Here is a 57,671-nt window from a genome sequence, read left to right on the forward strand (position 1 = left end):
TCCCAACATGGGTCGGTTTCCTATGTGACTTTGTTTGTGGCATATTTTAATTTCTTACGGCCACATGCTTCACTGGAAAACAAAGTTCCTGTAATGATTCCAGAGCTTGAAAAGATGCCAAATATGCCTGAAAGATGGACAAAACTTATATCAATGGCTCAGGATTTTTTGACGGAGCAGCAATCGGCCTAGCTTTTGTTTAGCTGAGCCCGACAATTCAGCCACCGGCGAAGCGAACCCTTGACAAACCGAACTAGACAGCGATTTATACTAGTAAAAGTCAAGGGCTATTTGTCATGCCTACTTTTGTTCCCTTCGCCCTTGACACCCCACAGGTAAATCGTTGTCGTGTTTGTCAAGGGCGATGGCGGTTATTTTTCTCCTTCAAAATAGATGAGAGTTTTTATTATGGGGTAGTTTTCATAGAACTTTTTACACTACCGGCCATTTATAGCAAGCACCAATTATTTCCTACCTTGATTTCATACTCCAACAAGGGGAGAATAATTTGTAAGTATTCTCAAATTACCTCCACATATTATATTCAACAAAAAAAGTGTTTCTCCTGTATGGAGTGCACTTTTAAAGGGTAAAATTAATGAACTTAATAAAGTATATACAATAAAAACTTGGCTAATGCCAAGTTTTCATTGGTGCAACGCTTTAACTAAATCACTTTTAGTAGCGAAGCTCTCTATTTTTTCTCTTTTTATCCTAAAGCCTTTTCTCGGATATAATGAAACAAAATGATTACCATGTTGATTTTTATGAAAAGTATCTATGTTACAGCGAAAATATTCATAATGCTGATCATGAATATACAGAAACAACAAATTGGCCGGTACTTGAATAATATCTCGTAATAACTCCTCATAACTTAATAGTTGGCCATAGCCGACTGTATATTGACCGTGATTTTTTTCTTCGATTAATAATGTTTTATGAGTAGCAGAATTATATAATAAATAATCAATATCGATAAAACTAAAGCCCGCTCCCATATTCGTACGGAACCATTTACTCAAATAGCCATGCTCAACATTTTCACCCGCTGTTTCTTCCGTAACATTCACAGACCAAATGGAAATATATTCGGGTACAATCTGTCTAATAATTTCTTCCTCTTTCACACCTAATGAACCGTCTATGAGCAGTAAATACCGTGTTTGAGGATCCTTATTAATTCGGTAAATTGCGGATACTACAAAAATATCTTTTATTACAATAATTTCTTCATTCAGTTGATTCATAATCTCTTCCAAAGCAGTTGGTCTCAAACCTGTGCGCTCTCTTAATACTTGTTTGTTGATAAACTGAGATTTTGTCACATAAAGTATGTTTCTTCGAAATTGTTCCGATGACCAGAGTCTTGTCTGGCCATCTCTTATATTTTTCACATAAAATCTCAAATGTTATTCCCCCAATTACTTATTGAACTGGAATAAATCTTCTATCTCACGGAACCAGTACTGAGCATATCTCCCCGTAATTGGTTCTTGGTTGTATAGTTTTAGATCCACCGTTACGGTTAAATCGCCATATTGGAAAATTTGATTTTCAAATAGCTTGCTATAACCCTCTACTTTAGATTGATAGGAAGAATATTGCTGCCCTTTTGGATCAACGAACACTAACTTCAAGTGGTTATCTTTTTTCAACCAAAACAGAAAATCTGGTTTGAATTTTTTCCACTTATTATTATCAAAGTATGGAATAAAAATATTATCTAAGTTCTCATCTAGTTTACTGAAAAACCACTGATCCAATTCCTTAGCGGCATTGTAGTCATCCGATAGGTATTTCTCTAAATTCTTTATGAAAGTGACTTCACTCTCCACATCGATAATATGCTTCATGTAGCTCTGTTCCTCAACATCTGAATAAATATATGGGACATAATAATGGTGTGATGAACTCTTGAAATGTAGATCACGATATTTCGCTTCTCTTTTCGGTGACATACTTTTTTCAAAGAGTACGGCGAAATCCTCAATGCTAATTTCTCCGGCTTTTTGCTTTTCAATGAGCTCTTCTTTTGTATAATCCGGTGAATTATTTGTCTCGATTTCGTTCATTATTTGCTGAATATCTTCCCAAGAATCCTCTTCTACCTTTAAGCTACGATAATGCTGTATATCATCTTCATTCACCATTCTAAAGCCTTCTACCACTTTTTCTTTCATACTTATATGAGAAGTTAAACGTTCCATTAATAGCGTTATATCTTTATATAACATTTGTTCATCCAAAATCACGTGGTTCGGTTCCTGCACCATCTTCCGAATTCTGTTTACTTCGTCTTCCGTTAGGACATATTTTATCATTAACAAATGATTACTCATGGAATGGATGTATTGCTGTAACATAGTGAATGATTTTTTCGCTAATCGAAAAGGCGGCAATTGTGTAAATGTTTGATTCGTATAAGTAGGAATAAGCAACATGTCATCTGCTAAATTTTCATTTCGCTTTAGTTTTACATCCTTCCATTCCTGACTTGGTCCTTCTTCCCGGATACCCTTCACAATTTCACGTATAGCGGACTTGTTTGTTGCAAAAATGAACAACGTTTCTAAGGCATTAGCGTAATTTTCTACCGCTCGATATTGCTCTTCCGATACGACGCCTTTTAACACTAGGTGACTTAGTCGCTTTCTCTCTGATTCAATTGGCTCAATTCGCACACCTCTTCCCGCTGACTGCATCACATATTTCTTTGCAGCGTCAGAGGCACCAATATTAATATAATTGAGAATATTTGGTCGGGTAGAGTCCCAGCCTTCATAAAATGCTCTTGAACCAAGTAGAATATTTATGTCTTCGCTGTTGTTTAAACGGCTAAAGTAATTCTTTTGAGAGATACTTTTGATAAATTCATAGCCGCTTAAATGGTCTTTTATCCACGGCCCAATATCACCAATTTTTATTAAAGCAAATGGTGAAGATGTTTGATCACTAGATTTCAAGCGAAAAGCTAGTTCCTTTTTATCGTTAGAAGTGATAACTTCAATACTTCCTTGTCCTTTAGAATTAAATACTTCCTGCCAAATATCCGACATTTGTAACACAGCAAAGATATCATGATTAATTGCCACGTTGCCATTGTTGAATTCATAATTAGGGTGCTGCAAAATCTCTTTGTAGAGCTCTTCCTTTGCCACTTGGAATATTCCTTCATCGATTTGATTGGACGCAATCTTTTCTAACTCTCTAAAAAACAAAACAAGATCGGATTTTACTTTATTAACGGATTGTACCAATGTAATCATCAATGGACTATGATACATCGAAGCATCTATCTCTTTTATTTTCCGATAACACTTTTTAACATAGGCTAACAATAATAATGATTTTAGGACGATTTTTTGTTTATCCAATTCTGTAAAATCATCGTCTTTTTTACTAAAACTCGTATATTGAGCATTCGTCACATACATGTTTTTCCCATAACCAGATTTGATAAAGTTGGACAACTTAAAGTCTTTAACAGTAGTTGCTATATCTAACTCATCTGTAAATGTGGCTGAAAAGTTAAAGGACATGCCATTACGGGATAAAATCGAATAATACGTCTGTCTTTTAGAATCATCCTTGTCACCCTTGTGTGCTTCATCTAAGAATAAAAACCAATTTCCATTATTATCGTACTCTCTATAGTCCACTAGAGATTCTTTCTGTTCATCACTAATCAAGTCCGAACGATAATAAAAGATTGGGATTTCTCCTAGACGAATTCGTTGGTTAGTCTTATAGTCATTAAACTCTTTCAAATTAATCATTTCGATATAAGGGTTATCTGATTTCCGATTAAACTCGTCCACTAACTGTTTTGTTTGGTTGATTAAGTCTTCAGAAGGAGCTAGAAATAAGAAATCATGAGCAGGTATTTCTTTGTTTTTAATTAATCTGTCCAGCATCGCAAAAAGTTTTATAATAACAAGACTTTTCCCACTGCCTGTAGCCATCCAATAGGACATCCGATTAATAAAATGATGACCTTTGATTACGTCTTTTTCAGGTGTGAAATAAGAGGAATATAAGTCATATTTCCAGCTATCTTTCTTCGTTCTTTTTAAATCAAATGCCTGTGGGGACAAATTTTTAACCGTTAATCTCTGAAATAGCTCTTTCTTTCTTCTTTCGTGTACGAACGGTTTTTCTCCTGGTTCATAGTCTTCAATTTGTTGGTAAAAGTAATACAATGCTTTCATTGTCTTTTCGATCGCATCGATTTGGTAATCAAAGAGATTTTTTTCATTGGAGAAATGTACATAATCATGGAATGACCATGTATCTGGTAATTCTTCCAAGTTGATATCTTCTGCCAATTGTTCCAATAGAATCTTCATGTTAACACCACCATACGAAGGCTTTGATATCTTCTACATTAATATTTTTTAAATCAATTACACTTCCGTCGTCAAAATAAGCCTTATCTTCTGTTATCTTTTTAATCATGACTCCTTTTTGACAGGAAATAGACTCTGCAATATCGATATCATCATACAGTTTACGTAAATCAACGGATGATTCCTGAAACTCTAGTTTGTCCGTAAGTTTGTCGTCACGCATAAAAATATATTGCTCAAATGGGGATTCGTTTAAATTAAATAAGCTGACATTATCATCTTTATACGTAGCTTTGTTCAGAGTATCTTCGTATTGCTCTAGCGTATAATACTTAAAGAATCCTCCACCCTCATACTCTACGTCTTTGTCGCGGGAGATGTTTTCCTTAATTCCAGAAACAATCCGTTTCATACGTCGTAAAATTACAGTTGAAAAATGGTCTCCCATCTCTACTCCAACCCATTTTCTTTTCAATTTCTGTGCAGTAGCAATTGTAGTACCTGATCCTAAGAAGAAATCAAGTACGATATCATCTTGTGAAGAAGCTGACTGAATAGCTCGTTTTAATAAAGCTTCAGAGTTTTCTGTTTTGAATCCTTGACTAGAACTGTAGCCAGTAATGTCTGTCCAATTTGAATCCAAAAGCTCTGTATCTGCTGTTCGATATTCAATAAGTCCGTTAATTTTTTCTCCATTTAAATCAACATAGGATTTATCTAGATTAAGACGAATCCTACCTTCCTCTTTCATTCGATCTAATGTCGATTGTTTGAACGTCCAGTGCCTTCCCTTTGGTGGATAATATGTTACTCCGTCCAACACCCTTTCTGGTGGTCGTCGAATACCTGGGGAGTGTGCTGCTATCCAAGCGGGTTCTTTCTCTCTCTTTTTATATTGAGCGTAATATTTCACTTGGTTAATATCCTTCGCATAATAGAAGAGACTGTCTGTAGCTACGTTATAACCCGTAACACCAGGGAAGATTTTTTTCGTGCGATTCACTACTAGCTCATTAAGGAAATTACGTTTCTCAAAAATATCGTCCATTAATAACCGAACAAGGGCATTTCCATTATAGTCACATCGCAAAAACATACTACCGTCTTCTTTTAACAACTCTTTCGCTAATCGCACTCTATTTTCCAGAATTGTAACCCAAGTAGAATCCTTATATTTAACGGAATAGTGATATTCTCCCTCTGACTCCTTATTAAACGGAGGATCAATATAGATAGCTTGAATTTTACGCTTGAACTTCGGCAAAATCGTATTCAATGCTTGATAATTTTCACTATGAATTAGCCATCCGTCGAGTGCTTCATCTAAATGATCAAATAAAGCTAATATAGATAACTCCTTATCTTTAAAATACTTTGTATCTATTGCCAAATACGGATAGTCTGATTTATTTTCTAATAGATGCTGAACCGTGAATGTATCTGGTACAATTTCGAATTCTTTCCATTCCTCAACTTGCTGTTCTATATTACGGTGTTCGATAATTTGCTGAAATAAGTCACCTGTTAAACGATCTACACTAATAACATAATGACTATTTAATGCGAATTTCGGCTTGTTCCAAACCTTCTTTAACTCCTCTTCAAATTGTGCAATAAAAGCGATTAACTGATAAGCTATATCCTTTAATGCTTGTAATTGTTGCACTCTCTCCGCTGAAAATTGATTCATTTCTTTAAACGTATATTGGTATAACCAAAGCTCAAATTGTTCTTCTAAGAAAGCTTTGGCATCTTTATTAATGAAATAATCATACGTCGATTGTTTTTTAAACGTAGCTAATGCTGTTGTAATTGTTTCCTCTGACAGAGTTAAGCCACTCTTTTCAATTCCTTTTACAATTTGATCAAGCTTCGTCTTTCTTCCTCTTTCTGAATACTGCACAGTAAGATATACCGTTTCCTTTTTCACATCATGAAGTTCGAAAATGAGCTCTTTTTTCTCATTACTCTTTTTATACTGTAATTCTGATGTATCAAAGTGAAAAACTGTATCGTCTACCGTGATTTTTGCATTTTTAATGATAACATCTGATTTTACGTAATAAAGCATATTCGTTTTATAGAAGAGCATGATGTCTTTGTGATCTGTATACACCTTTTCATACACACTTTTATGAAATGGAGTCTCATTAAAGTAGAGTGATCCATTTTTAGTAAAATAACGAGAAAAGAACGAATGTAATTTATCGAATAATTCTTCTCTAAAATCCGGAAAAGAGGATATTTTTTCTGTAATATAATCATTTAATTCTGCTTGAATATCCGTGTAGTACTTTTGCTTCATATTTAATAAATTAATATATCCTGATTTACCTTCGATTTTCGCACCTACGAAGATATCTTGTAATTGTTCTAAAAACTTCTTTTCATTGGATCCCTGCATCAAACGTCATCCTTTACTCTTTGTTTTGCCTGTTATTATTCTAGCACAGAATGTTTGTTTTGCCCAGCAATTATTACTAAGGGAGCGCAGGCTGAAATAATGAAATCTTGATATACATCAATTCTTTTTCCTTGTTTTTACTGGATAATAGAGATAAGGAGTTGATGATGATGCAAAATAATAATCGAACGAACTGTAATTGTTACGAAGATGTTGACCGAATGATTAACGAGGGGTTAGGTGGTGGGTTTATTATTCATCAATATGATGTAGAAAAACTGAAAAAGCCTGAACCAGAAAAGCTTTCAAAGAGATGTCAGTGTTGATTAATGATAAAAAGAATAATTCTATTTCTATTGTTTGCTAGCCTTATTGTTCTTCTTATTACAAGTGTTATTCTTCAGCCTAATCATAAAAAATTAGCAGAAACCTTAACCGTAAAAACCGACAACATCACTCACTTGAAAATCACTAATTTAGCTGGAGAATATCGAACAACTACAGACCCACAACAAATCCAATATCTAATCGATTATTTAAACACAATGACGTATAAGCGGCTAGTTGATGACCAAACTGCTTTCATGCCTACTCGAACGATTATTATTTATCTATTTGAAGGGGAAAAGGTTGATTTCATTATTCCTTATGGACAAGAAGCAATGATCAATAGGAAAGTATATCAAATAGAAGACGGATATATTGAGTCAAATTTTCTCGCTGATTTTCACGATGCTTTGCTAGAGTAGGCACTTTCATAACGCTTGGTTTTAGTGTATCCAGGCGTGTTTTTTATGCAATTTCATAATAGAAATTTTTCAATCCCCCGGAATAGTAAAACGATTGCATATAATGGAACTGTAACGATGATGGTCCCTGCAAGATAGTAGCTAATCGGTTTTGCAATAAACGTTAAAAAGTCAAAGATTGTATCTGCTATCGTATCCACGATTCTCAACATTAATATCCCCCATTCCATCTGTATATCCTTTAAATTAGACTCACTCTTCACCTTAAATATTTTACGAATCCATAGGTTTATTGAACATCTTATTATACATAATCTATAGGGTCCAACCATTTATGTAAATCATTTCCTTACTTTAAACACGATAAAATTTGGACTTCTAAAATCGTCTCTGAAAGAAGGACGTTTTTCCAACATTTCCTCATTAGGTGTAGGTTCAATTAGAGATTCCAATACAAAACCAGTTTGGAGTAAAACCTTTATATAGCTTGTTAATGTTCTATGAAATAACAACATGTTCTCCTTGTCGCCATATCTTTGTTCATACACGCCTTCATAAAAATAGTTATCTACGTTCCAGTGCAATTTTTCACCGTTAATAGATTTCTCCCAACCTGATTCTGGCGTAATAAAACAAGGGTGCAATATCGAGAATATAAAGCTGCCATCCTTTTTTAATAAACGATACATCTCTTGAAATGCTTTTTCAAAATCTGCAAGGTCTTGGATAACCATATTGGATACAATTAAATCGAAACTTTCGTTTGTTAAATGATTGAGATTCTCACAATTCCCATGTTGGTAATGAATCTGTAACTCATTTGAAGTTCTAGTTTTTGCTATCTCCAGCATTCTTTTGGAATAGTCCACTGCAGTTACGTTAGCACCAGACTGAGCCAACATTCTACTCAAATACCCTTCTCCACATCCTGCATCTAATATATGCTTATTCGTGACATCTCCTATTAAGTTAAGTAAGGTAGGGTTTAGCAGAACCTTTTTATGAAGGTCTCCTTGTTCTGTATGATTCTCTGCATATTTATCTGCAAATGTATCCCATCTTCTAACCGATTCATCTGTATCAAACTTTTTAATCATAAAATCTCCCCCCATTTAGCATATTCTATATAGTTCTCTATTAGTCTTTCATTCTCCTGCAAGCTCCTTAATAAATCGTTGTAATGAAAGAATCCCTGCCAATGACATGTACAAAGGCAAGGAGTTTATTCGTTACTAATTCTCTTTAGGTTTATCATCTTTCTCTAGTAAGACAAGCATACCTGGCAACAATACTCCTCGGATAAGGAACGTATCCATTAAGATACCTATTGCTACAATAAAACCAAATACAAACAATAACTCGATTGGCTGTGTCATTAAAACTGCGAAAGTTGCTGCTAGGATTAACCCCGCAGAGGAAATGACGCCTCCAGTATGGGCTACTGCTGATGCTACAGCTTCACGCACATTCAGATGTTTTCGCTCTTCTAAATAACGTGAAACAAGCATGATGTTATAATCAATTCCTAGCGCAACAAGAAAGACAAACGCATATAACGGAACTCGGTTGTTCATATTCTCAATATCAAAGAGTAAATCAACTAAGAACATACCAAGACCTAATGCAGCAACAAAAGATATAACGATAGTCGCCATCATATACAGCGGCATTCGAATCGATTTAGTTAAAAAGATTAACATGAAAAAGATAAGCAATGTTTCTAAAATGATAATAATCATTAAGTCTCTATTATTTACTGTTCTATCATCTACTGCACCAGCTGTTTCTCCCGCAAAATAGAGAGAACCTTCTATACCTGCATCTTCTAAAATCGAATCTGATTGCTCGATCATATTTTCTAATGAATCCATCGCCTCCAAAGCATAAGGATTTACTTCAAATGTTAGTAGTAATGAAGCTGCCTGAAAATCATCTGTGACTTGACTTTGCTGAACATTTGCAACCATATCTTCATCTACTAATATATCTACTATTTTATTTATCTGGTCCTCGGTCATTTCATCGTTTGCTTCAATTAACACGGTCGTTTGAGCCAAGTCGCCAGGTTGAAATTTATCCTCTAGTATTTCATATCCAACCCTAGAAGGCATATCCTCAGGGAAAGATTTTAATGTATCGAATTCGTAGTCGATTTGGAAAATGTTTAGCGCACTAATTAATAGAAATGCACCTACTATTATTACCGACAACGCAGGCTTTTTAGATACGAAGCGTCCTACTCTACTCCAAAACGCGTTTGGTTTTGTCTCACTCTCTCCTACTTTTGGAATGAGTGGCCAGAATGATTTTCTTCCAAAGATAGTAAAGATAGCTGGAACGAATGTTACCGACGCTATTGTAACAACAACCATTGTGACAGAGAATAATGGTGCAAAATTATTCGTGTCTCCAAAATTTGCAAAAAATAAGATAAGCATTGCAGCTAATACTGTACTACCAGAGAAAAAGACCGGGAGTCCTACTCCATGCATTGCTTGTTTCATAGCTTCATGTTTGCTTTCTTGCTTTCTTAGTTCTTCACGATATCTTGAAAAAACAAATAATGAATAATCAACTACAGCTGCAAAGAGCAATATAGACATAATCGATAATGCCTGTGTCCCCATTTGAACGCCCGCAACTTTTCCGACTACCCCGAGAAGCTGATTCACAACTTGGTATACAACACCAGCCGCTAGCAATGGAATTAGCGCTAATGCAGGAGAACGATATATAACAATAAGTAAAATGAGTATAATTCCGACAGTAGCTAATATTAAGACAACATCCGCTTGTGTAAATAAGTTTTTCGTATCGACGGATATTCCTGCTGGTCCTGTTACTTGTATTTCTATGTTTGTGTGCTCTTCAATCACATCATATAAATGCTCAATTGACTCATCAATTTCTCCTGTATCAAGAGATTCATCGAAGTTCATTGGAAGAGTTGCTGTTGTACTATCCTCTGAGAAAAAACCTTGGAGAGCTTGTATTGGGATTTGGTCAATTGGGACAATTTGATTCAATCCATTTATATTTTCCTCCGAAATTTTTTCAAAGGCGAGAGCAAATTCCTCTGGAGTTAATTCTCCATCCTTAGCCTGCATCACAACAATTGCAGGTATCCCATCATTGCTCTCAAAATATTCTTCTAACTTATCCTGAGCCACGACTGACTGCATATCGTCTGGAAATGGTTCGAGTCTCGATACTTCATATTCCCGTGCTCCTGGGGCTAAAAATGTAAGCAAAACCGTAAGTATTAGCCAGGCACCAGCTATTACCCATTTCCCATTTTTGCTACTCGAGTAATCTGTTATTCTATTTAAAATTTTCTTCACTCTCTACACTCCTTAATGCAAAAATTACCATTAACAAAAACAAAAGTGACACAAGTGTTACTTTGCTATTATTCCATCATCGTAACACTTGTGTCAATTAATTATCTATGACAATACCATGGCTTAACATAAACCTGATATGTCCTATCCATTCTTCTGTAGGTAACTGTTCATGATTCGGTAAATCAATTGTATTAAAAATAAAACCAAGTATGAGACTATCCGGTAAATGAGCAGGAAATTTCTTTTGCTTTTTACCTTTCGTGACAAACTCTTGTAAGGAGTGATACATTTCCAGATGTAGAGAGCTGATTCGTTTACGATTCTCTTCGGTATACTTACTGTTTATCTCAGGTAACTTTATTGCCATTTCTCTAATCCGTTGATTGTCTTTATCAGCAAGAATACTCTGAAGCAAGGATTCGAATTGACTGTCGAAGTCGTCCAACGTACCGATATAGGTTAGATGTTCAATAAATTTCTCCATTTCATAGACCATGTAATTCGTTATAAGATGATCCTTGTTCTTGAAGTATTTGTATATTGCACCTCTTGATACCTTTAGATTGTCTGCTAAAATTGAAAAGTTAAATCCTTCATATCCAACTTCGAGAAGTAGTTCCTTTGTCTCTTGATAAAGATCCTCTTTTGTAAACTTGCGCTCGCGAGCCATTTTATTCACCTCTCTCCTTATTATAGGAGAAAAGCCACGTAATTAAAATGGCTATCCTTAGTCATATAACTCTTCTGGTATCACGATTTCTTGGTTTCCTGACACGTACGGAGCAATTTCGTATTGCTGAAAAACTAACGTAATCCCTGTGTCATTAAAATAAAATGCTGTATCCTTCGTTAATATGACATCTTCTTTTTTTAAATCCGGATAAAATATCTCAGGTCTTTCGATTGCATATTCCCATACGTAATTTTGAACATCTTTCAGTTGATCCTCACTCGTTAAAATGTCCGTTAAATAGATACGTGTTCCTTCCGTAGTATCGTAATTAAATGATTCTACTACGGTATTCCCATGTGCCCCACCCGTATACATATAATTACTCGTTAAGATACTTAAATACGGTGGCTGGTTATATTTGACGTCAAAGTCTGTTTGGTAATCTGATTTATAATTATTTTCCTCAGCATCTTTGCGGATTTCTTCCCATTCTTCTGCTGAGTTTTGTATATACGTTGTGAAATCATTATTTATTTTTTCTTCAGCTTTCTTTGAGGATAATTTCTTTACTTGCGGATATTTCAATTTTGATTGATCTTCATATAAATGTTCTTCAACCACTGCAGGTTCTTCTTTCCCCTCTTTTGCAACGATTGTCCCCATCGCAAAAAAAGTGAATATAAGACAAGTAAAGAGAAGCATATTCTTTTTCATGTACATCTTACTCCTTCTTTTTTGTTTAGCTTTCTCTATCTTCCTCTCTTCCATTCACAAAACAAATTTATAATCAAATCATCTTATGATTCGTTGTTTGTATGTTAAACTACTGACAAGAAGAATATATAGATAAAGGTAGGAGAATGATGGTTAGAAGAAGAAAAGGGAAAATGGATTCTTTACAAATTTCCAGTAATTATTTACACGAAAACATAGAAGTTACTTGGTATTTACCAGAGGGGTTTACTCCCTTTAACGATTATCAGCTTGTTTTCATGCAAGATGGTAATGATTACTTCCAAATGGGAAGGATCGCTACTCTCAGTGATACATTGCATGATGATGGCGACATTAATCCTACTATTTTCGTAGGCATTCATTATCAAAATCGTTATGACCGTTGGGATAAATATCATCCAGAAGGAAAACAAAATGATACCTACACATCTTTTTTAGTAAAAGAAGTCCTTCCCGCTGTCGAAGATGAATTACATATTACACCAATTTCACGTGCCTTAATGGGAGATTCACTCGCTGGAACGTTTGCATGGATGACGGCTACAAGTTTTCCATCTACGTTTCAAAAAGTTATTATGCAGTCACCTTTAGTTAATAAGAATGTCCTTATTCAAGCACGTAATATGAAACAGTCAGATCAGCTTGAAATTTATCATTCGATTGGATTAGAGGAAACGGAAGTTCATACAACTAGTGGTGATGTGACAAATTTCCTTCAACCCAATCGGGAGTTGAACAGACTGCTGAGTGAAACATGTGAGAACTACATATACAATGAATTTGACGGAAATCATACTTGGAAATATTGGCAGCAAGAACTTCCAACGATATTGAAGAAGATGTTTCGCTAATCTTTTGCGATGTTACATAACTAGTTGTAACGTACACCAAACTAACTATTACGTCACCCAGGATGGGCTATTATGTACGTCTAAGCGTATAAACTACGATATGAATCTAGACCCATAGCCAAACTATTAACAATACTTTTTGAGGAGATTTACGATGAATATATTAATTGCAACAACAGATCAACATCGAAAAGATGCTTATTACGTTCGCGAAGAAGTATTTGTGAAAGAGCAAGGTGTTCCCATGACACTTGAAATAGATGATTTAGAAGAAGAGGCCATTCACTTTATAGGCTATCAGGGTAATCAACCAATTGCTGCAAGTCGAATGAGATTTGTAGATGATTACGCAAAGATGGAAAGAATTTGTGTTCGTAAAAATTCGCGCGGGAAAGGCTTAGGAAAAGAAATACTATTAGCCATGGAAAATAAGGCACTTAAAGAAAATATTAAAAAGGCAAAGCTTCATGCCCAAGTTCAAGCAAAAGATTTTTACAAATCATTAGGCTACTCTGTTCTTTCAGATAAGGAGTTCATGGATGCCGGTATTCCGCATGTTGCTATGGTAAAGAATCTTTAGACTTTCTTATCCAATACATTATTTTATCCTTTTTGGTGAAACTATTACGTAAAATGCCAAAGGGGGATAAACCGATGTATGGTTCTATATTTATCGAGATATTGTTCGGTTTTGTATTATTATTCTTCGTTGCAAAAATGTTGGGAAAAACGCAAATAAAACAGTTAACCGCATTCGATTTTGTCTCGGCTCTCATTTTAGGTGAATTGGTTGGGAATGGATTATATGATGATAAAGTTGGGCTCTTAGAAATTGCCTATGCTGTTTTTTTATGGGGGGCATTAATATATATAACAGAAATAATTACTCAAAAATTTAAAGGAACGAGAAAGATGTTAGAAGGAAGTCCTGCTATTGTGATACATAAAGGACAATTACAAAGAGAGATTATGAGGAAAGGGAAATTAGATATCCATCAACTTTTACACTTACTTCGCAGTAAAGGTGTATTTTCTGTACGCGAAGTAGATTATGCTATTTTAGAACGGGACGGTTCTATTTCCATCCTTCATAAATCCTCCTTTCAAAACCCTACAAAGAGTGACCTTGACGTACCTTTAACACCTGTACATTTGTCTTTTTCATTAATTAATGATGGCGAAATAATCATAAACAATCTACGTGAGATTGGAAAAGACCGTACATGGTTAAACAACGAATTAAAGAAACAAGGATTTCCTTCTGTAGAGGACGTCTTTTATGCCGAATATATTAAAGGACAAAAGTTACTAATTCAAGGATATGAGGACAACTCATAAAACCATTTAAAAAGGGAAAAGCGTCTTATTCACCTCCCGACAAGCTTAAGAAAGACTTGACGGGGTGTGCTTTTCCATACAATAGCATTACCGTATACTACTTGAGCTAGTAAATTTGATTTGGATATTGTTTCTTAAACGAAAGAATACATGGCTATTTCGCCATGTATTCCAAATATATTATCTTATATTTTCGTATCTAGAAAAAGGCCTTTCTCATCCAAGTCATTCATAAATGTGTGATTCACGATCACTTGTTGGCCCGTATTTTTTAGTTTGTTATCTTTATCATAAATAAAATTATTTTCCGGGACTAACAATTTCTCTTCTTTCACAGAATCGTATTGCATATTATTTTGAATCGGATAAACCCGGTCAACTAAAAAGGGCCTCTGCTTCTCTTTCATTACTCTTTGATGATATTGTTGGTAGGTAAGTTGTTGAACTGGTGCAATATATCCCATGACTGTCCCTCCTCGCCTATTACTAATCTATACCCTTTATTCATCCGCTATAAACATATATATAACTAAAGGTGATCTTAATGAAAAAGATATTTACGAATATTATACAATTCCGTGGTAGTCATTATGACTTTGGATTGGAGCAAGGAAAGCAAATAAAAAATTCTTATATTATTAAAAACAGAGAAAATCAATGGAAGATTAGAAAGCCACAATTTCGCATTGATCCTATAGAGACAAAGAACATCTTTCAAAATGTCGGTTCAAAAATCTGGGAAGAATTAGAAGGCTTGCAAGATGCACTCCAATGGCCAATCGAGCGTGTATTATTAGAATTTGGTGGTTATCGCAATCAAATCGTTCGATCAGGTTGTTCAATTTTAACCGGACATGATTACATGATACGGAATTATGATTATCACCCTAAAACGTATGAAGGTCGTTTTTTAGTTTATCAACCTACTGACAGTGGTAATGCATCAATTGGTGTTAGTCAACGTATCACTGGTAGAGCAGATGGTATGAACGAAAAAGGTTTATCGATGGGTTATACGTTTATACATCGTAAACGTCCCGGAGATGGATTTGTTTGTCATATGATTGGAAGACTAATTTTGGAATTGTGTGATACTGTCGAGGATGCTACAGCACTTTTAAAGGAAATACCACATCGTGGCTCTTTTAGCTATGTGTTGAAGGATACGTCTAATACGGATGCCCGAATCGTGGAAGCGTCCCCTCGGAATGTCGATGTTCTAACTGGTAATCATTGTACCAATCATTTTCTAAAACAAACGGAAGAGAATCGCCATTATTTAGAAGATTCCAAACGACGATATAACGTTTTAGAAACAGAGACTAAACAGGAAATGAACGCTAAAGAAGCCTATTACTTATTAAATGATTTGGATAAGGGACTTTTCTCGACAGATTATCGAAACTGGGCTGGTACAATTCATACGTCTGCTTATTTCCCAACAACGCTATCTGTTTGGTTTGCTTTAGGCAATAATAAAAATCCAAGCACACTCGACTTCTCTAGCTGGGTTCAAGGTAAAGATTTTGACGACATTTTACTATCTGGTGAAATCGACACAGATATTCCATTCTTACATATGGAAAGGGCAGATTGGTTCCATAACTGACGTCTGTCATAGCTAATCTAAGTAAAGAAAAACCAAGGGGTATCCTTCTTAGGTAAATCCCTTGGTTTCGTTTCATCGTTCTATATCCATGAAAATGGTGGTCTTTGCTGATCATCTTCACGCTCGTTATCTTCTTCCTCTTGCACATTTTCTTCCGGAGTCTCTCGTACCTCTTCTTCTCCTGTTGCCTCAATTTCTTCTCTTCTTGGACCAAAAAATGGATCTCTACGGCGAGGGGGGATAATCTCAACGTTTTCCGCATGGATCTCTAAATTTTTCACATGTATCACTTTTTTGTTTTCAGACACCTTTTTCACTCCTTCATATCTATTCAACACTTATAAACTTAGTCAATATATCGTATGCATAGAACAATTGACATGCTACTGGGCTAAAACCCAAATAGATTTACTTCCTCAATTTCATCTAATTGAACCGTTATTTCTTTCTTTCTCCCTGGTAATAGGAGCTCAACGCTATTTTCTTCGATTGACTGAATATACCCTACAAACTTTCTTAGGTCTGTACGTATTTCACATTTTACTTTCGGTGCATAAAATGGTTGAGATAAAAAATATTCTAGCCGTTCCTCTATGTTCATATCTAAAAATTTCTTTTTGTTTTTTTTGGATACGTTTCTCTCTTCTTGCTGCATTGCTTTTTCTGCTTTTCCTGAATAAGTACTTTGCATATGTCGCTCTGTGAATTGAATTGATGGTTGCGTAATATACATCTTTGGTTGCTCATTTTTTCTATCCAATCTAGTTCCCTCCTGTCACCACTTTCTATATTAATTATATGAAGAGAGCCCATTTATTGTGAAATGGAAAAAGAACTTTCATAACAGTGGCAAGCGTCTATACGTTATATGTGACCATACATACATTATATTGTTAGTATTTATTTTTGAAGGAGAGGATTTTTAATGGGTAATTGTCATAAAGAAAGTGGTTCCAATTGTGTGGCAGATGTATTGCGTCTTATTGCAGATAGACAGGACGATGTAGAGGATCAAAATTGTAGTGTAAGCTGTATGCGTTCTATTAATGAGCTTGTTTCTCCTGCAATTACGAGTAACGTGAATACTGTGCCATTTATTCTTTACGGTAAGGATAATACTCCTTTTACTGGCTACGGTGCCAATGTTGTATCCAATGGAAGTCCAACATTTGATTGTGTAAGCACGTTTATTTTTAGAGTATCAGAAGTAAGTGAAGATGATTCTTGTGCAGTACTTGAATTATTAGAAATCGGAACGCCTGTGGCCAATACAGATAACCCATGTGATCAAATCGGTGGAGAAGAAGTAGAAGATTTATCACGCACTGGTATTTGTATAACTGTAGATTTAGATTGTTTCTGTGGTGTTTCTTGTCTTCCACCAGTTGCGCTTCCACCTGCACCATAAATCTATATAAACCATGCTAGATTTTACCCTTTTGTCTATACAAAAGGGTTTTTTTCTTGCAATTTACTTCCAACATGTTAGGATGGTTGATGGTTTATTTTTTCTCTACATAACATTGCTTGGATAGTTGTTATGAATTTAGGGAATATATATATGAAAACAAAAATTTAATGAGGGATGATTACTTGAGTAAAAATTTATCAAAAGTATTTTATATTTCATTAGCCATATGTTTGTTATTCATTGGTTGGGGACTTATTCCAGAATCTGTCTGGGGAACTTGGAACTTAAATAACATCACGAGTACAATTCATGCTTTTTTAGTATCACGTTTTGGATGGTTCTATTTATTAGTTACTACAGGATTCTTAATCGTAGCTATCTTTTTGATTTTTTCTAGGTATGGAAAAATTAAACTAGGTCAACCAGATGACGAGCCAGCCTTCAACTATTTAACCTGGTTCGGAATGCTATTCAGTGCTGGTATGGGTATAGGGCTAGTTTTTTGGGGAGCTGCAGAGCCTATTTCCCATTTAAACTCTCCACCTTATGCAGTTGGGTCAGAAGCAGTTGCTGCTACTACTGCGTTACAGTATAGCTTCTTCCATTGGGGATTACATCCTTGGGCTGTCTATGCTACGTTAGGACTTGCACTTGCCTTTTTTCAATTTAAGAAAAATTCACCTGGATTAATAAGTAGTACTCTACGTCCTTTATTTGGAGATAAAATGAATGGTGGATGGGGAACTACGATAGATGTAATTGCGGTATTTGCAACGGTATTTGGTGTAGCAACCTCACTTGGTCTAGGTGCACAACAGATTGGTAGTGGATTAGAATTTATAACGAATGGTATCGTAAATAATATCTCAACCCAACTTGTTATCATTATTGTCGTTACCGTTTTATTTATGCTTTCTGCAATTACAGGGCTTAAAAAAGGGATTAAATACTTAAGTACAATCAATATTGTTATCGCTATTTTATTAATGCTATTTCTTTTATTTACAGGTCCAACAAACTTTATTATGAATTTCTTTACTAATACTTTAGGTAAATATATTTCGAATCTACCTGAAATGAGTTTCCGTATGGCTCCTTTTAACATGGACAATGCCGAATGGTTAGAGGATTGGACGATATTCTATTGGGCATGGTGGATTGCTTGGGCTCCATTCGTAGCAACCTTTATTGCTAGAGTATCACGCGGGAGAACGGTAAGAGAATTCGTAATCGGTGTATTATTAGTTCCAACACTTTTCGGTGCTCTATGGTTTAGTGTTTTTGGAGGTGCAGCCATCTCCTTACAAATGGAAGAGAGTGCAAATATAATCGAAGTGATGAACACGCTTGGAAATGAAGCTGCATTGTTTACAGTCTTGGAAAATTACCCATTGTCCGCTATTATGTCCGTTTTAGCTGTTCTACTAATAAGTACGTTTTTTATCACATCAGCGGACTCCGCCACATTTGTTTTAGGAATGCAAACAACGTATGGAAATTTGAACCCTAGTACAAAAATTAAATTAGTATGGGGTGTTGTACAATCAGGTACTGCTGCAGTTTTACTTTGGCAAGGTGGACTGGGAGCACTACAAACAGCTTCCATTATCGCCGCGTTTCCATTTGCAATCATTATGATTCTTGTGGTCATTTCTATATTCAAAGCTTTCCAAGAGGAAGCACGGTTAAATCCGTTGAAAAGAAAACGTGATCTATAATCTCTAATAAACATAATCGAGAGAGTTTATTCGTCTGTAAACGGCGATTAAACTCTCTTTTTCATGGCTAAAAGTAAAGAGATTATAATAATTTAAAAATTGCGAGTGACAAAGGGAGGGTTTCGTAATAAAATGGAAATAAATAGACAGTGACAATGGAAGAGACAGGAGAATGTGCAATGGTAAAAAAAGAGAAATCGGTTTATGTTCTCTTAACTGATACTGGTACATTATTCACAAAGGTAATTAAATGCTTTACTAATGCGCCGTATAATCACGTTTCCATCGCGTTCGATGAAAACTTATTTGACATTTTTAGTTTTGGACGTAAATATCCTAGGAACCCACTTATAGCAGGATTTATTAAAGAGGATGTATACGAGGGAACGTATCGTTATTTTTATAATACTCGATGTCTATTACTTAAGATTGACGTGTCTTACATGGAGTACGTGCGTCTAAAGCAAACTGTTCAACAATTCTATCAAAATAGACATATTTATTCCTATAATTTATTAGGGCTTATTGGTGTTGTCGTTCATTATCCAATTATGCAAAAAAATAAATATTTTTGCTCCCAGTTTGTAGCTGAAGTATTTGAAAGAAGCGGTATTGAGTTATGGCATTTACCGCCTGCTCTTGTTACACCGAATCATTTTTTATCCCATCCACGTTTTGAGATTGTATACGAAGGAAGGTTATACGACTATCCTTTACTAGGAATACGTTCGCCTTCTATTATTTAACATTCAATCTAAAAATCGCTTTTTATCTTCGGGTGAGGGAATCATACAGCTTTCTCGCTTCCCAAACCATTTATAACGATTTTTTGCAACGATTTTATAAACAAAATCTCTTATTGGCTTTGGTATCACAATCAATACATATAAAAAACGTATAGGTCCTTGTAAATGACGAGCAATTTTCAATGCAGCGGTTGACATCGTAAAATACTTCTTGTTTTCGATAATTATCAAACTATCTAATTGTTCTGGTATTTTATATTCTTTTATTAATTTTTCACCGATGTCACTTTGTAAAGATGCGAATTGAAATTGTTGCTTGGGATCCCTCTTAATGATAAATTGAACGCTTTGATTACAAAAGTTACAAACTCCGTCAAACAAGATAATTTTCTGCATCAGTCACACCTACCTTCTCTCTAAATTATAATCGTTAAAATGCCTTCTTCCTATAAAAAACGCTCCAAAAGATAAATTTCTTTTGGAGCGCTAACACGCAATTAGGATAATCCTAATATATTATATCCTGAGTCTACATGGATAATTTCACCTGTAACACCACGGGATAAATCACTCAGTAAGTAATATGCCGTGTCCCCTACTTCTTCTTGTGTTACGGTTCTTCTCAATGGTGCTTCTTCTTCTATCTTCTTAAGAATCGTATTGAATTCACCGACTCCCTTAGCTGAAAGTGTACGAATTGGACCAGCAGAAATTGCATTAACACGGATTGCATCTTTACCTAAGTCATTCGCTAAATATTTCATGCTCGCATCAAGACTTGCTTTCGCGACACCCATCACATTATAGTTTTTCACAACGCGTTCGCCACCTAAGTACGTCAACGTTACAATTCCTCCACCTTCTGTCATTAGTGGAGCAGCTGCTTGTGATACACTTACAAGAGAATAAGCACTTATATTATGAGCTAATAGAAAACCATCTCTACTCGTATCAATAAACTCACCTTGTAGGTCTTCTTTCTTAGCGAATGCGATACAATGTGCTAACCCATGGATTGTACCAACTTCTTCTTTAATATCATTGAATGTTTTCTTTATAGATTCATCATCTGTTACGTCACATTCATAAAATAACGCATCCTGACCTTCTAAAGTCGCTACTAGATCCTTTACAGGCTTTTCAAATCTTTCGCTCGCATATGTAAAAATAAGGCGTGCACCTGCTGCATGAAGCGATCGTGCAATTCCCCAAGCAATACTACGTTTATTAGCTACTCCCATTACAACATACGTACGACCTTCTAGAGAAAAATTCATTTCCTAACCTCCTAAAGAGTTTGGTTTTATTATTAATACTTGTTATTAGTACCTGATACTATTTTATATGAAAGATACAAGAAACTCAAACTTTTTAAAAAAGTAATTAAAACTTTTTTAGTTATCTATATTGCAAATACAGAAAAGCCCAGACTTTTTTCTCGAAAGTGTCTGGACTTTTGTTGTTTTTTTAGATGTATTCAAGCAATTGCTGTAATTCGTCAACATACTCCTGTGATCCTGTTACGATTAAGCGGTCATGTAAGGCTAGTTCTGTGTCTCCATGAGGTACAATGGAAACATCTCCACGGAATATTCTTACCATAATAACATCACCAGTAAACGGAAACTCGCGAATAGCTACCCCATCAAATTGGGAATTATTTAAGATTATCTCATATAGGGCATTATCTTGATTCGTCAAAATGTGCACAACATTCGGAGCCTCAATAAACGCCTTAAGTAATGTCTTAGCAGATAACAAGACGGAGAAAACATGAACGTCCAAATCCCTAAGCTTCTTCTGAAGAGCAGGAACTTCGATACGTGCAATAACTCTCTCGACATTCTTCTCTTTAGCAATCTCCGCAATCTCTGCATTCTTTTCTTCATCTGCCGTAGAAACTACTAATATGTCATGCTCAAAGACGTCATTTCTTTCTAATGTTTCTATATCATAATTTTCTAGCTGAATCACATCAAAAACGGTTCTACTATTGTTTTCTTCAATATTCTCATGCTTTGTATGGTATAAATGTGTTTCAAATTCATTTGAATCTAATTCTCTAACAACTGGCATTGTTGCTTGATTTGTCCCAATAAACGCGACAGTTTGCGTATAATCGGCTTCTTCCGTATTAACAAACAACTTTTTAAAGAACGGTGGTGTAATGATACATGATATAACAGCAACTAATATAAGTGCACCGTGCATCTCACTGTTGATTACTCCAATCCGCTCACCAATTGTTGCTGCGGCGATTACTAATGACAAGGTCGAAGTAAGGAGCATACCAGCAGCTATTACAGTCTTCATGTCATACCATTTTCTTAATAGTAAAACCGGTATGAATTTAGAGATAAGTAATGCTATAAATAGTAGCGGAATAAGAGCTAATATTTTTGGTTCTTGGAATAATGCCCATAAATCTAATTCAACCCCAACCATTACAAAGAATATTGGAATTAAGAAACCATAACCAAAGCTATCTAGTTTCTGTACTAAATCTTGATTTGGTGCAAGTAAAGATACAAGTGCACCTGCTAAAAAGGCACCTAAAATATTTTCCGCACCTACTGATTCTGAAAGAGCAACTAAAAAGATAATGAGAGTAAATACCGCTCGTGTTCCAATCTGAATGGTTCCTTTGGACATCCCTTCAAAGAAGGACTGATTTCTAAAGTATTTACCAACAAAGTATAACAGTAAGCCTGCGCCAAATAACAGTAACAATAACCACATGTTTCCTGATTCAGCATCACCATAGAAGGAAACAAATACAGCTAATAAAATCATTGTTGCAAGATCAGCGATAACCGCTATTAGCAATATGGTTTGTCCAATTGTTGTCTGCATAGCATTCTCTTCTTTAAGTGTCGGAACAACTACACCTAAAGAAATTGTAGAGATAATTAATGTCATTAAATACACATTATCCATGAATCCAAAAAGAACGAATAAGTAAGATAAACCAAAGGATAAAATTAAAATGGCAAAAAATATGAGTGTAGCTAATACAACAGCGTTTGGACCTTTCTTCTCCTTCTTCTTGTTTTTCCTTCCTTTACTCGAAAATAAGGAAAAGTCAATTTCAAGACCACTCAAAAACATTAAGAAAATAAAGCCTAAGGTAGATAAAGTTTCTAACCAGCTACTTTCTTCTACTAAATCAAATCCTGATTTACCAATAATAAGTCCAATAATAATTTCTGCTACTACGACCGGTATCATCTTTAGTTTAAGACGGTGTAGAAGGATTGGAGTTAAAAAGGCAGCTAATATAACGATTACTAACGACGAAATAGATCCTGCATTCTCCAATGTGTATACACTCCCCTCAGTTAGTTAGCAGCCCCATAAAAGTGGTGGCAAGACTAAAATAAATTAATATAGAAATAATGTCATTTAATGTCGTAATAAATGGTCCAGAAGCAACAGCCGGATCAATTTTCAACCGATGCATTACAAGCGGCACGAATGCCCCAGCAATTGTTGCTACTACCAATGTAGCCATGATCGAAATCCCGACTAATCCCCCTAAGTAAATATCTTTGTACCAGAAAGCAACAATTAAAGTAATTAAAATTCCACAGCATGTCCCAGTGATAACTCCTGTTTTTGCTTCTTCCCAGATGATTCTCTTCGTATTAATTTTTTCATTACTGCTACTTGCAGAAAGATTCCTTACAGCAACAGCTAGCGCTTGCGTCCCCGTGTTTCCCGCCATTCCGGCAATAAGAGGGATAAAAACTGCCAAAATAGCCACTTGATCCAATGTTTCTTCAAATCGTCCAATAATACTAGCAGTAAACATTCCTAAAAATAGTAGGATGATCAGCCAAGGCAGTCGTTTTTTAGCTGAAGCAATTGCTGTATCATTAAGCTTTTCAACATCGGAAAAACCAGCTAACTTAGAATAGTCATCACTAGCTTCTTCTTCCATGACGTCCATAATATCATCTACCGTAATAATACCTAATAAATGTTCTTGAAAATCTACAACAGGAAGTGCGAGAAAATCATAATCTCTCATCATTTGTGCTACTTCTTCCTGGTCTTCCCCTGCAGGAACAGAAACTACACGTTCACTCATTACTTCTTTTATAAGAAAGTCGCCTTCTGCGATAATAAGATCACGTAATGAAATAACACCTACTAATTTTTTATCCACATTTACCACATAAAGATAATAAATCGTTTCCGCGCCAGGTGCTTCTTTGCGAAGATGTTTCATTGCTTCTTTAACGGTCATATCTTCTCGAATGACAACATATTCTGTCGTCATGATACTACCAGCCGTTTTTTCTTCGTAGTGAAGTAACTTTTTAATCTGTTCTGACGCATCTTTACTCATGACCGTTAAAAAGCTTGCTACCATGTTTTTATCATCTAAGTCATTTAATATATCAACAGCATCATCAATCGCCATTTCTTCTAATACTTTCGCAGCAAATTCAGGAAGCATCTCCCCAATAATGTCTACTACTCTATCACTGTCTACTTGTTCCATCACTTCTGCCATTTCCTGTGGAGCTAAATAGGAATAGATCAACAGCCGAACATTTTTTTCTTGCTCTTCAAAAATTCTCGCTTGGTCGTATGGATGAAGTTCAAGAAACTCAGCTCGAAAAAGATCAATTTTTTCCTGCATCAATGCTTTCTCAATTTCATTCCATGCTTTCATTCTCTCTTCTCGATCTAATTGTTCCATCTTTTCCGACCTCCCATCCAGTTATGGGGAATTTATTTTAATGGTTAAAGAATACCACAAATATCGATAATACTAAAAATATGTAGAAAAAAATATATATTTTTAACATTCATTTTATAGTTTTCAAATTAAACCAGAATGTTCTATACTATATATTAGTCAACTTGGAAAGGGAAAGGTATACCGTTATGCCAAATCAACTACAACGAGGAAAAATTGATTATACACTAATTTTCATTATTCTGCTATTAGCAGTTATTAGTGTTTTTACTTTATATACGTTAGACCCCTACTTAAAACAAATTTATCCTAACACTACTTATTATATACAACAAATTATATGGTATATTGGTGGTTCTATACTAATCGGCATCATAATGCTAGTTGATTACGACAAACTAAGACTTGTTTCATGGCTATTTTACGGAGTCGGCGTTTTGATGCTTCTCATGTTGTATTTTCATTTTCCACCAGGGATTGCTAAGGAAGTAAACGGCGCGTGGGGATGGTTTGAATTTCCTGTCTTGGGAACCTTACAGCCGGCCGAATTCATGAAAGTTTTTCTTGTTATTTTCTTGGCGCATTTGATGGTTACACATAACGAGAAATATCCCGAACATGTTTTAAAAACAGACTTACTACTATTAGCAAAAATCGGTCTTACTTCTGCCATACCGATATTCTTTCTTATAGAGCAGCCAGACTTAGGTGGAGTTTTAGTACTCATTGCTATAACTGCAAGTATGATTCTCGTATCCGGGATAAAATGGAGAATCATTTTATTTATTTTTGGAGTCAGTGCGGGTGCTATTCTATCCGTTATTGGTATCTATCTCGCCTTCCCTGAACAAATGGGCGCATTTCTTCAGGATGCGGGTCTGCAACACGTTCAAGATCGATTCCAAGGTTGGCTCTCCACCGATGAATATCGACAAAGTGGAGCCTATCAATTAGTACGGGCGATGTTAGCCATTGGTTCTGGCCAACTCTCGGGTAAAGGAATAGGGAATTTCGAGATGGCTTTTCGAATTCCGGAATACCATACGGACATGATATTTACAGCTATTGCAGAACAATTTGGATTTATTGGTTCTAGTATTGTCATTACCATTTATTTTTTACTAATTTATCGCTTAATTTTTATAGCTATTAAAAGTAAAGATCCATTTGGAAGCTATATTATCACTGGGTTAATTGGAATGTTCACTTTTCAAGTATTTCAAAATATAGGAATGTCCATTAAGCTTTTACCAATTACAGGCCTTCCATTACCTTTTATTAGTTACGGAGGAAGCTCCACATTAACCTACATGATTGCTATAGGATTAGTTCTTAATATTTACTACCGTATAAAAACATACATGTTTGACGAATCTTAACGTTGAGGTGAATATATGAAGGTAGATATTATTGGAGATATTCATGGCTGTTTAGATGAATTAATCGAATTATTGGATGTACTTGGATACAGAGATAAAGGGGCACAATGGTATCATCCTGATAAGAGACAATTAGTTTTCCTCGGGGATTTAACGGATAGAGGACCTTCCTCTGTCGATGTCATACATTTGGTTTATCAGCTTGTTATGAAAGACAAAATCGCAAAATACATCCCTGGAAACCATTGTGATAAATTGTACCGTTATTTCCAAGGAAATAATGTCAAAATCCAACACGGTTTAGAAACTACTGTCGAAGAATATCAGGCTCTAGATAGAAAGGAACAATCAAATGTAAGGAACAAAATGATAAAACTATATGAAAACTCTCCTTTGTATCTAGAATTACCGGAAGTGAATGCCGTTGTTGCACATGCAGGTATTAAAGAGTCGTTAATCGGAAGACAAGATAAGCGTGTGAAGTCTTTTGTTCTATATGGGGATACTACAGGGGAAACATTACCTGACGGAAGACCGGTAAGAAGAGATTGGGCACAGCACTACACCGGAGATCGTTGGATTGTTTATGGACATACTCCAGTGTTGGACCCACGATTTGTTAATAAAACTGTTAATATTGATACAGGTGCAGTGTTTGGAAACAAATTGACAGCTTTCCGGTTACCTGAAGAAGAAATAGTAGATGTTCCATCAAAACAACCATTCGTCGAAGAAAAGTTCTCATACTTTCAAGATTAATAAAATTGAGGACGAGGTGGGGGTTTTTTATCATAGTAGATACCGAACGAGTTCTAACAATTCGTTCGGTATCTACGTTTTTTTAATTACTTCGCTAAAACACTTCGCTTTCCGCAGGCAACGCCTCAACTAATTACAAAAGTTATATAAAAACTGTTGTAATGGATTTTCGGCTGTTGCTTTTCCTGCAGGAGTCTCGTGTTTTGACTACGTAATTAATATTACAGCATTTTATTGTTCGTTGTTGATGATTTAAGATTGAGTTATGGCCGATTACCGCAGGTTATTCCATAAAATGTGCATATCTTCTGGCAAATCAGCTTCAAAATGCATCTCTTTTCTAGTAGTTGGGTGAAAAAAGGTTAGCGACTTACAGTGAAGTGCCTGTCGGTTAATGTAATTCATATTTCCATCATAGAGAGAATCACCGAATAGAGGATGTCCGATTGATTTGAAATGAACACGAATTTGGTGTGTACGCCCCGTTTCTAGTTCAATATCGACGAATGAACCATGTGGTGATTCTTCTCTAACCATATATTTCGTAATGGCTTGTTGGCCATAATCAGAGACTTTCCTTTTTAAAATGGAGTCTGTATCTCTTGCAATAGGTGCATCAATAACACCTTTTTTCTCATGTAAGATTCCTTCTATTATTGCACAATACTCTCTTTTCACACCATCCGTCTGTTGGTCCTTAAACAAAATTGCATGACTATAACGCTGTTTCGCAATCAGTACTAATCCACTCGTATCTCTATCTAATCTTGTTACGATATGGACTGTATATGGTAATCCTCTTTCATTATAATAATGTATAATACCATTTGCTAAAGTATGTGTAGGATGATGTCTAGAAGGAATAGTAGCTAACCCCGCAGGTTTATCGATAACTAGAACATGGTCATCTTCATACAGAATCGATAAAGGCATCTCTATAGGTGTCATCCATGAACTTCTCTTCTCAGGAGGGAATATTATTTCTACCAAGTCACCTTTACTCAGAGTGAATCGCACATTTTCTTCTTCATTATTTACTAAAATCTTTCCACCGCTATACTTGATAGATGTTAGCGCTCTTCGAGAAATGTGCCTCTTATTTAGTAAATATTCTCTCAGTACTGTTTGGTCATCTTCCTCATCGACAAACCATTTATACATTACCTTTCCTCCGAAATAAATGATTCTCTAACCCTCGTCCAAAATGGAAAAGATCTAAATCTTGCAAACCGAATTTTTTTATCCGACACATGACACTCGATTCGTTCAATATTCGTATATGTTTCGGTATTATGATCAATCGTTATCGTGAAATTCCTCTTTTTATAGAGAGGTCTGAGCTCCGAAATATGATGTTTTGGCAGTATGAGTGGAGAGCCAATCGTACGGAAAACTCGATTATTAATCGAAGCCATTTCAGTAATTTGTAGGGCTTCTAAAGAAGGATGAATAATTGCTCCTCCCAATGCCTTATTATAAGCCGTACTACCGGATGGCGTAGAGATACATAATCCATCCCCTCTAAATCGTTCAAAGTGTGTACCATTGATTAAAAGGTCCATTACTAAAGTTCCTTCTGAAGATTTTATCGATACTTCATTTAAAGCTAGGTAGTGATGTTCTTCTGTTTCATTCACAGAACCGATCTTTAATTCTAGTAACGGGTATTCAACAATTTCAAAAGGTTTTTTAGTAATCTCAATTACTAATTTTTCTACTTCTTCAGGCAACCAATCAGCATAAAAACCTAAATGACCGGTATGTACTCCAATAAAAGCAGTTTCTTCCAGGCGGTAACTATACGTATGAAATGCTTCAAGGAAGGTTCCATCTCCCCCAACAGATATAACAAGCTCGGGCTCTTTATCATCATAAATCATTGAAAAATCGTTTAAGTATGTTACCATTCTTTGTTTAATTAGCTCCGACTTTTGATCTCCTCTAGAAAGGATTGCAAATCTCATGGGAATCCTCCCTCCTATTTATTCTGTTTATATGAATGAAAGACACGTTGAGCTTCTTGTATTTCATCCTTTATTTTCGCCATTTCTTCATCTAATTTAAATGCTGCTTCCGCTGCTCTTTTCAATCGTTCACTAATTTTAATTGGTATTTGTCCTTCATATTTATAATTTAATGAATGTTCGTTAATCGCCCAAAAATTCATAGCTAATGTTCGTATTTGTATTTCGGCTATTATTTCTTTGTAACCGTGAATGGTTTCTACTGGATAAGAAATGATTAAATGATAAGACCGATAGCCACTTTCCTTTTTATTCTTAATATAATCTCTTTCCTCGATAATTTTAAAATCTTTTCGGTTTCTTAAACGTTGAACAATATCAAAGATATCATCAACAAATTGACATACGATTCTAACTCCTGCAATATCCTGTAAATCTGTTTCCATTTTATCCATCGGAATATCTTTTCGACGCATTTTCTCTAAAATACTTGTTATAGGTTTTACACGTCCAGTAACAAACTCGATAGGAGAGTGATTTTTTTCTTTTGCAAATTGCTTTCGTATCCCCCGTAATTTTACCTTTAATTCCTCAACACATTGCTCGTAAGGTATCAAAAAGCTTTCCCAATCCATATCTGCCTACACCACCCAATATAAGGATTTCCTCTAATTAGTTTACCATATATCTTGTTGAATTCGTATCATGTTAACTAGTTTCTGAAGCTTATGAAATATACATGAGAGAGTAGATTTTTGCAATTTCGTATAGATTGGGGCAAAATAAAAACAAATCCATTGATTTCACATATGCCTTTAATTAGGATTGACTTCAGACATTTAACAAAGATACTACATTAATGACATTCCTATATAAAAAAACACGTTCTAGCTTACGAAAGGATGCCAGTCATATGGAACAAGAAATAGAAATAGAATTCAAAAACCTTTTAAATAAATCTGAATATAAGCATCTAAAAAATACATTTTCTCCATACCATAAAAATCACACAATACAAACTAATTTTTATTTTGAGACCTCTACTTTTCAACTTAAAAGTAAAGGAGCGGCCTTTAGAGTTAGAAGTAAAGATTCAAAGAACATTGCTACATTAAAACTACCTAATCCCGACGGACCTGGTTTACTTGAGGTTCATATACGAATTACTGAGGAAGAATTAGAAAGCTGGAAGGAAAATAACATTCTTCTACCAAAGGAATTAAAGGATTATTTTGTTGCCTTCGATATCAATCCCCACGATTTAAAATTTGGAGGCTCTTTAAAGACGATACGAGATGAATATAGTTATAAAGATATGTTACTTGTATTAGATCATAGCTTTTATCACGGGAAAGAGGATTACGAGCTAGAATTAGAAGCGGATAATGAACAATTAGGTAAGCAAGTATTTGATCAAATCCTTGAGGAAAATGCCATCACTATTCGGAACACTCCGAACAAAGTGGCTCGTTTTTATGAATCACTTTAAAGGCTTAGAATAAACTAAGATAATTAGATATTTTTCCAAATGAACACTCAAATTAATTTTTTATTGAAACATTATGTGACGAAATACTATCTGTATGATAACAGCGAAAGGCCTTACACGCTTGTTTTTATTCCAAGTCACTTCAGTTGATTAAATTTGTTTCAGACTGTTACAATATAGTCACAAACTTCCATAAGTTTTAACTACAAGGATTAAAGGAAGGTTTGAAAATATGAAAGAAAACATACGATCCATTTATGAAGCAATTGGCGGTGAGGATGCTGTCCATCGGCTCGTAGATGCTTTTTATATAAGAGTTGCAAAACACCCAGATTTAATTCCTATCTTTCCAGAGGATTTAACAGAGGTAGCCAGAAAACAAAAGCAATTTTTAACTCAGTTTTTCGGTGGTCCACCACTTTTCCAAGCAGAACATGGACATCCGATGATGCGTAGAAGACATTTACCATTTCCCATTACACCGACTAGACGCGATGCTTGGCTTTCTTGTATGGAAGAAGCTTTAGAAGAAGCTGAAATAGAGGAACCTTTCAGAAGTGTGATTTTTGAGCGTTTAACCTTAACTGCGAATCATATGATGAATACGCCAGAAGAGAAAGGAGAATCGCTGTGAACTGGAAATCTGCCGGGTCTTGGCAAAACCAGGATTATGAGCAAATGCCTACGTTTCACTTTATCGACCTTATTAAAAAGCCGATAGAAATCTATGTATTTGTCGATCCTTTATGCCCGGAATGCTGGTCTCTAGAACCGTACATTAAAAAGCTAACGATTGAATATGGACGTTTCTTTACGATACGAAATGTTTTAACTGGAAAACTTTCCAACACAAATGCTGATAAATTCGAGAAGCCTAAAAAGCTAAAGGATATATGGGAAAAAACAGCAAGTAGAACTGGTATGAGCTGTGATGGAGATTTATGGATAGAAAACCCGATTTATTCTTCAGAAATCTCTTCCATTGCAATTAAGGCAGCAGAATTACAAGGAAAAAAAGCTGGGAAGCGTTTTTTACGTAAAATGCAAGAGCAAGCGTTCTTGAATAAACAAGATATTTCGAATGAAGAAGTACTATTGAATTGTGCAGAAAGTATACGATTAGACATTAGTGAGTTTAAGAAAGATCTTTACTCGAACACATCGAAAAAAGCATTACAATGCGATGTAAAAATCACAAATGAGATGGAAGTAGAATATATACCTACGATGGTTTTCTTCAATCAATCTGAAGAGGATGAGGGGCTAAAAATTTCAGGAATTTATCCTTATGATATTTATGTAAAAGTATTAAAACAAATGCTACAAAAAGAACCTCTTCCTGCTAAGAAACCATCATTAGAAGATTTTATTTCGCAGTATGACTTTGTCGCAACAAAAGAAGTGGCTGTCGTATATGATTGGTCTACCGAAAAGGCAGAAAAAGAAATGAAAAAACTCCAGCTTAAACGAATCGTAGAAAAAGTCCCCGTAAAATACGGATACTTTTGGAAATATGCAAAATAACGTATCATACAAATAAGAAAAGGACATGCACAGAACATGTCCTTTTCTTATTTAAGGGGTGGGAGTTGTTCAAGTCTTCTAAAAGAGGTATTGCTTACAGTTATAACTATACCTCTAGTTAATCACTTTGACAATAACATTGCTCATTATTTCACAAAAGTGTCACAGTTCTATTTCATCCTAGAAATCATAAACTTTAATACGATAAAAGTTTGCGTTAAGGAGGGGAGAATGTATGAGGCTTTTATTTTACATATTAGTACTTTTCGCTTTTATACTAAATATTATGGGACTAATGAAATTCATACCAATTTATTTTTCCGTTCCTTTATTATTTCTTTCAATCTTTCTAGCTGTTCGTTTTCATTATTATAGGAAGCATTTCAGAGGCTTTAAGAATAGACAGGTTTTTCGTTAAAAGGTAAATATGTAGACTATAATGATCCGAAACTGAGTCAATTACTGAAATACCTACTGTCTAATAGACACTGTATACTAGACGTAGATCATATAAAATCCCCCCTAAGGTAGTGTGCCTTAGGGGGGTTTTTCATTACACGTTGGATTTCTTCATTTATTTACAGCTCGCGTGATAATTCTTCAATTAATTGTTCCATTTCATTCAGCTTTTCTTCAAATACTTGGAGCGCGTTTAAGACTGGCGTTTTCTCCGTCATATCCACTCCAGCTTTCTTTAATACCTCTATAGGATAGTCGCTACTACCTGCTTTTAGAAAACCTAAGTAGCGCTCTACTGCAGTATCCTTCTCTGTTAGTATTTGTGTTGCTAAAGATTGAGCTGCAGCATAACCCGTTGCATATTGGTAGACGTAGTAATTGTAATAAAAGTGAGGTATTCTCGCCCACTCTAATCCAATCTCCTTATCAATTACAATATCATCACCAAAGTACTTTTTATTTAATTCATAATACATTTCTGTTAAGCGCTCAGCCGTTAATGCTTCACCTTCTTGCGCAAATAAGTGAATTTGATGCTCAAACTCTGCAAACATTGACTGACGGAATACTGTACCTCGGAATCCTTCTAAAAAGTGATTAATTAAATACAACTTATCCTTTTTAGAAGCCGTGTTTTCTACTAAGTAATTATTCAGTAACGCTTCATTACATGTAGAAGCAACTTCCGCTACAAATATCGAATAACTACCATATCGATATGGCTGGTTTTCATGCGTATAATAGCTATGCATGGAGTGCCCTAATTCATGAGCTAACGTAAATAAATTATTTAAATTATCCTGCCAATTCATCAAAATATATGGGTTGGTACTATACGAACCAGATGAATAAGCACCGCTTCTTTTTCCTTTATTTTCCTCAACATCAATCCAGCGGTCCTCAAATGCTTTCTTCATGATTGTTAAGTACTCTTCACCCATCGGTTTTAAAGCGTTTAAGACAGTCTCTTGTGCTTGTTCATACGTAAATTTCATATCTACATCCTTTATCAAAGGTGTGTAAAGATCATACATATGAAGTTCTTCGAGTCCTAATAATTTCTTCCGTAAGGATACATAGCGATGTAACAACGGTAATCCTTCATGAATCGCTTCAATTAAATTATCATAGACTGCTTCCGGAATGTTATTACGATTTAATGCTGCCTGCCGTGCAGATTCATAATTTCTTATTTTAGCATAAAAATTGTCTTTTTTAACCGTTCCTTGTAGTGTGGATGCGAATGTGTTTTTGAATTGATCAAAGGTCCCATACATAGAGTGAAATGCATCTTTTCTAACTCGTCGATCTCTTGATTCCATAAATTGAATATAACGCCCATGTGTTACGTCAACTTCATTGCCTTCTTCATCTTTAATTGGAGGGAATGTTAAATCTGCATTGTTTAACATACCAAAAGTTTGGGATGCGCTATCGGTTACATCAGATACTTCTGCTAATAGAGATTCTTCTTTCTCTGAAAGTACATGAGGTCGCATTCTACTGATTTCGTCTAATGTATGCTGATATAGACGTAACCCTTCATGTGATTCAAGGAATTGTTCTATTGTTTTTTCCTCTATTTTAATTATTTCAGGAGTAATAAAACTCATCTTACTTGAGAGTTGGGTTAATAAATTTTCCGCTTTACCATTCATTGCTTGATAAAATGAATTCGTTGTATCTTGATCATACCGCATATGCGCATATGTATACAGCTTACTAAATCGATCGGAAACGTTATCCTGCAATTGTAACAATCCGTAAAGTTTTTCTGCTGACTGATGTAAGGCTCCCTGATACTGATCGAATTGAGGTAGTAGTTCTTTAACTGCTTGCCATTCTTTCTCCCAGTCCTCATCTGTTGCAAAGATATCTTCTAATCTCCATGTCCTTTCTACAGGTACTTCTTCTCTAAGCGGCAAGGATTTCTTTGCTGATTCTGTCATTAACATCTCCTCCTTTTATTTATATAAGGTTATTATAACGTAAGAGGACAAGGTTCATACAGATATATGAATGCTTTACGTACATTATATGTTTTCTTTGAAATTAAATACGCCATTTTGCTCTTTCAATAATCCTCTTTTAACTAGTAGGCGAACATATTGAATAACTGGATCCGCTGATTTGTCGATAAGGGGAAATTGGGTAATTGGAAGGTAATAATGCTCGACGATTTGTTGTGCACGAGGGATAGTAAATGGTTTTCTTTTCATCAATAATTCGACGTATAATTCACTTTGCCATCTCCATGGCTGCTCATTCATTCGGTATTGTTCGCTTACTGGTAAATAGACAAATGAGGGGAGTTTTTGAATGGTTAGTTGATGCTGATATAGCCATTGTCTCCATTGATTCTCACGATAGTTATAGAACGATACTGGTCGATGCAGCCACTTCCTCTTCTCCACTTTCCATGCTTGATTCCATTTAACGGAAGCTTGTGGATAGATACGAAATAGGTCAAATACGCTTAGTTGGTTTAGTGACTTTGCTATAAAAGTACCGAATACCTTTGTTTTGCTGAAAAAGATAAAGTGTTGAAGAAGTATTAAATAACTCGTTTCAGAACAATAGAAGTATAAAGTTAGAGGATATTGAGGATGATATTGATGGATAAAAGATTTGTCTATATCGTTTAATTGAATACCTATTTCATGAATTCTTTTTAGGCGATTGGCTCCTAAAATCCAAATTGGGGTAATCTGCTGTTGTTGGTAACTCGTCGTTCGTGAGACAAACTCTTCTGTAGAAATCTTCGCACATTGATATTCTATTGCTATTTTCTTCTTACCAATACGAAGATATATATCGGCTACCTGTTTTGTTTTAGGTAAATAATATTCTAGTTTTGGATTTAACCCTTGATTAAGCAGCCACTCGTATAAATCCCTTTTTCCTTTTTCATGGTATTGACTTTCACCGTTATGACTACAACTACTATTACGAGCATGGGCAAAGTGAGGAGTTTTCAATTGACCAAACTTTGCGATTACTTTTTCATGACATTGTGGGCAAAATAGTGGATCCACTTCCTTTCGTTTACTCCAGGTCCTTTTATTTAAGTTCCAAATAGCTAGTAGCCTACCTTGTTTATCCATTGCCTGTAACAAAAAATCACCTCCATGTCTATTATTCGACAGGAAGTGATATTTTCCTTCATTAACTTTTTTCTGGCTTTGTATTATTTAAATAGAAGGACAGAATTAAACCAACTAAAGCAGCTAGCCCAGATACTAGAAAGGATATATTAACTCCATGCATCATCCCTTCCAACCCTTCAGATGGTCTTGCTTGGTCTAACATAATAGAAATCAATGCGGCTGTCCCAATTGCTCCTGCCATTTGACGCATCGTATTATTCATTGCAGTACCATGTGCCATTAAATTATTAGGTAATTGGTTTAAACCAGCAGTCGTTACTGGCATCATGACCATCGATATTCCGAACATCCGAACCGCGTTTGCTAAAGTTAGGTATAGAAACGTTGTCTCCGTTGTTAAAATAGAGAACATAAACGTTGTAATAGTAACGAGACTTAATCCAATAATTGCTAACCATTTCCCACCGAATTTATCAAATAATCGCCCGGTAACAGGGTTCATCAGTCCCATCAATATAGCTCCTGGTAGTAGCATTAAACCTGATACTAATGGCGAAAAACCCATGTAATCTTGCATCATAATCGGTAAGATAATTGCGCCACCTATCATTGAGAAGAAAGCAATCATGCCAATCGCAGTGGACAGAGTAAAAATCTTATAACGAAATATCCGAAACTCTAGAATTGGCTTCTCTAACCTTAACTGTCTACGTATAAAGAAAAATAGGGTTATACTACCGATAATAAGAGGTACTAAAACCATACTACCAGTCCATGAATGATTTTCATCACCAGCCATACTGAAACCATATAACAACCCACCAAAACCTAAGGTTGAAAGGATGATGGAGGCGATATCTACTTTAGGAAATGTCTGTTTCGTCACATTGGCTAGTATTTTATAAGCTAGGATAATATCGAATATAGCAATCGGTAATACTACATAAAATAAGCTACGCCAGTGAAAGTGTTCCACTAACCAACCTGATAATGTAGGTCCCATAGCAGGAGCGAATGCAATAATTAATCCAAACATTCCCATTGCTCTACCACGTTGATGAATAGGGAAAATTAGAAACATGATCGTCTGTGTTAATGGCATCATAATACCTGCTCCACCGGCTTGAAGAATTCTCCCCACTAATAATAAGCTAAAGTTAGGTGAAAGCGCGGCAATAAGTGTACCAATCGCAAAGCTCCCTAATGCTGTCATGAAAAGTGTTCTCGTTGTAAATCGTTCAATAAGAAAAGCTGTAATTGGAATCATAATACCGTTCACTAACATAAACGCAGACTGCAACCATTGAGCTGCCGAAGGACCGATTTGTAAGTCTTCCATAATATGAGGTAAAGCAGTTCCTAATAATGTTTGATTGAGTATTGCTACAAAAGCACCTGAGATAAGTACAATCATAAGTTGCTTTCGATTGATATTTTTATTTCCTGTCTCCATATATGTCCTTCTTTCTACTAAATACATTTCTATCTAATATGCAAGTTTCCGTAAAAAATTGAAACCAGTAAGAAGTCAAGCTTCCACTGGTTCAAAAATAGTAACCTTGCCTAGTAAATAGACAAGGTCCTAACAAAGTTTATATAGAGAAGTTTTGCTGCACTTGCTCTAGCGCGTCCTTCTTAAAGATTGCCTTCCCGTACTCTTCTACTATAAATACGCTTATTGCAGATTCCTCGCCATATTCTAAGATTTGACTAATTAAATTTTCCTGCTCGTCATCTGTTAAAAATTCTTCGTCAAACCTAGTAATGAGCATATATTTATCATTATATACATAAAGTTCGTCACGCATTCCATCTACAGATTCAAACGCATGGCTTAACTGAATAACGTCTTCTAAATCTTTGAAAAGAACTACTACTACAAAATCTTGTGCGAAAGATTCGTTATCGATGTCATGATCGACAGACCCGAATTTTTCTTCAAGTAAAGTCTCGATCTTATCATCAACAGGTAGATCAATCGTCTTTCCTGATTCTGTGGGAAGTTGGAGATTTTGTCCGTCTTTGGAAATATGCGCTTTAGTTACAACTATTTCAAGTCCTTTTTCTAATGCTTGCACTTGAATCCATAATGGTCCGTCCATATGGAAATCTTCTTCATTGTAATTCACTTCGTCCATTACTTGCCAGAATAGCTGTTCGCTTTTGTCACGATTATACCATATTTCCTCTCGATCGAAACCACGATCTTCAATGTCCATATAGGATATATAGAACTTAATGGTATTCTCATTGATTCTTTCTATTTCCATTTCATAACTCTCCCTTCTAAATAATAGTTAGGGTTGGAAGGGATTACTAGCGTACAATATATACCCTTATTTTTATTATACCCCGATTCCATGTCCTATTAACAGGATAGAATCTTATATCTATTGTATGATATTTTATGCAATTTGAAAAACAAAATAACCTTATTTATTGGATTTTAAACTGTTTTATTTAATAATCCATTATAGCCTATTCTTTACTACTTGTCATGTATTATTTACTGTCTCTTCCAAATCATTGAATTAGACAGTAAATAGTTGGTGTTCTATAAGAAACGTGGTATCATTACGAATAAGATCCATAATCGGAGATGGACCTTATCGTATTTCTACTGAAAAAAGAAAACCCGCCGAGAATAAGATATTTTCGGCAGGATGTTAAGCAGCTCTTTATTTACTAGATTAATTAACCATACGTTGTGCTTCACGTAGTTGAAAAGTTCGTACTGTACGAGGTAAGAAACGACGAATTTCGTCTTCGTTATAACCAACTTGTAATCTTTTCTCGTCTAAGATAATCGGTCTTCTTAGTAAACCTGGATTTTCTTGAATAAGCTTAAATAGATCCTTTAGTGGAAGCTGATCCAAATTCACATTTAGTTTTTGAAATACTTTTGATCTAGTTGAGATGATTTCGTCCGTCCCATCTTCTGTCATACGTAGAATTTCTTTGATCTCCTCTAATGTTAAAGGCTCAGAGAAAATATTACGCTCTTTGAAAGCAATGTCATGTTCTTCTAACCAGGCTTTTGCCTTTCTACATGATGTACAACTTGGTGAGGTATACAATGTGACCATTAAAATTTCACTCCTCAAAATGGATTGATTTATTGTAATTGTTTATTCAATATTTCATCGTTATTAGATTAAAATTAATTTAATTTATTCTCTCTTACTCAGTATACTACACTTTCACTAGCTAAGATAGGGGGGAAACGCTATTTTTACGCTTTTTTCTTACTTTTTTCATATATTTGATATATTTACTTTACCCCATCATTCCTATTATAAACTCGCTATTTCTTCTTTTTTTCTTGGATCGCTTCAAATATGTTATCAACTTCACGATTATCATCATAAGTGATAACTTCATCGGCTGATTGATAAGATTCACCATACACTTCCTCATCTTTATACGTATGGATATCCTCATACATTTCTTTCATTTGTTTATAGATTGCCTCTTCATCAGCTTCTTCGGGAGACCAAAATAGAATTTCTAAAGTATTAGCTTCATTGGTTGCCAACGACTTCCGGGTATATCCGATTGACTGAGCATGTTCGAATCCTTCTCTACGATAAAACCTTAATCTTTTTGTTGAGTCTGTATCTGAGTAATCCCATGGCTCTACTTCCAAAATTATCGGTTTCTTCTTTCTCTTCAATTTTTCGATAAGTTGATGTCCCAAACCTTGCCCACGTGACTCTTTTGATACATATAAATAATCAATAAAGATGAAACTTGGAAACTCTGCATACATCATTACGTGATACTGTCCCTCATCCTTATGATAGACATCTCCCTTTTCCTGCAGTAATAACTCCATATGTTCTTGGGATTTCATTTCCTCAACTGGAAAATATTTATTAAGCTTTTCATACCAATTCATGATGAACGCCCCTCTATATATGTACAATCATCTATAAATATACCCTTAAGTAATTACTTCTAAACTTCTGTCTATAAATATATACGAATTAATTGTTGTTTTTGTTTCGCTTTTTAAAAAATATTTTTAAAATATAGGAATTTCAATTATTCTACGGATTACTACACACTAGATTTTAAAATGGAGCTGGGACAGAATTATTTAATCATACTACTAACCGAACGATTCGTTAGAATCAGTTCTGTTTGTATGCTTTTTATAATTACTTCGCTAAAACACTTCGCTTTCCGCAGGCAACGCTTCAACTAATTTTAAAAGTTAAATTGAAAGCGTATAGGATGTTCGGCTAATAGTGCAACGTCCTGTTGCAACGCCGAACTGAATTACATCCTGTAATCCCTCAGCTGTTGCTTTCCTGCAGGAGTCTACGTGTTTTTGCTGCGTAATTTATATTTCAATTTTTAATTGTTCGCCTTTATTATTGTAAGATTTAGTTATATCCCAGCTTCTCTGGAAAGCTTTCGGCGTGGGTTAAAAAAATGCCTCTCTTCATGGTAAGATAATGTTGGTTTCCCGACCACAACATCTCACTCATGAAGGAGGTACGTCCAACGAAGGACAAGAATAGTTTAGCACACACAACTGGAATTGTAAGTACCATATCGTCTTTGCTCCAAAGTATAGGAGACAAACAATATAAGGAAAATATTAGAGATGTATCGGTCAAACTATAAGAGATTTATGCGAACGCAAAGCACTATACATGAGGCAAACGCATGTCGAGATCATATACGCATGTTAGTAAGTATCCCACCGAAATAATTTATGGGATATTTAAAAGGGAAAAGTAGTGTAATTGATAGTCAAGCCAATCTCAAATATAAATATGGAAATCACAAGTTTTGGTGCTCTGGTTTCTACATAAATACAGTGATTAGAAATAAAAAGAAAATACAAGAATATATTAGGTATCAGCTAAAAGAAGTTTACATGACGGACCAATTAACAATATTCGAAGAGTTTGATCCGTTTACAGGGCAATAACAATAAGGGATTCTTTTAGAAACAATGAGTATATGTGGTGTAAGAGGGAAGACCACAATGGCCTTTTAGGCCGAGCACAAAAATCCAACCAAATCATGGAAAGGATATAAATAGCCAAGTCAAAATACAAGACTCCTGCAGGAAAAGCAACAGCCGAAAATCCATTACAAAAGTTTTTATATAACTTTTGTAATTAGTTGAGGCGTTGCCGAGGTATAGGAAACACTGTGCAAGTGTTATTTCTTGCACAGATGTTGACTTATACCCTATGGGTAAAAGCGAAGTATTTTGACTTGGCGTTAGTATAACATTCGGATTTTGATTATGAAAATTACTTCTGTCTCAGTCTCTTTAAAATCTTTAGTCAAGTGGCGTATAATCGACTCCATCGGAATAAACGTTACTTGCATTCCAGATCAGGAACTCATCAATACCATTTTCATTCAGCGCTCTAATTTGTGCTTCTACTTCTGGAGCATCATATTGAAAGGTTGGACCACTATATAACCACGGAGCCTCAAAATCTTGGATCCAAGGTCGTGAAATAGGTCGGTTTTCTAATTTATCAAGAACTTCATTCTCTACTTTTGCATATTCATCTACTAGGCGATACGGTTCTCTATCCGGAAAGTCAATTCCAAAATACGGAGTCCAATGGCTCGGATAAATCATGGAAGATATTACGTCCACATTAGAAGCTATTTTTGAAAAGTTTTGTCCAATACCAGGAGCCTCTTCAATCGTCGCTGAATAGCCAAAAATATCAACAGATACATCTACGTTATAATACTGTAATTCTTCTCGAGCATATGCTACGAAGTCCGTAACAGCTTCAACTCGTTGTTTAACTTCACTTCCCTCGAAATCAGCATAATCCCCTAGTTCATATTCTAACTCCTTATCTCGGTGCTCGAAACCTTCAGGAAAACGAACGTAATCAAACTGAATTTCTCTAAAACCAAGTTCTGCTGCTTTCTTAGCTATATCGACATTGTATTCCCATACTTCTTTATGAAAAGGATTAACAAAAGCCTCTTTTCGATTATTTACCCAGACCTCGCCATTTTTTGTAAATGATAAATCAGGACGTTTCTTTGCTAAAACAGAATCTTTGAATACTACAACCCGTGCAATAGGATAAATTTGTTTTTCTTCTAGTGTCTTCATTAGCTCCTTGGGGTCATTAATATAATTTTGCGCAATATCTTCATATGGGGAACCTTCTTCAGGTTTAAATGTTAAATGACCATGGTCCTCTTTTATATCAATGACCATTGCATTTAATTCGGTTGACTCTATCATATGTATGAGTTCTTCCATTCGCCCACCGCCTGCAGATGGACCTGTTACATAAATACCTCTTACCGCATCTGGATATTCAAAATTAAGATCAGACACAAAAGAAAATCGCGGAAAAACATCTGGAAGCTCTAATTTAGTTTGGGTGAAATTTATCGTGGAATGTGATTTTGCTCGAAGGGTTTCTGTATTTTGGTCACTTTCATCTTCAGCGTGTACAGTAATTGTTCCTAAAAATATTAATAGAATACTCCATAGTACAATGCGTTGTTTATAGCTTCTCATAATTATCAGGCTCCTATTTCTTTGTTGTTTCGTTCCATTATAGTCTAAATATTTGCTTAATTAAATAAGAAAATATACCTTAACCTCTCATTCGTTATTAACAATAGCTTAATTCCTAGTGTAAAAACAATCTTTTACATAAATGGGACTTGCATATTGAAAAAGAAAGGGACTATCTAAAAGGTATTGTCTACCTTTTGAGTCCCATTTTTAACTGAATGATTGATACTATATACTCGCCTGTAGTTTTGCAAACTGCTTATCTGTACAAAGTACCCAGTGTCCTTCTTTAATCTCACGAAAACTTGCATGCTCACTTGATTCATATTGACTAGGATCATACGTTATCCTTCTACGGTTTCGTTCATAATCTGGGTCTGGCAGTGGAATTGCTGATAATAGAGATTTAGTATATGGATGCATTGGGTTTTTATAAAGCTCATCACTATCTGCTAACTCAACAATCCTTCCTGCATACATAACGGCAATTCGATCACTGATATACTTTACCATAGATAAATCATGTGCAATAAACAAGTACGTCAAATCATGTTGCTTCTGAAGATCTTTTAATAGATTTACTACTTGTGCTTGAATCGAAACGTCTAAAGCTGAGATAGGTTCGTCTGCTATAATAAACTCAGGATCAACGGCTAATGCACGAGCAATTCCAATCCTCTGCCTTTGTCCTCCACTGAACTCATGAGGGAAACGAGAAGCATGTTCTTTGTTTAGTCCCACTGTCTCCAGTAATTCATGTACTCGCTTTGTTATTGCAGCTTCATCTTTTATTAAACCATGGATATGGATTCCTTCTGCAACAATTTCCCTTACTGTCATTCGAGGATTAAGCGAAGCATACGGATCTTGGAAAATCATTTGCATATTTTGATTAAATGATTTTAGTTCTTTTTTTGATTTCTTGCCATGTACATTTTCGCCTTTAAATATTACTTCCCCATCTGTAGCATCATATAAACGTATAATTGTTCTTCCGGTTGTAGATTTACCACAACCAGATTCTCCAACCAAACCAAACGTTTCTCCCTTATATATATCAAAGCTAATGCCATCTACTGCTTTTATTGTAGTTTTTCCACCAGTGTCGAAGTGTTGTTTAAGGTTTTTAACTTCTAGTATTTTTTCTTTACTCATTGTTAACATCCCCATTCATATCACCACCGGCGCCTTTAGCCATGCCTTCCATCCGCAGCTTAACAGCTTTAGGAGGCTCAATATTTGGAGCATCTTCGTGTAATAACCATGTCGCAGCAGAATGTGTATCTGATATTTTAAACATGGGTGGTGCTTCTTCAAAGTCGATCGCTAATGCATAATTACTTCTTAATGCAAAAGCATCTCCTTTAGGAGGGTAAAGTAAATCAGGTGGTGTCCCTGGAATTGCATATAATTTCTCTTCTTGACTATCTACAGTTGGCATAGACCCTATTAGTCCCCAAGTGTATGGATGCTTAGGATTATAGAAAATATCATCAACTGTTCCGATTTCTACTATTTTTCCTGCATACATTACTGCGACTCTATCCGCCACATTTGCCACAACACCTAAATCGTGTGTAATAAATATAATCGACGTGTTCATTTTCTTCTGAATGTCTTTCATCAATTCAAGAATCTGCGCTTGTATCGTAACATCAAGAGCGGTTGTCGGTTCATCAGCAATAAGTACTTTCGGATTACATGCCAAAGCTATTGCGATAACGACTCTTTGTCGCATACCACCAGAGAACTGGTGCGGGTATTGATCCACTCTTTTATCAGGAAATGGGATTCCTACTAAATCCAACAGTTCTATTGCCCGCTTTTTTGCTTCTTTTTTAGAAAGCTTTTGATGCAGCATAAGTACTTCCATTATTTGTTTTCCAACTTTCATGGTTGGGTTTAAGGAAGTCATTGGATCTTGAAAAATCATGGAAATATCTTTCCCGCGCATTTTTTGTAATTCTTTTTCTTTTAATTTTGCTAAATCCTGATTTTCAAATAAAATTTCACCTTCAACAATTTTGCCGTTCGGTCTAGGTATAAGACCCATTAACGACTTGGATGTTACCGATTTTCCTGATCCCGATTCACCCACAATTGCCAAGGTTTCTCCTTCATTCAATTCAAAATTCACACCGCGAACTGCTTGTACTGTTCCGCCATATGTTTCAAAATGAACATGTAAATTTTTCACTTCTAATACAGGAGACATTTCTACAACCCTCCTTTAATTTCTCATTTTTGGATCAAGTGCGTCTCGTAAACCATCTGCTAATACATTAAACCCAATCATTAATAAGGAAATAATCACAGCCGGGAATAAAAGCATATATGGGAATACACGATAATCATCAAATGCCATATCAATCAACGTACCTAATGAAGCTATCGGTGGTTGAAGTCCTAAACCGATAAAACTTAAAAAGGATTCAAAAAAGATAGCACTTGGTATTGTAAACATCGTATTGATGATAATTACACTTAGCACGTTTGGTATGAGGTGCTTCATTAATATTCCTTTATCCGATGCACCCAACGTCCTAGCTGCTAGGATAAATTCTTGACCTTTTAGTTTTAGAACTTGTCCCCGAACAATTCTGGCCATACCAATCCAGCCTGTTATGGTTAATGCGATTGTAATGGCAATCAAGCCAGGCTTTAACACAATAATCATTAAAATAACAATTACTAGGTTCGGGATACCAGAAAGTACTTCAATAATACGTTGCATTACATTATCTACACGGCCTCCATAGTAACCAGAGACCCCTCCGTATATAACACCAATAACCATATCTATAAATGCAGCTAACAACCCAATAAATAAGGATATTTGAGTTCCATGCCAAATTCTGGTCCAAAGATCTCGTCCCATATTATCAGTACCAAACCAAAAATATTCATCTGTAAACCCTTTGGCCTCGTACATGTCCACTTTAACCTCTACGGTATAGTACGGGTCTTCACTGTCTGGTTCGGATACTGTATCCACATTTATAACGTGTTGTTCTTCAACATTGTATCCTGCTAATCCACGTTCTACAGCATCATCAACAGATGTACCTTGTAATCTAAGAACCTGAGTACCATCTAATCCGGCCCATTCTAATCCTTTAACTTTAGGTGGTAAATAAGCTGCATCATAATTTGCTTCGTCACGTCCATAATCATTCATTAATGGACCAAGCAAAGCTAATAAAATAATAAACGTTAAAACAAATAAACCTGCTATGGCTCCTTTGTTTTTCCTTAGGCGAATCCATGCGTCTTTCCAGTAGGAGAGTTGAGGACGAGAAAGCTCTTCACCTAGACTTTCTTCCACATGGACACGCTGAAACTTATCTTTTGGCAATTTGTTCGTTTCTTTGTCCATTAGTCCTTCCCTCCTGAAACACGAATTCTCGGATCAATTAATCCGTAAAGTAAGTCAACAATTAAAATAATTGAAATAAATAGAACAGAGAATAGCATCGTTGTTCCCATAATAACTGGGTAATCATTCTCATTAATCGAGCGAACAAATTGTTCTCCTAATCCTGGCACCGCAAAAATTTGCTCAATAACAAGCGTCCCTGTCATTAAGCTAACAGTCATTGGACCAAGAACAGTAATAACAGGAATTAAAGCATTACGCATCGCATGCTTAAACATGATACTTGTACTTTTTACCCCTTTTGCACGTGCTAATTCAATATAATCTGAACCCAATACTTCTAACATTTCTGTACGCATAAACCTTGCACAGACTGCCATTGGGAAAATCATTAGAGCTATGGTTGGGAGTACCGTATAAATCGGACCTTCCCAAAATGATGGTGGGAATATTTGCCATTTGACAGCAAAATAGTATTGAAGTAAGCCCGCAAAAACAAAAGAAGGAATTGATATACCGATTACCGCCAATATGTTGGATGAATAATCAACCCACGTATTATGTCGAATTGCTGCAATCATCCCCAATATAATACCTAGAATGGTACCAATAATAAGAGCTTGAGCTCCTAGGTGGGCTGATGGACCAAGTCGATCAAGTATAATGTCTGTTACAGGACGATTATTGTACTGAAAAGAGACCCCTAAATCTCCCTGAGCCATATTTACCATATATTTTGCATACTGCACAGGTAGCGGTTCATCCAAACCGTACTTTTCTAACAAAATTGCTTCTTGCTCTTCTGTAAGCTTTGCGCCGATACTACTAAACGGAGATCCAGGAAGCAACTTCATTAGAAAAAAGGTCGCAGTAGCAATAATGATTAATGTGATTAACATATAGACGATACGACGAAGTATATATTTAGCCATTCCTTCCACCTCCTTTAAAAATCTTTGCTTATTCTAATGTTAGTATTGTTGTATTCACACTGTGTTGATCTTTATCTCTATTTGAATCCTAACTTTTAGGATGTATCTTCAGATTTATAAAATTGTAAGAGAGTATAGCAGTATCCAACTATTGATAAGCTATACTCTCCATTACACCAATTAAATTGGCATATTATTTTTGGATATCAACATATTTAAAGCTATAATGATTACCAAATGGATTTAAAGAATCCATTCCTTTAACATATGGTTTTGCTAATACAGATGTTTTACGTTGCATGATTGGTGCTATTGCAGCATCTTCAAGTGCAATTTTTTCAGCCTCTTGCATTGCTTCAAAACGAGCTACCGGATCAAGTGCTAGTTCTGTTTTAGCAGCATTTACAAGATTGTCATACTCTTCATTTGAGTAACCAACATCGTTATTTTCTCCATCAGTAATCCATAGATCGATAAAGGAAATAGCATCTTTATAGTCAGGTCCCCAACCAGATACTGCAAGCTCATATTCTTGATCTCGCATAATTTCTAGCTGACGGTTCCACGGCATGTTTTCTGGTTCGATTGTTAGACCTTCAAGTGAAGCTTCGAGTTCTGTTTTCATAAATTCACTAATTTGCTTCGCTACATCAGTATCTCCACTTAAGAAACGTAATGTAATTTCGTCAAATCCTAATTCTTCTTTAGCTGTTTCCCAGTATTCTTGTGCTGTTTCTACATCGTAAGCTAAAACGTCACTACCTGTTTGGAAATCTTCTTCGGTTTCAGGATGTTCTACAAACCCTTCCGGAACGAAGAAATTAACTGGTTCAGAATCATTACCATAAACTACATCAATATACGCTTGTTTATTGAATGCTTTTGATAATGCCATTCTAAAGTTGTGGTTTTGCATATATTCCCCAGCAGTAGGAGAATTTTGATTCATTTTCATCCAAAATACAGATGTTTCAGAAAGAGATTTAAAATCAGGGTGTGTTGCATTTGCATTAACTTGCGAACCTGATAATGTAACTCGATCTAATTCTCCAACTTCATAGTTAGAAAGAGCTGTATCTGCTTCCTTGATAACTTTTACATTGATGCTATCAAGTGCCACATTTTCAGCATCCCAGTAGTCTTCATTTTTTGCTAAGTTCCAGCCAGCTTCCGTTTGCCAGCTTTCAAATTTAAAAGGACCATTTGTTAGCATGTTTTCAGGTGCTAAAGCAAAGTCTTCTCCTTGTTCTTCAACAAATTCTTGGTTTAAAGGCATAAATGTAGGGAAAGCAGCAAATGATTCAAAATATGGAACCGCAACTTCTAATTCCACTACAAATGTATAATCATCTGAAGCGCTAACTCCTAATTCTTCAACAGCCATTTCGCCATTATAAATTTCGCTTGCATTTTTCACTACTCCGCTCATAAGAGCATTTGCATAATAAGATGCATTATCTGGATTAATTGCACGTTGCCATGCATACACAAAATCTTGAGCTGTTACAGGTTCTCCATTTTCCCAAGTTGCGTCTTCACGTAAATGGAACGTGTAAGTTTTACCATCTTCACTTACTTCTGTTTCCTCTTTAATCGCGATACCAGAAACAATTTCACCCTCTGGAGCTACACGATAAAGTCCTTCATAGACTGAGTCTATATATTGAAACGATACGTTGTCCTCTGCCATAATCGGATCCATTGTAGGAATGTCTGAAGTAGAAGCAATACGAAGAACTTTTTCTTCTCCTTCAGTTGTTTCTTGGTTTGCATCTGTGTCAGCATCTGTATTTGTGTCATCGCCATTATCAGAACAAGCGACTAATAATAAAGCAAGCATCATTGCAGACAATAATAGTAGCCAATTTCTTCTTTTCATTTCTGCATACCCTCCTGTGTTTTTTGTTAGTTAGAAAAATGCACAATTGTAATTATACCTGTTTTTCATCAAATTGAAAGTAAAATTTCTGAATATTTAATGAAAATAGGTCATATATACTCAAAATCAATGGAAAAATGACCTTTTAGTTCCATTTGCTTCTGATTTCTTTAAATATTTCAAATTTTCAGATAGTTTTGAGTATTTGTACTGTTCCTAATATTACTTTTATTCATATTTTTAGAAATTTTCTAATAATTGATATTTGCTTGTGAATTCTCCATAATGGTTAGTATCTAAAATGGAAAGTGTGGGTATAAAGTGAATAAATATCGTCGCTATCTTCATATCTTTGTTATACATCTTATAGTTTGCGCGACTTTTGTCTTTTTATTAAATAATGGTTGGTCATTTGTTACATTTATCGACATCTTGTTTCTTATTTCCGCAGGCTATTTATCAATTGGACTACTTCTGTATGTTGTATCGAAGGAATTCTTTGATTTAACATCGAGAAGCTTTCATAAAGTGTTCCATCGGAAAGACCGTTTAAATGATGAATATCAACCTCCTTCTAAAAAAGTAAATAGCCGAACAATTACTTTTTTTATTTTTGAAGGGCTAGGGTTGTTTCTTTTGATGCTTATCTGTCTCTTTATCTATTACCTTTTGTAATAAATTTGAAACTTTTTGTTACTTGATACGTTGTTAGCCTATCTCTTTTTCTTATACGACGGAAGTAGTATAATTGGATTATTAAGTTATAAGTATCTATAGGGTGAACATAAAATTATTGGAGAAATTTGTAGAGGTGAACGTTATGAAGACGATATTTTCTGGTATTCAACCTAGTGGAACATTAACACTAGGGAACTATTTAGGAGCAATGAAACAATTTGTTGATCTTCAAAATGAAAATAATTGCTATTTTTGTATAGTTGATGAACACGCTATTACTGTGCCACAGGACAGATTGGAATTAAGAAAAAACATTCGATCTCTTGCTGCATTATATATCGCTTCAGGCATCGATCCAAATAAGGCTGTGTTATTTATCCAATCAGAAGTCCCTGCTCATACGGAACTCGGATGGATGTTACAAACAATTAGCTATATCGGGGAATTAGAGAGAATGACACAATTTAAAGATAAGTCCTCTGGTAAGGAAGCAGTTTCAGCTGGATTACTTACATATCCACCTTTAATGGCTGCAGATATTTTGCTTTATCAAACAGATATTGTTCCTGTTGGGGATGATCAAAAACAACATTTAGAATTAACAAGAAATCTTGCTCAACGCTTCAATCGAAAATACTTAGAAGTCTTTAAAATTCCTGAAATTAGTATCCCTAAAGTGGGCGCTAGAATTATGTCTTTACAGGAACCTACAAAGAAGATGAGTAAATCTGATGACAACCAGAAGGCTTCTATCTTTATGTTAGATACAGACAAACAAATTGAGAAGAAAATTAAGAGCGCTGTTACGGATTCTGAAGGTATCGTAAAGTATGATAAAGAAAATAAGCCAGGCGTTAGTAACCTACTTAATATTTATTCGAGTTGTTCTGGAAAGTCTATTGAAGAGTTAGAAAATGAATATGAAGGAAAAGGCTATGGTGAATTTAAACAAGATACAGCACAAGCAGTCATTGATACATTACGTCCTATTCGAGAACGCTATGAACAATTAATAGATTCAAAAGAATTAGACGAAATTTTAGATCAGGGTGCGGAAAATGCGAACAAAGCAGCAATGAAAACAATTAGAAAAGCAAAAAAAGCGATGGGATTAGGTCGCGTAAGAAAATAAAAAATTGCTTTACAAAGCAGAAAACCGAGCCAATATATAATTGGTTCGGTTTTTCATGTGAGTAGGAGAGTCTCACTACTGCATCTTTATCGTTTCAAATCTTTAGATTGATATGTGGTTGGTTTCTGATCTTCTTGTTCTATCTCCCATAAATGCTCATAATATGTTTGGCCTTTAATAAGCTGTCGGCAAAAACGTTCATGCTTTTCGCTCCAGCCACGAATTAATTCATTATACAAATAGCGATATGCGGTATCAAAATCTAATGTTTTATGATAGTGATACTTTTCAGGACACCACTCTGTAAGCCAATATCTTATTTCTTCTTCATTTTTATTCATTTCCAATTGGTCTATCGCAATCATTAAAACTTGCTTCAATTGTCTTTCTCTTCTTGTAAGTCCTAGCATATATTCCGGCGGTAAAGATAAAATATGATACTCCTTCTCCTCTTTTGAAGGAATTTCGTATGTATCTGGTTGCCTCTTTTCAATGAGTTCTAACACTAATCTTTCTTGTCTAGGAATCAATCTGCTTTTTCTCAACGGAATATGATAACCCATCGTATCAAATGCAAGAATGGATTCACCATCTGTTAGGATAGCAGCATAGTCTAACTTCTTTCTTTCTTGATTTTTTCTCACATATGCTTTTTGATAAATTTTTTGCATGATTTTTTCTGGAATATCTTGAAGGTCATTTTCAATGTATTGGTACGTTTTCTTATCGACATATAATATAGGTGCCTGATCTAATATTTCAATACGGTCGCTTTTTCTCCATTCATGGAAATGACAAACATTATATCCGTTCTCTTCGCCTTCAAACCAACTTACCCAAACATCATGTAAGTACAGCATGTATGCACCCCTCACTTCTTCGACTCGTTTGTATCCAACAGTATCACCAAATATAAACTATTTATTCGATAGGTCAGCGAATTTCCTAAAGAAATATTTCATCTCATTTTGTTGTATTGGTTAGTGTTGTTACGATTCCTGACGAGAGAAGAACAAAGCGTTTTTCCATTAACGACTTAAGTAACGGGATAATTTTTGCATCGAAATAGACATCATAATAATACCAACGATAAGGAAATAGCATTCAATTTTATTTCGTACAAACAAAACATAATCAATAAAATCTAAACCTGCAGGAATAAAATTTAAATATAATATGATGGAGATTCCACCAGAAATGGATAAACCAAAGCCAACAAGAAAGAAAAATGCATATATCATCTCATCACCTACTTGCATTTTCTATCTGTCTCTTCGTGAGGTAGTTGTTTGAAGTATATGTACAAGCTAGCGTATTAGAACTTATCTTTAGAATTCGAAAAATATTAAATTTAATAGAGACAAATTCAATCAAATTTTGATACTTGCTTAACTTAGAAACAAAAAAAGACTTCTCCAAGTTGGAGAGGTCATAGAGTTTGATGTATGTATTAATCTTTTCATGTCTAGGAACAAAAAATCTGTCCATCGTTAACGAACAATGGACAGATTCGATTATTTTTCCCATTTTTTAAATGCTAGAGCAACATTATGCCCACCGAAACCTAAAGAATTACTTAATGTTACATTCACTTTTCTTTCTTTCGCTTCATTCGGAACATAATTTAAGTCACATGCTGGATCTGGTGTTTCATAATTAATGGTTGGCGGCACAATTTGGTCTTCGATAGCCTTGATACACGCAACGGCTTCCACTGCACCAGCTGCTCCAAGTAAATGACCTGTCATTGACTTAGTAGAAGAAACATCTAATTGATACGCATGATCCTTAAAAACAGTTTTTATTGCTTCTGTTTCTGTTGCATCATTTAATTCTGTACTTGTACCATGCGCATTAATATAATCAACATCTTCTGGTTGTAGACCTGCATCTTCTATGGATTGTTGAATTGCTCGAACAGCACCTTCACCACCTGGTGCCGGTGAAGTAATATGATAAGCATCCGCAGACGCACCGTATCCAACAATTTCCGCATAGATGTGCGCGCCACGTTTTTCTGCTGACTCTAAAGATTCTAATATTAGAATTCCAGCACCTTCACCCATGACAAACCCATCTCTATTTAAATCAAATGGACGACTCGCTGTATTCGGATCATCATTAAACGATAGTGCCTTCGCTGTTGAGAAACCTGCGAATGCCATTGGTGTAAGTGGTGCTTCAGCTCCTCCGGTAATCATAACGTCTGCATCACCGCGTTCAATTACTTTATAAGCATCACCAATCGAATTAGCACCAGATGCACAAGCTGTAACGGAGCAGTTATTAATACCCTTTGCTCCAAATTGAATCGATACTTGCCCTGACGCCATGTCTGCTATCAACATCGGAACGAAAAACGGACTGACTCGACGATATCCTTTGTCCATAAATCGTCTAAATTGTTCATCATAAGTTGCCATACCGCCAATTCCAGAGCCAATCCAAACACCTACACGATCAGCAATTTCATCGGTTATCGTTAACTTTGCATCCTCTAATGCCATTTTAGAAGCCGCAACGGCATATTGTGTAAATAAATCCATTCTTTTCGAATCTTTTTTATCCATATATAAGGTTGGATCGAAATCCTTCACCTCTCCTGCTACTTTTGCAGGAAAGTCATCCTTATCTACTTTTGTAATAAAATCAATACCAGACTTACCGCTTTTTAAGTTTCCCCAAAATTCGTCTACAGTGTTTCCTAGAGGTGTTATCGTGCCTAGGCCTGTAATGACTACTCTATTTTTTGTCATTATAAACTTTCCTCCTTCATTGATTTTATCTACCCCATTTTAAAGCAACTGCTCCCCAAGTGAGTCCTCCACCGAAACCAACTAGCACAATTAAATCGCCTGTATCTATTTTACCTTGTTCAACAGCCTCTGACAAAGCGATTGGTATAGATGCTGCGGAAGTATTCCCATATTTATTTACATTGACGGCCATTCTATCAACATCAATACCTAGACGTTCTCTTGCGGCTTCCATAATTCGAATATTAGCTTGATGTGGGATTAAGTAATCAACATCCTCTTTAGAATAACCAGCTTTTTCAACTACTTGCACAGAAGATTCAGGCATTTGTCTTACAGCAAACTTAAATACCTCACGTCCATTCATAGCAATAGCTTTATTTCTTTCCTCCAGATGCTTTCCACCATTACCGTCAGCGCCAAGTTCAAATGATAAAATACCATATTCTTCATTTACAGGCCCCATTACGACTGCACCTGCTCCATCACCAAAAAGAACACATGTGTTTCGATCTTCCCAATCTGTTATTTTCGACAGCTTTTCAGCACCAATAACAAGTACGTTTGTGTAGGCTCCTGATTCAATAAATTGTTTCGCTGTTATCATGCCGTACATAAAACCTGAACATGCTGCACTTACATCCATAGCAGCAGCTTTTGTAGCACCTAGTTTTTCCTGCAAGATGCAAGAAACGCTTGGAAAAGATTTGTCCGGTGTTACAGTAGCTACTAAAATCAGGTCGATATCTTGTGCTTCTACATTAGCTTTTTTTAATGCGTCTTTTGATGCTTCGAATGCCATATCAGATGTATTTTGTAGATCGCTAGCGATACGTCGCTCTTCTATCCCTGTTCTCGTTCGAATCCATTCATCACTTGTATCTACTATTTTTTCAAGGTCCTTATTCGTTACAATTTTCTCTGGAACATAATGACCTGCACCTAAAACTCCAGCTTTCATCATGTCATCCTTCCTCTCAAGGAGTTATTATTATCTATTATTAATACTTGGTACTAATTTTAGAATAAAAAAAATATAAATTCAAGTAATCTTTTCTTTTCCATTTAATTTTTAGTCATTAGTTGATGTGGCAATAGCCCGTCTTTCTCATATATATCAATATATCTATTTATTTCGTTAATAAACCAATTCGGAACATTGGGGCTAAATTCTCCCATTGTAATGACGTCTTCTTCAAAACCAAATGTATATACTCCTCCAGTTAGCTCACCTTTAATTAATTGTTCGATTGCATGGGCATATAATTTATCGACATGCTGGACTGTGCTGGTAAGAACCATGTTTCCACCAATTGAGTGTTGATCATTTACGTAGCCAATGGACTGAATCCGATCCATTTTTGCTAACTCTATGATTGGAATACTGTATGAATCTCCTGCTGGATAAATAACATCCACATTGTTCCTTTTCATTTCCTCATAATATTGTAGCGCCATCTCTGTTTGTTCCCAATCATGTACATAGTAAATCGTCACATTTGCTTGCTCATTTTGAAAATAGACACCTTCGTAGAAACCTTCTATTTCTGGTTGCCAGTCATATGCTGCAATAACTCCAATATTCCCCGAATTCGTCATCTTTCCTGCAACCATCCCAGCAAAGAAACCCATAGATAATGAATTGAAATTTAAACTTGTTAAGTTTTTCCCCTTATAACCGCCGTTTACATATAAAAAGTGTATATGTGGATATTGGTCTTTTAACTTATCAAAATACTTGCCATAATTACTACTATGTCCAATAATGAGTGAAATTCCCTGACTATCGAATTCCGCCACTACTTGATTTACTTGCTGCTCGGTACGCACCTCTTCCCGATAATAAACATCCGCTTGAATTTCGTCTTTTATTTCCATCAATCCCCGATATCCTTTACTCCCCCAAGTTTGATCATGGATAGAGGATTCAATGAGCATGCCAATTTTATCGAATTTATTTTCCGAATTAAGTGCTGTGCAACCAGACAAAAATAGGACAGAAATAAGAAAAAAAATTCCGAAATGATGGCAACCTCGTTTCACCAAGCCATACACCCCTTGATTAGTGGTAACTGTAGTAAAAAATCAGTTGTATATCTTTAGTACTATTTTACCGTTAAGCGTCTACATAGTAAACATGTAATTGATTACAATTCGGTTACAAGATAGTAAATAAATATTTATTTTCTAATGCTTTTTTGTTAAACTATAGAAAGATTACATATTTGGTGTACAATATAATTGAGTGGATTACATAAGAGGTGAAATCATGAGATATTTAGCAATAGTAGTTTGGGCAGTTCTAATTTCTTTTGTTGTATCCTATGTATTATCGAGCATGGGAAATACTGAATTCTCCCTACCTGGTACATTCGCTTTAGCAGCTATCTTCAGTATTGCAGCAATTTTGCTAGGAGATGTCATTCTAAAGGAAGAAAAAAGCGAATAATGATTGATTGTTTTACTATCAATTCAGACACCCTTGTCATTGCGACAAGGGGTCTTATTTTTCGTAAAGACTTCTCTTAATGTTATTAAAAAACGTTTTACAGCATAGGCTGAATTAGAATGTATGCGGCATAATTGGACAAGCGAGTTCGTACATAATAAAGATGCATACAATAATTTAACGGGGGATTTATAGTATGGAAGATTTGTGGCTGTTACTTAAGTACTTATTTTTAGGTCTACTTCAAGGTTTTACGGAACCTATTCCAATTTCGTCAAGTGGACATCTAGTACTTGTACAAGACTTATTTAATGTAGGTATAGCAGGTAATTTATCCTTTGAAGTTTTAGTGAATTTCGGCTCGTTACTTGCTGTATTAACGGTATATCGTAAGGATATTATACTAATCGCTAAAAATACGATAGGCTACGTAGTAAAAAAAGACCCAGCATTACGGGACGATTTCATGTTTGTTGTCTATCTTGTTATTGCAACTGTCCCTGCTGGTGTAATTGGTGTACTATTTGATGATCATATAGCTAGTATATTCGGAGAAACAGCTAAAAATGTGGGGATTACTTTATTGCTTACCGGAATTGCTTTATGGATTATCCGTAATCTTAGAGGATCACGTGGTGACCGTGCATTAACGTGGAAAGATGCAGTCATTATCGGACTTGCACAGGCTGTTGCACTTATTCCAGGAATTAGTCGCTCTGGTGCAACCATTGTAGCAGCTATGTTATTAGGCATGAAACAAGAAACAGCATTACGCTTTTCCTTCCTAATGTTTATACCAGTTAGTGCTGGAACTATGGTATTGTCTGTTGGAGACCTAGTAAATGACCCACAAATGAACACCTTATGGATTCCATATGCTATCGCATTCCTTGCATCTATCGTTGCTACGTATTACTCCTTGCGCTGGTTCATGAACATTATGGCGAAAGGAAATTTAAAGTATTTTGCTTTTTATTGCTTTATCGTCGGTTTGCTCGCGTTTTTATTCTTCTAGAACGAAGTTTAGAAAAGCGCAAGCGCCTTGTTCAATCAGAATTTTAAGCTCCCTTATCTTAAAAAAGCTGTCAAGCGTCCGTATCATACAGACTCTTGACAGCTTTTTATTACCAATTGAATTAATCGGGAATCCCTAGGGCTATTTTTGCATAGCGTGACATACGCTCTTTTGACCAAGGAGGACTCCATACAATATTCACTTCTGTTTCTTTTACCTCGGGAATATCTTCTAAAACACGTTTAATATCTTGCTCAATAGTTCCAGCTAGTGGACAACCCATTGATGTAAGTGTCATCGTTACTTTAGCAACACCTTCATCTTCCATATCTACACCATATACTAAACCTAGGTTAACAATATCTATACCTAACTCAGGGTCAATAACGTTTTCCAAGGCACCCATTAGATTCTCTTCCATTGCTTTATCCATAAGGTTTACCTCCTTTTTATAATAAAACTAGATATATCTACAGTATACTAAAATTCGGCCTAAAATTAAAATATATAACTTAGAGATGGGTTTCAAACCATTTTACTAACTCGTTTATTGCCATTCTACTTACCTTGTGTCCTCTGTTTGCTTCTCTCACATACTTAATTTTTTCTGATTGCGTATATTGCTTTGCTGCCATCTCGTAAAAGCTGTATGAATGATCAAAAGGAACAACCTCATCTTGTTCACCATGCCAAAAAAATAACGGACGATCAAAAAGTGTCTCCATACGTTGAGAAAGATCAATTTCTTCCATATCATCCATGATTGTTTGGATTTGTTGCTCGGGAATTTCTATATCAGGTGCCTGCTCCTTCATACCTTCTATTGACATTGTAGCAAACTCGGATAGTTTCGGTGAACCCATTAATATCCCTGCAGTTTTCACCCAGGAAAATTGTGTTAATGCTGCTGCAGTGGAGATTCCTCCCATGCTTGTTCCAGCTATACCTAGACGATCTCCTTTTATTAGGTGCTTTGCTGCCAAAACTTCATAAATCGATTCTAAATCATCTAAATTTTGTTTAATAATTTCGAAAAAACGCATTTTTAAAGCTGTAGAAGAAATTTTTTCTTCTCGCTCGCCATGTAACATTGCATCTGGCAAAATAACTCGATATCCTTTTTCCGCTAATAAATACGCAATTGGTAAGTTTTGCTCTTTCGCACTCGTAATCCCATGGAGAAAAATCACGGTTGGTAGTGGATTATTTCTCTCATCTTGTTGAGAAATATTCAAAATCGGAATATTCAACCATGTCTCTTTATTTATTATAATGCTTGCCATCACTTATCCAGATCCCTTCTAAAATATTCCTATTACTATGATAACTTTTCCATGTTGAATGTGCAAAACATCGAAATTAGTAACTTCCTTTACTAATTGCTATTATAGATCTAGACTAAAGATATAAAATGAGGTGATAGTAATGAGGAACACCAGATATTTAATCGCACTTGATTTAGACGGAACTCTGTTAACAAAAAATAAAACAATTAGTCACACGACTAAAAAGACGATACAGAAATTAATGAATCAAGGTCATATTGTTGTAATCGCTACTGGACGTCCCCATAGAGCAAGTATTATGTACTATAAAGAACTTGGTCTTCAAA

56 protein-coding genes and 2 pseudogenes (1 of these 58 running past the window's edge) are annotated in these 57,671 nt (G+C 35.4%); 21 read left to right on the plus strand and 37 right to left on the minus strand.

All coding sequences use genetic code 11. The features are described 5' to 3' along the window. Positions 1 to 192: pseudogene (locus GGQ92_RS16290) on the plus strand (DDE-type integrase/transposase/recombinase); the annotation flags it as partial. 455 nt (positions 193 to 647) lie between these two features. Here the strand turns inward: GGQ92_RS16290 and GGQ92_RS06670 are convergent. The 3 genes from GGQ92_RS06670 to GGQ92_RS06680 are packed head-to-tail and all read right to left on the minus strand — an operon-like array spanning position 648 to position 6,753. Then, entirely contained in the window at positions 648 to 1,409 is a 762-nt protein-coding gene (locus GGQ92_RS06670) for a tellurite resistance TerB family protein (RefSeq protein ID WP_184246017.1), read from the minus strand. Between the two features lie 15 nt (positions 1,410 to 1,424). Beyond that, complete coding sequence (locus GGQ92_RS06675) at positions 1,425 to 4,349, minus strand: DEAD/DEAH box helicase family protein (RefSeq protein WP_184246020.1); 2,925 nt, start codon at positions 4,347 to 4,349, stop codon at positions 1,425 to 1,427. A 1-nt stretch (position 4,350) separates the two neighbouring features. After that, positions 4,351 to 6,753 carry a site-specific DNA-methyltransferase gene (locus tag GGQ92_RS06680; protein WP_184246023.1) on the minus strand — a complete coding sequence of 801 codons (2,403 nt, stop codon included), beginning with the start codon at positions 6,751 to 6,753 and terminating at the stop codon, positions 4,351 to 4,353. 170 nt (positions 6,754 to 6,923) lie between these two features. Between GGQ92_RS06680 and GGQ92_RS06685 the strand changes: the two genes are divergently transcribed. Further along, a complete protein-coding gene (locus GGQ92_RS06685) occupies positions 6,924 to 7,079 on the plus strand; it encodes a hypothetical protein (RefSeq protein ID WP_184246026.1) in 156 nt (51 codons plus the stop codon). Positions 7,080 to 7,082: 3 nt separating this feature from the next. Next, a complete protein-coding gene (locus GGQ92_RS06690) occupies positions 7,083 to 7,502 on the plus strand; it encodes a hypothetical protein (RefSeq protein ID WP_184246029.1) in 420 nt (139 codons plus the stop codon). Positions 7,503 to 7,555: 53 nt separating this feature from the next. On the opposite strand, the gene GGQ92_RS06695 is transcribed toward GGQ92_RS06690, so the two are convergent. The 5 genes from GGQ92_RS06695 to GGQ92_RS06715 all read right to left on the minus strand — a co-directional run bounded on the left by GGQ92_RS06695 (position 7,556) and on the right by GGQ92_RS06715 (position 12,233). Continuing rightward, positions 7,556 to 7,714: a hypothetical protein gene (locus GGQ92_RS06695; protein ID WP_184246032.1), complete on the minus strand. Its 159-nt coding sequence runs from the start codon at positions 7,712 to 7,714 to the stop codon at positions 7,556 to 7,558. A gap of 129 nt (positions 7,715 to 7,843) precedes the next feature. Beyond that, the gene (locus GGQ92_RS06700; RefSeq protein WP_184246035.1) at positions 7,844 to 8,599 is read right to left on the minus strand and encodes a class I SAM-dependent methyltransferase; all 756 of its coding nucleotides are present in this window, start codon (positions 8,597 to 8,599) and stop codon (positions 7,844 to 7,846) included. 135 nt (positions 8,600 to 8,734) lie between these two features. Then, positions 8,735 to 10,843, minus strand: a complete 2,109-nt coding sequence (locus tag GGQ92_RS06705; protein WP_184246038.1) for an MMPL family transporter — start codon at positions 10,841 to 10,843, stop codon at positions 8,735 to 8,737. Positions 10,844 to 10,940: 97 nt separating this feature from the next. Beyond that, entirely contained in the window at positions 10,941 to 11,516 is a 576-nt protein-coding gene (locus GGQ92_RS06710; RefSeq protein ID WP_184246041.1) for a TetR/AcrR family transcriptional regulator, read from the minus strand. 57 nt (positions 11,517 to 11,573) lie between these two features. After that, positions 11,574 to 12,233 (minus strand): DUF3298 and DUF4163 domain-containing protein, encoded by a 660-nt coding sequence (locus GGQ92_RS06715; protein ID WP_246384158.1) that lies wholly within the window; start codon positions 12,231 to 12,233, stop codon positions 11,574 to 11,576. Between the two features lie 149 nt (positions 12,234 to 12,382). On the opposite strand from GGQ92_RS06715, the gene GGQ92_RS06720 reads away from it, so the two are divergent. The 3 genes from GGQ92_RS06720 (at position 12,383) to GGQ92_RS06730 (ending at position 14,443) form a co-directional block, all read left to right on the plus strand. Beyond that, positions 12,383 to 13,105 (plus strand): alpha/beta hydrolase, encoded by a 723-nt coding sequence (locus tag GGQ92_RS06720; protein ID WP_246384160.1) that lies wholly within the window; start codon positions 12,383 to 12,385, stop codon positions 13,103 to 13,105. 154 nt (positions 13,106 to 13,259) lie between these two features. After that, the gene (locus tag GGQ92_RS06725) at positions 13,260 to 13,685 is read left to right on the plus strand and encodes a GNAT family N-acetyltransferase (protein ID WP_184246044.1); all 426 of its coding nucleotides are present in this window, start codon (positions 13,260 to 13,262) and stop codon (positions 13,683 to 13,685) included. Positions 13,686 to 13,759: 74 nt separating this feature from the next. Beyond that, positions 13,760 to 14,443, plus strand: coding sequence for a DUF421 domain-containing protein (locus GGQ92_RS06730; protein WP_184246047.1), 684 nt, complete (start codon positions 13,760 to 13,762; stop codon positions 14,441 to 14,443). Positions 14,444 to 14,628: 185 nt separating this feature from the next. Here GGQ92_RS06730 and GGQ92_RS06735 read toward each other — a convergent pair whose 3' ends face one another. Beyond that, on the minus strand, positions 14,629 to 14,907 hold the full coding sequence (locus GGQ92_RS06735; protein ID WP_184246050.1) for a hypothetical protein: 279 nt from the start codon (positions 14,905 to 14,907) through the stop codon (positions 14,629 to 14,631). Positions 14,908 to 14,987: 80 nt separating this feature from the next. Here GGQ92_RS06735 and GGQ92_RS06740 point away from each other — a divergent pair, with 80 nt between their 5' ends. Then, on the plus strand, positions 14,988 to 16,052 hold the full coding sequence (locus GGQ92_RS06740; RefSeq protein WP_184246053.1) for a C45 family autoproteolytic acyltransferase/hydrolase: 1,065 nt from the start codon (positions 14,988 to 14,990) through the stop codon (positions 16,050 to 16,052). Between the two features lie 80 nt (positions 16,053 to 16,132). Here GGQ92_RS06740 and GGQ92_RS06745 read toward each other — a convergent pair whose 3' ends face one another. Together GGQ92_RS06745 and GGQ92_RS06750 are read right to left on the minus strand one after the other, a co-directional pair. Beyond that, on the minus strand, positions 16,133 to 16,360 hold the full coding sequence (locus GGQ92_RS06745) for a hypothetical protein (protein WP_184246056.1): 228 nt from the start codon (positions 16,358 to 16,360) through the stop codon (positions 16,133 to 16,135). Positions 16,361 to 16,443: 83 nt separating this feature from the next. Continuing rightward, entirely contained in the window at positions 16,444 to 16,812 is a 369-nt protein-coding gene (locus tag GGQ92_RS06750) for a CotO family spore coat protein (RefSeq protein WP_184246059.1), read from the minus strand. Positions 16,813 to 16,977: 165 nt separating this feature from the next. Here GGQ92_RS06750 and GGQ92_RS06755 point away from each other — a divergent pair, with 165 nt between their 5' ends. From GGQ92_RS06755 to GGQ92_RS06765, 3 genes are all read left to right on the plus strand, one after another. Beyond that, a complete protein-coding gene (locus GGQ92_RS06755) occupies positions 16,978 to 17,460 on the plus strand; it encodes a CotY/CotZ family spore coat protein (RefSeq protein WP_184246062.1) in 483 nt (160 codons plus the stop codon). 185 nt (positions 17,461 to 17,645) lie between these two features. Continuing rightward, a complete protein-coding gene (locus GGQ92_RS06760; RefSeq protein WP_246384162.1) occupies positions 17,646 to 19,181 on the plus strand; it encodes a glycine betaine uptake BCCT transporter in 1,536 nt (511 codons plus the stop codon). Between the two features lie 179 nt (positions 19,182 to 19,360). Continuing rightward, entirely contained in the window at positions 19,361 to 19,927 is a 567-nt protein-coding gene (locus GGQ92_RS06765) for a hypothetical protein (RefSeq protein WP_184246068.1), read from the plus strand. Positions 19,928 to 19,930: 3 nt separating this feature from the next. Here the strand turns inward: GGQ92_RS06765 and GGQ92_RS06770 are convergent, their stop codons facing one another. From GGQ92_RS06770 to mgtE, 4 genes are all read right to left on the minus strand, one after another. Further along, complete coding sequence (locus GGQ92_RS06770; RefSeq protein WP_184246071.1) at positions 19,931 to 20,323, minus strand: thiol-disulfide oxidoreductase DCC family protein; 393 nt, start codon at positions 20,321 to 20,323, stop codon at positions 19,931 to 19,933. 101 nt (positions 20,324 to 20,424) lie between these two features. Continuing rightward, entirely contained in the window at positions 20,425 to 21,204 is a 780-nt protein-coding gene (fabI, locus tag GGQ92_RS06775) for an enoyl-ACP reductase FabI (RefSeq protein WP_184246074.1), read from the minus strand. Positions 21,205 to 21,394: 190 nt separating this feature from the next. Continuing rightward, the gene (locus tag GGQ92_RS06780; protein ID WP_184246078.1) at positions 21,395 to 23,245 is read right to left on the minus strand and encodes a monovalent cation:proton antiporter family protein; all 1,851 of its coding nucleotides are present in this window, start codon (positions 23,243 to 23,245) and stop codon (positions 21,395 to 21,397) included. A 16-nt stretch (positions 23,246 to 23,261) separates the two neighbouring features. After that, positions 23,262 to 24,635, minus strand: a complete 1,374-nt coding sequence (gene mgtE, locus GGQ92_RS06785; protein ID WP_184246081.1) for a magnesium transporter — start codon at positions 24,633 to 24,635, stop codon at positions 23,262 to 23,264. A gap of 188 nt (positions 24,636 to 24,823) precedes the next feature. On the opposite strand from mgtE, the gene GGQ92_RS06790 reads away from it, so the two are divergent. Both GGQ92_RS06790 and prpE read left to right on the plus strand, forming a co-directional pair. Then, on the plus strand, positions 24,824 to 26,014 hold the full coding sequence (locus GGQ92_RS06790) for an FtsW/RodA/SpoVE family cell cycle protein (RefSeq protein ID WP_184246083.1): 1,191 nt from the start codon (positions 24,824 to 24,826) through the stop codon (positions 26,012 to 26,014). A gap of 15 nt (positions 26,015 to 26,029) precedes the next feature. Continuing rightward, positions 26,030 to 26,773 (plus strand): bis(5'-nucleosyl)-tetraphosphatase PrpE, encoded by a 744-nt coding sequence (gene prpE / locus GGQ92_RS06795; protein WP_184246086.1) that lies wholly within the window; start codon positions 26,030 to 26,032, stop codon positions 26,771 to 26,773. Positions 26,774 to 27,046: 273 nt separating this feature from the next. Here prpE and GGQ92_RS06800 read toward each other — a convergent pair whose 3' ends face one another. Genes GGQ92_RS06800 through yjbM form a run of 3 tightly spaced genes read right to left on the minus strand, consistent with a single transcriptional unit; the run spans position 27,047 to position 29,372 of the window. Continuing rightward, positions 27,047 to 27,934, minus strand: a complete 888-nt coding sequence (locus GGQ92_RS06800) for an RluA family pseudouridine synthase (RefSeq protein ID WP_184246089.1) — start codon at positions 27,932 to 27,934, stop codon at positions 27,047 to 27,049. Then, on the minus strand, positions 27,934 to 28,737 hold the full coding sequence (locus tag GGQ92_RS06805; protein WP_184246092.1) for an NAD kinase: 804 nt from the start codon (positions 28,735 to 28,737) through the stop codon (positions 27,934 to 27,936). Before GGQ92_RS06805 ends, GGQ92_RS06800 begins: the two co-directional genes overlap by 1 nt. Before the next feature lie 14 nt (positions 28,738 to 28,751). Next, on the minus strand, positions 28,752 to 29,372 hold the full coding sequence (yjbM, locus tag GGQ92_RS06810) for a GTP diphosphokinase (protein WP_184246095.1): 621 nt from the start codon (positions 29,370 to 29,372) through the stop codon (positions 28,752 to 28,754). Positions 29,373 to 29,650: 278 nt separating this feature from the next. Between yjbM and GGQ92_RS06815 the strand changes: the two genes are divergently transcribed. The 3 genes from GGQ92_RS06815 (at position 29,651) to GGQ92_RS06825 (ending at position 31,750) form a co-directional block, all read left to right on the plus strand. Further along, the gene (locus GGQ92_RS06815; RefSeq protein ID WP_184246098.1) at positions 29,651 to 30,226 is read left to right on the plus strand and encodes a CYTH domain-containing protein; all 576 of its coding nucleotides are present in this window, start codon (positions 29,651 to 29,653) and stop codon (positions 30,224 to 30,226) included. A gap of 232 nt (positions 30,227 to 30,458) precedes the next feature. Further along, positions 30,459 to 30,860, plus strand: a complete 402-nt coding sequence (locus tag GGQ92_RS06820) for a globin domain-containing protein (protein ID WP_184246101.1) — start codon at positions 30,459 to 30,461, stop codon at positions 30,858 to 30,860. Further along, a complete protein-coding gene (locus GGQ92_RS06825) occupies positions 30,857 to 31,750 on the plus strand; it encodes a ClpXP adapter SpxH family protein (RefSeq protein WP_425486386.1) in 894 nt (297 codons plus the stop codon). The genes GGQ92_RS06820 and GGQ92_RS06825 overlap by 4 nt, the downstream gene beginning before the upstream one ends. A 578-nt stretch (positions 31,751 to 32,328) precedes the next feature. Here GGQ92_RS06825 and pepF read toward each other — a convergent pair. The 6 genes from pepF to GGQ92_RS06855 all read right to left on the minus strand — a co-directional run bounded on the left by pepF (position 32,329) and on the right by GGQ92_RS06855 (position 39,214). Beyond that, complete coding sequence (pepF, locus tag GGQ92_RS06830) at positions 32,329 to 34,158, minus strand: oligoendopeptidase F (RefSeq protein ID WP_184246104.1); 1,830 nt, start codon at positions 34,156 to 34,158, stop codon at positions 32,329 to 32,331. An 84-nt stretch (positions 34,159 to 34,242) separates the two neighbouring features. After that, entirely contained in the window at positions 34,243 to 35,325 is a 1,083-nt protein-coding gene (locus GGQ92_RS06835; RefSeq protein WP_184246107.1) for a competence protein CoiA, read from the minus strand. Between the two features lie 49 nt (positions 35,326 to 35,374). Next, positions 35,375 to 36,769: an MDR family MFS transporter gene (locus tag GGQ92_RS06840; protein ID WP_184246110.1), complete on the minus strand. Its 1,395-nt coding sequence runs from the start codon at positions 36,767 to 36,769 to the stop codon at positions 35,375 to 35,377. A gap of 139 nt (positions 36,770 to 36,908) precedes the next feature. Further along, the gene (gene mecA / locus GGQ92_RS06845; RefSeq protein WP_184246112.1) at positions 36,909 to 37,586 is read right to left on the minus strand and encodes an adaptor protein MecA; all 678 of its coding nucleotides are present in this window, start codon (positions 37,584 to 37,586) and stop codon (positions 36,909 to 36,911) included. Between the two features lie 420 nt (positions 37,587 to 38,006). After that, a complete protein-coding gene (gene spxA, locus GGQ92_RS06850) occupies positions 38,007 to 38,402 on the minus strand; it encodes a transcriptional regulator SpxA (protein ID WP_184246115.1) in 396 nt (131 codons plus the stop codon). Positions 38,403 to 38,620: 218 nt separating this feature from the next. Continuing rightward, the gene (locus GGQ92_RS06855) at positions 38,621 to 39,214 is read right to left on the minus strand and encodes a GNAT family N-acetyltransferase (protein ID WP_184246118.1); all 594 of its coding nucleotides are present in this window, start codon (positions 39,212 to 39,214) and stop codon (positions 38,621 to 38,623) included. Between the two features lie 593 nt (positions 39,215 to 39,807). On the opposite strand from GGQ92_RS06855, the pseudogene tnpA reads away from it, so the two are divergent. Further along, positions 39,808 to 40,258: pseudogene (gene tnpA, locus GGQ92_RS06860) on the plus strand (IS200/IS605 family transposase). Between the two features lie 360 nt (positions 40,259 to 40,618). Here tnpA and GGQ92_RS06865 read toward each other — a convergent pair. The 6 genes from GGQ92_RS06865 to GGQ92_RS06890 all read right to left on the minus strand — a co-directional run bounded on the left by GGQ92_RS06865 (position 40,619) and on the right by GGQ92_RS06890 (position 48,029). After that, the gene (locus GGQ92_RS06865) at positions 40,619 to 41,842 is read right to left on the minus strand and encodes a putative glycoside hydrolase (protein WP_184246120.1); all 1,224 of its coding nucleotides are present in this window, start codon (positions 41,840 to 41,842) and stop codon (positions 40,619 to 40,621) included. 228 nt (positions 41,843 to 42,070) lie between these two features. Then, complete coding sequence (locus tag GGQ92_RS06870; RefSeq protein WP_184246124.1) at positions 42,071 to 42,997, minus strand: ABC transporter ATP-binding protein; 927 nt, start codon at positions 42,995 to 42,997, stop codon at positions 42,071 to 42,073. Next, entirely contained in the window at positions 42,990 to 44,057 is a 1,068-nt protein-coding gene (locus GGQ92_RS06875) for an ABC transporter ATP-binding protein (protein ID WP_184246127.1), read from the minus strand. Before GGQ92_RS06875 ends, GGQ92_RS06870 begins: the two co-directional genes overlap by 8 nt. A 15-nt stretch (positions 44,058 to 44,072) precedes the next feature. Continuing rightward, on the minus strand, positions 44,073 to 45,218 hold the full coding sequence (gene opp3C / locus GGQ92_RS06880; protein WP_184246130.1) for an oligopeptide ABC transporter permease: 1,146 nt from the start codon (positions 45,216 to 45,218) through the stop codon (positions 44,073 to 44,075). After that, positions 45,218 to 46,150, minus strand: a complete 933-nt coding sequence (opp3b, locus tag GGQ92_RS06885; RefSeq protein ID WP_184246133.1) for an oligopeptide ABC transporter permease — start codon at positions 46,148 to 46,150, stop codon at positions 45,218 to 45,220. The genes opp3C and opp3b overlap by 1 nt, the downstream gene beginning before the upstream one ends. A 193-nt stretch (positions 46,151 to 46,343) precedes the next feature. Continuing rightward, positions 46,344 to 48,029 (minus strand): peptide ABC transporter substrate-binding protein, encoded by a 1,686-nt coding sequence (locus tag GGQ92_RS06890; RefSeq protein ID WP_184246135.1) that lies wholly within the window; start codon positions 48,027 to 48,029, stop codon positions 46,344 to 46,346. 321 nt (positions 48,030 to 48,350) lie between these two features. On the opposite strand from GGQ92_RS06890, the gene GGQ92_RS06895 reads away from it, so the two are divergent. Both GGQ92_RS06895 and trpS read left to right on the plus strand, forming a co-directional pair. After that, entirely contained in the window at positions 48,351 to 48,704 is a 354-nt protein-coding gene (locus tag GGQ92_RS06895; RefSeq protein WP_184246138.1) for a DUF3899 domain-containing protein, read from the plus strand. A gap of 145 nt (positions 48,705 to 48,849) precedes the next feature. Beyond that, complete coding sequence (gene trpS / locus GGQ92_RS06900; protein ID WP_184246141.1) at positions 48,850 to 49,839, plus strand: tryptophan--tRNA ligase; 990 nt, start codon at positions 48,850 to 48,852, stop codon at positions 49,837 to 49,839. Positions 49,840 to 49,925: 86 nt separating this feature from the next. On the opposite strand, the gene GGQ92_RS06905 is transcribed toward trpS, so the two are convergent. The 5 genes from GGQ92_RS06905 to GGQ92_RS06925 form a co-directional block, all read right to left on the minus strand. Next, positions 49,926 to 50,699 carry a DUF3603 family protein gene (locus GGQ92_RS06905; protein WP_184246145.1) on the minus strand — a complete coding sequence of 258 codons (774 nt, stop codon included), beginning with the start codon at positions 50,697 to 50,699 and terminating at the stop codon, positions 49,926 to 49,928. A gap of 168 nt (positions 50,700 to 50,867) precedes the next feature. After that, a complete protein-coding gene (locus GGQ92_RS06910) occupies positions 50,868 to 51,098 on the minus strand; it encodes a YuzI family membrane protein (RefSeq protein WP_246384164.1) in 231 nt (76 codons plus the stop codon). Positions 51,099 to 51,353: 255 nt separating this feature from the next. Next, entirely contained in the window at positions 51,354 to 52,595 is a 1,242-nt protein-coding gene (fabF, locus tag GGQ92_RS06915) for a beta-ketoacyl-ACP synthase II (RefSeq protein ID WP_184246148.1), read from the minus strand. Between the two features lie 25 nt (positions 52,596 to 52,620). Then, positions 52,621 to 53,556: a beta-ketoacyl-ACP synthase III gene (locus GGQ92_RS06920; protein ID WP_184246675.1), complete on the minus strand. Its 936-nt coding sequence runs from the start codon at positions 53,554 to 53,556 to the stop codon at positions 52,621 to 52,623. A gap of 104 nt (positions 53,557 to 53,660) precedes the next feature. After that, positions 53,661 to 54,638 carry a BMP family ABC transporter substrate-binding protein gene (locus GGQ92_RS06925; protein ID WP_343068789.1) on the minus strand — a complete coding sequence of 326 codons (978 nt, stop codon included), beginning with the start codon at positions 54,636 to 54,638 and terminating at the stop codon, positions 53,661 to 53,663. A 226-nt stretch (positions 54,639 to 54,864) separates the two neighbouring features. Between GGQ92_RS06925 and GGQ92_RS06930 the strand changes: the two genes are divergently transcribed. Both GGQ92_RS06930 and GGQ92_RS06935 read left to right on the plus strand, forming a co-directional pair. Continuing rightward, a complete protein-coding gene (locus GGQ92_RS06930; RefSeq protein ID WP_184246150.1) occupies positions 54,865 to 55,044 on the plus strand; it encodes a DUF2929 family protein in 180 nt (59 codons plus the stop codon). Between the two features lie 196 nt (positions 55,045 to 55,240). After that, the gene (locus tag GGQ92_RS06935; protein ID WP_184246153.1) at positions 55,241 to 56,059 is read left to right on the plus strand and encodes an undecaprenyl-diphosphate phosphatase; all 819 of its coding nucleotides are present in this window, start codon (positions 55,241 to 55,243) and stop codon (positions 56,057 to 56,059) included. Positions 56,060 to 56,180: 121 nt separating this feature from the next. Here the strand turns inward: GGQ92_RS06935 and GGQ92_RS06940 are convergent, their stop codons facing one another. Continuing rightward, complete coding sequence (locus GGQ92_RS06940; protein ID WP_184246156.1) at positions 56,181 to 56,492, minus strand: metal-sulfur cluster assembly factor; 312 nt, start codon at positions 56,490 to 56,492, stop codon at positions 56,181 to 56,183. A gap of 79 nt (positions 56,493 to 56,571) precedes the next feature. After that, complete coding sequence (locus GGQ92_RS06945) at positions 56,572 to 57,342, minus strand: alpha/beta fold hydrolase (RefSeq protein WP_184246158.1); 771 nt, start codon at positions 57,340 to 57,342, stop codon at positions 56,572 to 56,574. Positions 57,343 to 57,484: 142 nt separating this feature from the next. Here GGQ92_RS06945 and GGQ92_RS06950 point away from each other — a divergent pair, with 142 nt between their 5' ends. Continuing rightward, a protein-coding gene (locus tag GGQ92_RS06950; RefSeq protein WP_184246161.1) for a Cof-type HAD-IIB family hydrolase crosses the window boundary here: on the plus strand, positions 57,485 to 57,671 show its beginning. 656 nt of this gene lie beyond the right edge of the window; 187 of the gene's 843 nt are visible here — the first part of the coding sequence; its start codon is at positions 57,485 to 57,487; its stop codon lies off the right edge, out of view.

The organism is Gracilibacillus halotolerans (assembly GCF_014206945.1).
Taxonomy (GTDB): Bacteria; Bacillota; Bacilli; order Bacillales; family Amphibacillaceae; genus Gracilibacillus; species Gracilibacillus halotolerans.

Coding starts and splice junctions, on each gene's coding strand:
- GGQ92_RS06940 (WP_184246156.1), bottom strand. CDS start 56,492: ATGGATAAAGCAATGGAAGAGAATCTAATGGGTGCCTTGGAAAACGTT.
- GGQ92_RS06935 (WP_184246153.1), top strand. CDS start 55,241: ATGGAAGATTTGTGGCTGTTACTTAAGTACTTATTTTTAGGTCTACTT.
- GGQ92_RS06765 (WP_184246068.1), top strand. CDS start 19,361: ATGGTAAAAAAAGAGAAATCGGTTTATGTTCTCTTAACTGATACTGGT.
- fabF (WP_184246148.1), bottom strand. CDS start 52,595: ATGACAAAAAATAGAGTAGTCATTACAGGCCTAGGCACGATAACACCT.
- GGQ92_RS06905 (WP_184246145.1), bottom strand. CDS start 50,699: ATGCTGTACTTACATGATGTTTGGGTAAGTTGGTTTGAAGGCGAAGAG.
- GGQ92_RS06695 (WP_184246032.1), bottom strand. CDS start 7,714: ATGTTGAGAATCGTGGATACGATAGCAGATACAATCTTTGACTTTTTA.
- GGQ92_RS06715 (WP_246384158.1), bottom strand. CDS start 12,233: ATGAAAAAGAATATGCTTCTCTTTACTTGTCTTATATTCACTTTTTTT.
- spxA (WP_184246115.1), bottom strand. CDS start 38,402: ATGGTCACATTGTATACCTCACCAAGTTGTACATCATGTAGAAAGGCA.
- mgtE (WP_184246081.1), bottom strand. CDS start 24,635: ATGGAACAATTAGATCGAGAAGAGAGAATGAAAGCATGGAATGAAATT.
- GGQ92_RS06815 (WP_184246098.1), top strand. CDS start 29,651: ATGGAACAAGAAATAGAAATAGAATTCAAAAACCTTTTAAATAAATCT.
- GGQ92_RS06870 (WP_184246124.1), bottom strand. CDS start 42,997: ATGAGTAAAGAAAAAATACTAGAAGTTAAAAACCTTAAACAACACTTC.
- GGQ92_RS06790 (WP_184246083.1), top strand. CDS start 24,824: ATGCCAAATCAACTACAACGAGGAAAAATTGATTATACACTAATTTTC.
- GGQ92_RS06920 (WP_184246675.1), bottom strand. CDS start 53,556: ATGAAAGCTGGAGTTTTAGGTGCAGGTCATTATGTTCCAGAGAAAATT.
- GGQ92_RS06945 (WP_184246158.1), bottom strand. CDS start 57,342: ATGGCAAGCATTATAATAAATAAAGAGACATGGTTGAATATTCCGATT.
- GGQ92_RS06755 (WP_184246062.1), top strand. CDS start 16,978: ATGGGTAATTGTCATAAAGAAAGTGGTTCCAATTGTGTGGCAGATGTA.
- GGQ92_RS06805 (WP_184246092.1), bottom strand. CDS start 28,737: ATGAGATTTGCAATCCTTTCTAGAGGAGATCAAAAGTCGGAGCTAATT.
- GGQ92_RS06820 (WP_184246101.1), top strand. CDS start 30,459: ATGAAAGAAAACATACGATCCATTTATGAAGCAATTGGCGGTGAGGAT.
- GGQ92_RS06865 (WP_184246120.1), bottom strand. CDS start 41,842: ATGAGAAGCTATAAACAACGCATTGTACTATGGAGTATTCTATTAATA.
- GGQ92_RS06770 (WP_184246071.1), bottom strand. CDS start 20,323: ATGCAGAAAATTATCTTGTTTGACGGAGTTTGTAACTTTTGTAATCAA.
- opp3b (WP_184246133.1), bottom strand. CDS start 46,150: ATGGCTAAATATATACTTCGTCGTATCGTCTATATGTTAATCACATTA.
- GGQ92_RS06680 (WP_184246023.1), bottom strand. CDS start 6,753: ATGCAGGGATCCAATGAAAAGAAGTTTTTAGAACAATTACAAGATATC.
- GGQ92_RS06735 (WP_184246050.1), bottom strand. CDS start 14,907: ATGGGATATATTGCACCAGTTCAACAACTTACCTACCAACAATATCAT.
- pepF (WP_184246104.1), bottom strand. CDS start 34,158: ATGACAGAATCAGCAAAGAAATCCTTGCCGCTTAGAGAAGAAGTACCT.
- GGQ92_RS06910 (WP_246384164.1), bottom strand. CDS start 51,098: ATGCAAGTAGGTGATGAGATGATATATGCATTTTTCTTTCTTGTTGGC.
- GGQ92_RS06800 (WP_184246089.1), bottom strand. CDS start 27,934: ATGTATAAATGGTTTGTCGATGAGGAAGATGACCAAACAGTACTGAGA.
- trpS (WP_184246141.1), top strand. CDS start 48,850: ATGAAGACGATATTTTCTGGTATTCAACCTAGTGGAACATTAACACTA.
- GGQ92_RS06700 (WP_184246035.1), bottom strand. CDS start 8,599: ATGATTAAAAAGTTTGATACAGATGAATCGGTTAGAAGATGGGATACA.
- prpE (WP_184246086.1), top strand. CDS start 26,030: ATGAAGGTAGATATTATTGGAGATATTCATGGCTGTTTAGATGAATTA.
- GGQ92_RS06685 (WP_184246026.1), top strand. CDS start 6,924: ATGCAAAATAATAATCGAACGAACTGTAATTGTTACGAAGATGTTGAC.
- GGQ92_RS06675 (WP_184246020.1), bottom strand. CDS start 4,349: ATGAAGATTCTATTGGAACAATTGGCAGAAGATATCAACTTGGAAGAA.
- GGQ92_RS06720 (WP_246384160.1), top strand. CDS start 12,383: ATGGTTAGAAGAAGAAAAGGGAAAATGGATTCTTTACAAATTTCCAGT.
- GGQ92_RS06730 (WP_184246047.1), top strand. CDS start 13,760: ATGTATGGTTCTATATTTATCGAGATATTGTTCGGTTTTGTATTATTA.
- GGQ92_RS06840 (WP_184246110.1), bottom strand. CDS start 36,769: ATGGAGACAGGAAATAAAAATATCAATCGAAAGCAACTTATGATTGTA.
- GGQ92_RS06725 (WP_184246044.1), top strand. CDS start 13,260: ATGAATATATTAATTGCAACAACAGATCAACATCGAAAAGATGCTTAT.
- opp3C (WP_184246130.1), bottom strand. CDS start 45,218: ATGGACAAAGAAACGAACAAATTGCCAAAAGATAAGTTTCAGCGTGTC.
- GGQ92_RS06855 (WP_184246118.1), bottom strand. CDS start 39,214: ATGAATTGGTATGAAAAGCTTAATAAATATTTTCCAGTTGAGGAAATG.
- yjbM (WP_184246095.1), bottom strand. CDS start 29,372: ATGGATTGGGAAAGCTTTTTGATACCTTACGAGCAATGTGTTGAGGAA.
- GGQ92_RS06890 (WP_184246135.1), bottom strand. CDS start 48,029: ATGAAAAGAAGAAATTGGCTACTATTATTGTCTGCAATGATGCTTGCT.
- GGQ92_RS06710 (WP_184246041.1), bottom strand. CDS start 11,516: ATGGCTCGCGAGCGCAAGTTTACAAAAGAGGATCTTTATCAAGAGACA.
- GGQ92_RS06690 (WP_184246029.1), top strand. CDS start 7,083: ATGATAAAAAGAATAATTCTATTTCTATTGTTTGCTAGCCTTATTGTT.
- mecA (WP_184246112.1), bottom strand. CDS start 37,586: ATGGAAATAGAAAGAATCAATGAGAATACCATTAAGTTCTATATATCC.
- GGQ92_RS06740 (WP_184246053.1), top strand. CDS start 14,988: ATGAAAAAGATATTTACGAATATTATACAATTCCGTGGTAGTCATTAT.
- fabI (WP_184246074.1), bottom strand. CDS start 21,204: ATGAATTTTTCTCTAGAAGGTCGTACGTATGTTGTAATGGGAGTAGCT.
- GGQ92_RS06875 (WP_184246127.1), bottom strand. CDS start 44,057: ATGTCTCCTGTATTAGAAGTGAAAAATTTACATGTTCATTTTGAAACA.
- GGQ92_RS06930 (WP_184246150.1), top strand. CDS start 54,865: ATGAGATATTTAGCAATAGTAGTTTGGGCAGTTCTAATTTCTTTTGTT.